53 protein-coding genes and 1 tRNA gene (1 of these 54 cut by a window edge) are annotated in these 56657 nt (G+C 66.2%); 34 read left to right on the top strand and 20 right to left on the bottom strand.

The annotated features are described in order from the left end of the window. Positions 1-1116, bottom strand: the 5' portion of a protein-coding gene (gene guaB, locus JIP62_RS14170; protein ID WP_201102790.1) for an IMP dehydrogenase. It extends 342 nt beyond the left edge of the window; the window shows 1116 of its 1458 coding nt (coding positions 1-1116); the start codon lies at positions 1114-1116; its stop codon lies off the left edge, out of view. A gap of 128 nt (positions 1117-1244) precedes the next feature. Between guaB and JIP62_RS14165 the strand changes: the two genes are divergently transcribed. Further along, a complete protein-coding gene (locus tag JIP62_RS14165; protein ID WP_201102789.1) occupies positions 1245-1793 on the top strand; it encodes a DUF2061 domain-containing protein in 549 nt (182 codons plus the stop codon). Here the strand turns inward: JIP62_RS14165 and JIP62_RS14160 are convergent. Continuing rightward, positions 1790-2500 (bottom strand): RlmE family RNA methyltransferase, encoded by a 711-nt coding sequence (locus JIP62_RS14160; protein WP_201102788.1) that lies wholly within the window; start codon positions 2498-2500, stop codon positions 1790-1792. The genes JIP62_RS14165 and JIP62_RS14160 overlap by 4 nt on opposite strands. A 69-nt stretch (positions 2501-2569) precedes the next feature. Between JIP62_RS14160 and JIP62_RS14155 the strand changes: the two genes are divergently transcribed. Then, positions 2570-3019 carry a peptidylprolyl isomerase gene (locus JIP62_RS14155; RefSeq protein ID WP_201102787.1) on the top strand — a complete coding sequence of 150 codons (450 nt, stop codon included), beginning with the start codon at positions 2570-2572 and terminating at the stop codon, positions 3017-3019. 3 nt (positions 3020-3022) lie between these two features. Here JIP62_RS14155 and JIP62_RS14150 read toward each other — a convergent pair whose 3' ends face one another. Further along, positions 3023-3532, bottom strand: a complete 510-nt coding sequence (locus JIP62_RS14150) for a hypothetical protein (RefSeq protein WP_201102786.1) — start codon at positions 3530-3532, stop codon at positions 3023-3025. Between the two features lies 1 nt (position 3533). After that, on the bottom strand, positions 3534-4484 hold the full coding sequence (locus JIP62_RS14145) for a M20/M25/M40 family metallo-hydrolase (RefSeq protein WP_201102785.1): 951 nt from the start codon (positions 4482-4484) through the stop codon (positions 3534-3536). A gap of 141 nt (positions 4485-4625) precedes the next feature. Between JIP62_RS14145 and JIP62_RS14140 the strand changes: the two genes are divergently transcribed. Together JIP62_RS14140 and ligA are read left to right on the top strand one after the other, a co-directional pair. Beyond that, positions 4626-5228: a carbohydrate binding domain-containing protein gene (locus tag JIP62_RS14140; protein WP_201102784.1), complete on the top strand. Its 603-nt coding sequence runs from the start codon at positions 4626-4628 to the stop codon at positions 5226-5228. Positions 5229-5308: 80 nt separating this feature from the next. Further along, entirely contained in the window at positions 5309-7648 is a 2340-nt protein-coding gene (ligA, locus tag JIP62_RS14135; RefSeq protein ID WP_201102783.1) for an NAD-dependent DNA ligase LigA, read from the top strand. Here ligA and JIP62_RS14130 read toward each other — a convergent pair. Next, positions 7645-9258, bottom strand: a complete 1614-nt coding sequence (locus tag JIP62_RS14130) for an ATP-binding protein (RefSeq protein ID WP_201102782.1) — start codon at positions 9256-9258, stop codon at positions 7645-7647. The two genes, ligA and JIP62_RS14130, sit on opposite strands and share 4 nt — an antisense overlap. 82 nt (positions 9259-9340) lie before the next feature. After that, entirely contained in the window at positions 9341-10057 is a 717-nt protein-coding gene (gene lipB, locus JIP62_RS14125; protein ID WP_201102781.1) for a lipoyl(octanoyl) transferase LipB, read from the bottom strand. Positions 10058-10132: 75 nt separating this feature from the next. On the opposite strand from lipB, the gene JIP62_RS14120 reads away from it, so the two are divergent. From JIP62_RS14120 to JIP62_RS14095, 6 genes are all read left to right on the top strand, one after another. After that, positions 10133-10384 carry a FliM/FliN family flagellar motor switch protein gene (locus JIP62_RS14120; protein ID WP_230974773.1) on the top strand — a complete coding sequence of 84 codons (252 nt, stop codon included), beginning with the start codon at positions 10133-10135 and terminating at the stop codon, positions 10382-10384. 165 nt (positions 10385-10549) lie between these two features. Further along, a tRNA-Leu gene (locus JIP62_RS14115) sits at positions 10550-10634 on the top strand. Between the two features lie 68 nt (positions 10635-10702). Beyond that, on the top strand, positions 10703-12109 hold the full coding sequence (gene mgtE, locus JIP62_RS14110) for a magnesium transporter (protein ID WP_201102779.1): 1407 nt from the start codon (positions 10703-10705) through the stop codon (positions 12107-12109). Positions 12110-12202: 93 nt separating this feature from the next. Continuing rightward, on the top strand, positions 12203-13987 hold the full coding sequence (locus JIP62_RS14105) for a lysozyme (protein ID WP_201102778.1): 1785 nt from the start codon (positions 12203-12205) through the stop codon (positions 13985-13987). Positions 13988-14030: 43 nt separating this feature from the next. Beyond that, a complete protein-coding gene (locus JIP62_RS14100) occupies positions 14031-15200 on the top strand; it encodes an isovaleryl-CoA dehydrogenase (RefSeq protein WP_201102777.1) in 1170 nt (389 codons plus the stop codon). A gap of 87 nt (positions 15201-15287) precedes the next feature. Next, positions 15288-15971 carry an exopolysaccharide biosynthesis protein gene (locus JIP62_RS14095; protein ID WP_201102776.1) on the top strand — a complete coding sequence of 228 codons (684 nt, stop codon included), beginning with the start codon at positions 15288-15290 and terminating at the stop codon, positions 15969-15971. A gap of 46 nt (positions 15972-16017) precedes the next feature. Here the strand turns inward: JIP62_RS14095 and JIP62_RS14090 are convergent, their stop codons facing one another. From JIP62_RS14090 to flbT, 3 genes are all read right to left on the bottom strand, one after another. Then, positions 16018-16848 carry a flagellin gene (locus tag JIP62_RS14090; RefSeq protein WP_201102775.1) on the bottom strand — a complete coding sequence of 277 codons (831 nt, stop codon included), beginning with the start codon at positions 16846-16848 and terminating at the stop codon, positions 16018-16020. Positions 16849-17035: 187 nt separating this feature from the next. Continuing rightward, positions 17036-17398 (bottom strand): flagellar biosynthesis regulator FlaF, encoded by a 363-nt coding sequence (flaF, locus tag JIP62_RS14085; protein WP_201102774.1) that lies wholly within the window; start codon positions 17396-17398, stop codon positions 17036-17038. Next, a complete protein-coding gene (gene flbT, locus JIP62_RS14080) occupies positions 17358-17780 on the bottom strand; it encodes a flagellar biosynthesis repressor FlbT (protein ID WP_201102773.1) in 423 nt (140 codons plus the stop codon). Before flbT ends, flaF begins: the two co-directional genes overlap by 41 nt. Before the next feature lie 137 nt (positions 17781-17917). On the opposite strand from flbT, the gene JIP62_RS14075 reads away from it, so the two are divergent. The 8 genes from JIP62_RS14075 (at position 17918) to JIP62_RS14040 (ending at position 25161) form a co-directional block, all read left to right on the top strand. Then, entirely contained in the window at positions 17918-19684 is a 1767-nt protein-coding gene (locus tag JIP62_RS14075; protein WP_201102772.1) for a tetratricopeptide repeat protein, read from the top strand. Between the two features lie 60 nt (positions 19685-19744). Next, entirely contained in the window at positions 19745-20200 is a 456-nt protein-coding gene (locus JIP62_RS14070) for a hypothetical protein (RefSeq protein ID WP_201102771.1), read from the top strand. Beyond that, on the top strand, positions 20197-20400 hold the full coding sequence (locus JIP62_RS14065) for a hypothetical protein (protein ID WP_201102770.1): 204 nt from the start codon (positions 20197-20199) through the stop codon (positions 20398-20400). The genes JIP62_RS14070 and JIP62_RS14065 overlap by 4 nt, the downstream gene beginning before the upstream one ends. Positions 20401-20481: 81 nt before the next feature. Beyond that, positions 20482-21852, top strand: a complete 1371-nt coding sequence (radA, locus tag JIP62_RS14060) for a DNA repair protein RadA (RefSeq protein ID WP_201102769.1) — start codon at positions 20482-20484, stop codon at positions 21850-21852. A 24-nt stretch (positions 21853-21876) separates the two neighbouring features. Continuing rightward, complete coding sequence (locus JIP62_RS14055) at positions 21877-22470, top strand: CvpA family protein (protein ID WP_201102768.1); 594 nt, start codon at positions 21877-21879, stop codon at positions 22468-22470. Positions 22471-22501: 31 nt separating this feature from the next. Then, entirely contained in the window at positions 22502-24007 is a 1506-nt protein-coding gene (gene purF, locus JIP62_RS14050) for an amidophosphoribosyltransferase (protein WP_201102767.1), read from the top strand. 5 nt (positions 24008-24012) lie between these two features. Further along, on the top strand, positions 24013-24357 hold the full coding sequence (locus tag JIP62_RS14045; protein ID WP_201102766.1) for a VOC family protein: 345 nt from the start codon (positions 24013-24015) through the stop codon (positions 24355-24357). A gap of 48 nt (positions 24358-24405) precedes the next feature. Next, positions 24406-25161 carry an SDR family NAD(P)-dependent oxidoreductase gene (locus JIP62_RS14040; RefSeq protein WP_201102765.1) on the top strand — a complete coding sequence of 252 codons (756 nt, stop codon included), beginning with the start codon at positions 24406-24408 and terminating at the stop codon, positions 25159-25161. Positions 25162-25185: 24 nt separating this feature from the next. Here the strand turns inward: JIP62_RS14040 and der are convergent, their stop codons facing one another. The 7 genes from der to JIP62_RS14005 form a co-directional block, all read right to left on the bottom strand. Further along, positions 25186-26808 (bottom strand): ribosome biogenesis GTPase Der, encoded by a 1623-nt coding sequence (gene der / locus JIP62_RS14035; protein ID WP_201102764.1) that lies wholly within the window; start codon positions 26806-26808, stop codon positions 25186-25188. A 31-nt stretch (positions 26809-26839) separates the two neighbouring features. Beyond that, positions 26840-28216, bottom strand: a complete 1377-nt coding sequence (locus JIP62_RS14030; protein WP_230974772.1) for a PQQ-like beta-propeller repeat protein — start codon at positions 28214-28216, stop codon at positions 26840-26842. A gap of 53 nt (positions 28217-28269) precedes the next feature. After that, entirely contained in the window at positions 28270-29025 is a 756-nt protein-coding gene (locus tag JIP62_RS14025; protein WP_201102762.1) for a tetratricopeptide repeat protein, read from the bottom strand. A 79-nt stretch (positions 29026-29104) separates the two neighbouring features. Beyond that, positions 29105-29941, bottom strand: a complete 837-nt coding sequence (gene panB, locus JIP62_RS14020) for a 3-methyl-2-oxobutanoate hydroxymethyltransferase (protein WP_201102761.1) — start codon at positions 29939-29941, stop codon at positions 29105-29107. Then, positions 29942-30361, bottom strand: coding sequence for a hypothetical protein (locus JIP62_RS14015; protein ID WP_201102760.1), 420 nt, complete (start codon positions 30359-30361; stop codon positions 29942-29944). After that, positions 30351-30914 (bottom strand): RNA polymerase sigma factor, encoded by a 564-nt coding sequence (locus JIP62_RS14010; RefSeq protein ID WP_201102759.1) that lies wholly within the window; start codon positions 30912-30914, stop codon positions 30351-30353. Before JIP62_RS14010 ends, JIP62_RS14015 begins: the two co-directional genes overlap by 11 nt. Before the next feature lie 26 nt (positions 30915-30940). Beyond that, positions 30941-31339 (bottom strand): DUF6249 domain-containing protein, encoded by a 399-nt coding sequence (locus JIP62_RS14005; protein ID WP_201102758.1) that lies wholly within the window; start codon positions 31337-31339, stop codon positions 30941-30943. 178 nt (positions 31340-31517) lie between these two features. Between JIP62_RS14005 and JIP62_RS14000 the strand changes: the two genes are divergently transcribed. From JIP62_RS14000 to thrB, 14 genes are all read left to right on the top strand, one after another. Next, positions 31518-32330 (top strand): endonuclease/exonuclease/phosphatase family protein, encoded by an 813-nt coding sequence (locus JIP62_RS14000; protein WP_201102757.1) that lies wholly within the window; start codon positions 31518-31520, stop codon positions 32328-32330. A 135-nt stretch (positions 32331-32465) separates the two neighbouring features. Further along, complete coding sequence (locus tag JIP62_RS13995) at positions 32466-32633, top strand: hypothetical protein (protein WP_201102756.1); 168 nt, start codon at positions 32466-32468, stop codon at positions 32631-32633. Between the two features lie 84 nt (positions 32634-32717). Beyond that, on the top strand, positions 32718-34451 hold the full coding sequence (gene ilvD / locus JIP62_RS13990) for a dihydroxy-acid dehydratase (protein ID WP_201102755.1): 1734 nt from the start codon (positions 32718-32720) through the stop codon (positions 34449-34451). Between the two features lie 4 nt (positions 34452-34455). Continuing rightward, entirely contained in the window at positions 34456-35466 is a 1011-nt protein-coding gene (ilvC, locus tag JIP62_RS13985; protein WP_201102754.1) for a ketol-acid reductoisomerase, read from the top strand. 25 nt (positions 35467-35491) lie between these two features. Beyond that, complete coding sequence (ilvG, locus tag JIP62_RS13980; protein WP_201104786.1) at positions 35492-37207, top strand: acetolactate synthase 2 catalytic subunit; 1716 nt, start codon at positions 35492-35494, stop codon at positions 37205-37207. Further along, on the top strand, positions 37207-37479 hold the full coding sequence (locus tag JIP62_RS13975) for an ACT domain-containing protein (protein ID WP_201102753.1): 273 nt from the start codon (positions 37207-37209) through the stop codon (positions 37477-37479). The genes ilvG and JIP62_RS13975 overlap by 1 nt, the downstream gene beginning before the upstream one ends. After that, on the top strand, positions 37476-38726 hold the full coding sequence (locus JIP62_RS13970; protein ID WP_201102752.1) for a 2-isopropylmalate synthase: 1251 nt from the start codon (positions 37476-37478) through the stop codon (positions 38724-38726). The genes JIP62_RS13975 and JIP62_RS13970 overlap by 4 nt, the downstream gene beginning before the upstream one ends. After that, on the top strand, positions 38710-39666 hold the full coding sequence (locus JIP62_RS13965; RefSeq protein WP_201102751.1) for a branched-chain amino acid transaminase: 957 nt from the start codon (positions 38710-38712) through the stop codon (positions 39664-39666). Before JIP62_RS13970 ends, JIP62_RS13965 begins: the two co-directional genes overlap by 17 nt. Beyond that, the gene (gene leuC / locus JIP62_RS13960; protein WP_201102750.1) at positions 39659-41125 is read left to right on the top strand and encodes a 3-isopropylmalate dehydratase large subunit; all 1467 of its coding nucleotides are present in this window, start codon (positions 39659-39661) and stop codon (positions 41123-41125) included. Before JIP62_RS13965 ends, leuC begins: the two co-directional genes overlap by 8 nt. Then, the gene (gene leuD / locus JIP62_RS13955; RefSeq protein WP_201102749.1) at positions 41118-41708 is read left to right on the top strand and encodes a 3-isopropylmalate dehydratase small subunit; all 591 of its coding nucleotides are present in this window, start codon (positions 41118-41120) and stop codon (positions 41706-41708) included. Before leuC ends, leuD begins: the two co-directional genes overlap by 8 nt. Beyond that, positions 41708-42808: a 3-isopropylmalate dehydrogenase gene (gene leuB, locus JIP62_RS13950; RefSeq protein WP_201102748.1), complete on the top strand. Its 1101-nt coding sequence runs from the start codon at positions 41708-41710 to the stop codon at positions 42806-42808. The genes leuD and leuB overlap by 1 nt, the downstream gene beginning before the upstream one ends. A 162-nt stretch (positions 42809-42970) precedes the next feature. Beyond that, positions 42971-43135 carry a hypothetical protein gene (locus JIP62_RS13945; protein WP_201102747.1) on the top strand — a complete coding sequence of 55 codons (165 nt, stop codon included), beginning with the start codon at positions 42971-42973 and terminating at the stop codon, positions 43133-43135. Between the two features lie 162 nt (positions 43136-43297). Beyond that, entirely contained in the window at positions 43298-44974 is a 1677-nt protein-coding gene (locus tag JIP62_RS13940; RefSeq protein ID WP_230974771.1) for an amino acid kinase family protein, read from the top strand. Beyond that, positions 44974-45924, top strand: a complete 951-nt coding sequence (thrB, locus tag JIP62_RS13935) for a homoserine kinase (protein ID WP_201102745.1) — start codon at positions 44974-44976, stop codon at positions 45922-45924. Before JIP62_RS13940 ends, thrB begins: the two co-directional genes overlap by 1 nt. 160 nt (positions 45925-46084) lie before the next feature. Here the strand turns inward: thrB and thrC are convergent, their stop codons facing one another. From thrC to JIP62_RS13920, 3 genes are all read right to left on the bottom strand, one after another. Then, a complete protein-coding gene (thrC, locus tag JIP62_RS13930; protein WP_201102744.1) occupies positions 46085-47476 on the bottom strand; it encodes a threonine synthase in 1392 nt (463 codons plus the stop codon). 69 nt (positions 47477-47545) lie between these two features. Beyond that, entirely contained in the window at positions 47546-49069 is a 1524-nt protein-coding gene (locus JIP62_RS13925) for a tryptophan halogenase family protein (protein ID WP_201102743.1), read from the bottom strand. After that, a complete protein-coding gene (locus JIP62_RS13920; protein WP_201102742.1) occupies positions 49066-50592 on the bottom strand; it encodes a tryptophan halogenase family protein in 1527 nt (508 codons plus the stop codon). The genes JIP62_RS13925 and JIP62_RS13920 overlap by 4 nt, the downstream gene beginning before the upstream one ends. A 239-nt stretch (positions 50593-50831) precedes the next feature. Between JIP62_RS13920 and JIP62_RS13915 the strand changes: the two genes are divergently transcribed. Then, positions 50832-51839: a cupin-like domain-containing protein gene (locus JIP62_RS13915; protein WP_201102741.1), complete on the top strand. Its 1008-nt coding sequence runs from the start codon at positions 50832-50834 to the stop codon at positions 51837-51839. A 69-nt stretch (positions 51840-51908) separates the two neighbouring features. Here the strand turns inward: JIP62_RS13915 and JIP62_RS13910 are convergent, their stop codons facing one another. Next, complete coding sequence (locus JIP62_RS13910) at positions 51909-54959, bottom strand: TonB-dependent receptor (protein WP_230974770.1); 3051 nt, start codon at positions 54957-54959, stop codon at positions 51909-51911. A 115-nt stretch (positions 54960-55074) separates the two neighbouring features. Between JIP62_RS13910 and JIP62_RS13905 the strand changes: the two genes are divergently transcribed. Continuing rightward, positions 55075-56607 carry a tryptophan halogenase family protein gene (locus JIP62_RS13905; protein ID WP_201102739.1) on the top strand — a complete coding sequence of 511 codons (1533 nt, stop codon included), beginning with the start codon at positions 55075-55077 and terminating at the stop codon, positions 56605-56607. The last annotated feature ends 50 nt before the right edge of the window (positions 56608-56657 follow it).

The raw sequence follows: 56657 nt of genomic DNA, 5'->3' as shown, positions 1-56657 counted from the left end.
GACCTCACCGGGGCTTTCGTCGGTTCCGGCGAACATCGAGCCCATCATGGCAACCGAGGCACCCGCCGCGATGGCCTTTGCCAGGTCGCCCGAATACTTGATGCCGCCGTCGGCGATGACCGGCGTGCCCGAAGCCTTGGCGGCGCGCACGGCATCCATGATCGCTGTCAGCTGCGGCACGCCCACACCCGCCACGATGCGGGTGGTGCAGATGCTGCCCGGTCCGATCCCGACCTTCACCGCATCGGCGCCCGCGTCGATCAGCGCCAGCGCCGCATCGTGGGTGGCGACGTTGCCGGCGATGATCTGGATACGGTTGGATTCGCGCTTGATCCGCTCGACCACCCGGCTGACCTGGATGGAATGGCCGTGGGCGGTATCGATCACCACCACGTCCACACCGGCGTCAGCCAGGGCCATCGCACGCTCATAGCCCGAATCCCCGACCGTCGAGGCGGCGCCGACCAGCAGCCGTCCCTGATCGTCCTTGGCCGCATGGGGATGGGCCTGGGCCTTCTCGATGTCCTTCATCGTGATCAGGCCGGTCGCGCGATAGTCCTCATCGACCACGATGACCCGCTCGATCTTGCGATCCCGCAACAGGGCCCTCGCCTCGTCTCGGCCGGCCCCCTCGCGCACCGTGACGAGGTCACCGGTGGTCATCATCTCGATCGCCTTGCGGTTGGGATCGGTGTCGAACCGCATGTCGCGATTGGTCAGGATGCCGACCAGCCGCCCGGTGTCGGGGTCGACGACGGGAAAGCCGCTGATCTTCCGCTTGGCCACGATCTGGCGAATCTCGCCCAAGGTCGTCTGCGGCGTGATGGTCACCGGATTGATGACCATGCCGCTTTCATAGCGTTTGACCTCACGCACCTGATCGGCCTGTTCCTCGACCGTCATATTGCGGTGAAGGATGCCCAGACCGCCGGCCTGGGCCATGGCGATGGCCAGCCGGCTTTCGGTGACCGTGTCCATGGCGGACGAGGTCAGGGGGATGTTCAATCGGATGTCGCGGGTCAGCTGCGTCGAGACGTCCGCGTCTGCGGGCATGGTCTCGGACGGGCCGGGTTCCAGCAAAACATCATCGAAGGTGAGCCCTTCGCGTATCTCCATGAGGAGTCTCCGTTTTGCGGGCCGCGTATAACGTGTCGCGGGCGGGAACCGCAAGATCAGGAAGTCGCTATCGTAGCGATAAGAATTATTGCCTTGCGCCCTGAGGCTGCCGCCCCACATTTCCGACCATGGTCAAGCTCATCATCAGCACGGCCCGCCGCCTCGCGCTGAAGATCGCGAGCTATGGCGCAATGCACCTGGTCGTGGCGATCCTGGTGGCCTTCGCCATCACTCGCGATTGGCGCATGGCGCTGGCTGTCGGCATGGTGGAGCCCTTCTTCCAGACCATTGCCTATTCCATCCATGACCGGGTCTGGCACCGTATCGAACGCCGCAAGCGGCTGTCGCGGGTCGAGGAGACGGCCGAGGCTTTCACCGCCCGCCTGGTCCTTATGGACGAGCAGGAACAGAACCGCGTCCATGGTCATGCCGGGCACGACCACAGACTGCCTCGATCGCTGCAGCAGGTGGCGCTCAAGACACTGACCTACGGAGCCATGCATTTCGTGGTGGCGGTGGCCGTGGCCTTTGCCCTGACGCGTGACTGGCGCATTGCCCTGGCCATCGGCGTGATCGAGCCGGTGGTTCAGACAGCGTTCTTCACGGTCCACGACGCCGTCTGGCGCCGCATCGAGGCCCGCAAGGCTCAGCGGGCTGTCGAGGTTTCAGCCGCCTAACGCTTGTTCAGCGCGACCAGGAAGACCTCGGCGCTGTCCTTCCGGCTGGATTGCGGCTTCACATATTTGACCGTCTCGAACTCTGCCCGCAGGCGCGCCAGCACGCCTCCGGCGTCTCCGCCCTGGAAGTTCTTGGACACGAAATGACCGCCGGGCTTCAGGGTCCGGATGGCAAAGTCGGCGGCGATCTCGATCAAGGCAATGATCTTCAGGTGGTCGGTCTGGCGGTGGCCGACCGTATTGTGCGCCATGTCGGACAGGACGAGGTCCGGCTGTCCGCCCAGAAGCTCGATCATCTGGGCGTCCACGCCCGGATGGGTGAAGTCGGCCTGCAACAGGATCGCACCCGGGATCGGCTCGACCGGCAGGAGGTCCACCCCGACCACCGAGGTCGCCCCCCGCGCCAGGGCGACCTGGATCCAGCCGCCCGGCGCGGCCCCCAGGTCGATGACCCGCGACCCCGACCGGATCAGGCGAAATCGCTCGTCGATCTCCAGCAGTTTAAAGGCCGCACGACTGCGCCAGCCCTCAGCACGGGCCCGTTCAGACCATTTATCGGACAGTTGCCGCTTGATCCACTGCTGGCTGGACATCGACTTGGTGTCCGCCGTCTTCATCTTGGTGCCCATTCCGCGTCCGGCGGCGGTGCCGCCTGTGGGCGGGCGGACCATACGGCGGCGCTCGGTAGGCTTTTCGTCTTCGCTCATGCATCTCCCATAGCCCCACGCGGGTTCACGGGCTATCACCCCGCGCAAATGGACCAAAAGGAGCCTCCCATGGCCGATCAGACCCTGACCTTCACTCTCGATACCGGCGACGTCGTCATCAAGCTGCGCCCCGACCTGGCACCGGGCCATGTCGCCCGCATCACCGAACTGGCCTCGGAAGGCTTCTATGACGGCGTGGTCTTCCACCGCGTCATCGCCGGCTTCATGGCCCAGGGCGGCGACCCGACCGGCACCGGCACCTCGGGCTCCAAGAAGCCCAACCTGAAAGCCGAATTCAGCCGCGAGCCGCATGTGCGCGGGGTCTGCTCCATGGCCCGCACCAGCAACCCGGACAGCGCCAACAGCCAGTTCTTCATCTGCCTGGACGACGCGACCTTCCTCGACGGCCAGTACACCGTCTGGGGCGAAGTCATCGAAGGCATGGAAAATGTCGACGCCCTGCCCAAGGGCGAGCCGCCCCGCGTGCCCGGCAAGATCGTCAAGGCGACGGTCAACTAAGGTCTAGTCGCCCAGCGACCAGCGCAGACGGACATCCCTGACGGTCTGACCATCGACCGTCAGGGTACCGGTCACAACCGGCCCCTCCTCGCCCAGGTTCCGGCGCGCTGTCGCCAGGGCCTCGGGGTCGACAACACCGTCGAATACTACCTCTCCCGGCCCCTCGGCTGTGCCCTCGAACCGCAGGCGGTCGTCCTCGACACGATAGGCGGTCGGGCGTACGGCGATTCCACCAACGACCAGACGGACCGGCGCGAAATCGCCCTGGCCGCCGCCGGCTTCCCAGGCCGCAAAATCCGCTGGCTGCCCGACGAATATGCGGTTCAGGGTCCAGTCGCCTGCCGTGGCCGGAACCAGCGGCACATAGTATCCGGAAACATCGCCGCTCAGACCGTGCTGGAACGCAGCGGCTGCAGCCTTCGGGCCCTCAGCGCCGGGCACAGCCTGCCGCTCGCAGGCGACCACGAGGGTCAGGACAGGCAGCAGGATCAGACCGGATACGAGCCGTCGCATCCTAGCGGCTCAGACCGCGATCCAGAGCCCGGAAAGCATCGATCGCCAGGTCGGTCGCATTGGCGAAGACCGAGGGCGTGATCCGCTCGAAGTCGTCGCTGGGGCGGTGATAGTCGGGATGAAAGTCGACCCCGAAATACAGGAACGGCACCTGGGCGCGGAAGAAGGCTCCGTGGTCCGAGGCCTCGACCCAGTTGTCGCTGCCGGTGTCCTGGGGCGTGTCCTTGCCAAAGGCCAGGGATATCGCCCCCCGCGCCACGACAGGTTCCAGCAGAGGGCGCAGGGCCGGATGCTGGTAGGTGCCGGTGACCCACAGCTTGCCGTCCGTCTCAGCCCGGGCCGTCATGTCATAGTTGACGTTCAGGATGATGGACGAAAGCGGCACGGGCGGCGCTTCGACGAAATGCTTGGCACCCAGCAGGCCGCGTTCCTCCCCGTCGAAGGCGACGAAGATCACGCTGTGTTCGGGGGCCTCGGCCTTCAGTCGGGTGGCCAGTTCCAGCATGGTCGCCACGCCCGAAGCATTGTCGTCGGCCCCGTTGTAGATCAGCCCGTCGCTGATCCCGACGTGATCGTAATGGGCGGTCACGACGATATAGCGGTCGGTCACGCGCGTGCCGGGGATGACGCCCAGAATGTTGACGCCGCTATACAGCTTGCCGCCTTCGCGACTGCGGCCTGCCATCTCCCAAGGCTGCAACCGGCCCATGGCGGGGGCCGCAACCCCGATCGCCTCGAACCGCGACACGATATAGGCGCGCGCCCGTTCGCCGCCGGCAGAGCCTGTGTCGCGCCCCTCCATGTCGTCGGCCGACAGTATTCGCAGGTCGGCCAGCAACTGGTCATGACCGGTCACCGGTGCCGTGGTCGCATTGGGCAATGTGTTGCCGGTGGGGACACAGGCTGCCAAGGCCAGGGTCAGCAGGATGGGGGCAATCACATGGGCACGCATGACATCTCCTCGGAACGCCTCTCACGCTAGCAGCCCCCTGCCTTCGCGTCAGCCGACCATGCGCATATGTTCAACTCGTGCTCATGATATGCTAGACAGCGCTGTCAACAGATGCGCCGCAAGAGCGCCAGAGGAAACCGCATGACTGTCCGCACCCTTCTGACGGCCGCGAGTGCCGTCCTGTCCCTCACCCTGTCCACTGGCCTGGCCACGGCCCAGGATGCCCCGGCACCGGCCGCCCGCTCCTCTATTCTGGACAAGGCCGTCAATGACGTCCGGGTGTCCGGGTGGATCATCTATGGCCCGGGCCAGACAACGACCCTGGTCGAGTCAACGGTCCAGGGCGGCTTTGCCCAGCGGATCGACCTGCCCCGCGCCGGTGCCAATCCCTGGGATGTCGGTGCCGCCGCCGTCACGACCAAGCCGATCCAGAACGGCGATGTGCTAGCTGTCGCGGTGTGGATTCGCACCGAGCGCGCGCCTGCGGGATCGGACACCGGCCGTGTCACGCTGCGGCTTCAGGGCAATGCCGAGCCCTATCCCGAGATCGCGACCGAGAGCCTGGAGCCCGGCAGCGAATGGAAGCTGTATTTCACCCAGGCCACCGCCACCCGCGATTACGCCCCGGGCGAAGCGGCCGTGAATATCCAGCTGGCAGCGGCGTCCCAGACGATCGAGCTGGGTCCGATCTTCATTCTGGACATGGGCCCGGACTTCGACCGCTCCACCCTGCCGACCAACTGACGGGACCTATTTTGGGCGAGCCGAGACCGCTTGTGCGGTGATAGGACTTGGCGGTTCGATCCGCCCTCGCCCGAGTCCCGATGCCCCTGACCTCTGTCGCCGATCTCAGCCCTACCGAGGCCGAGGCCGAGTTCGCCCGGCTGAACGCCGAACTGGCTCGCCACGACGCCCTCTATCATGCCCAGGACGCGCCCGAGATTTCGGATGCCGACTATGACGCCCTCAAGCGGCGCGCGCTGGATATCGAAGCCCGTTTCCCGGAACTGACCACCACCGATTCGGCATCCCAGGTCGTCGGGGCTGCCGCTTCGGCCCAATTTGCGCCGGTGCGACACGGCGTGCCCATGCTGTCGCTGGACAATGCCTTTGACGACGGCGAGGCGGCGGATTTCGTCGCCCGCATCGGCCGGTTCCTGAAACTGCCGGGCCAGGACCCCATCGCCTTCGTCGCCGAGCCCAAGATCGACGGCCTGTCGGCCAGTCTGCGCTATGAGAACGGTCGGCTGGTGCGCGGAGCGACCCGTGGCGACGGCAGGACGGGCGAGGACGTCACCGCCAACCTGCGGACCCTCGACGATATCCCGGAAGAATTGGCGGGCTCCGGCTGGCCCGCCGTGATCGAGATCCGGGGCGAGGTCTATGCCCCCAACGACGCCTTCGACGCCTTCAATGCTGCGGCCGAGGCGGCGGGCCAGCGCACCTATGCCAACCCTCGCAATTTCGCCGCCGGGTCGCTGCGGCAGAAGGATCCGGCCATCACGGCCACTCGCCCGCTGCGCTTTTTCGCCTATGCCTGGGGAGAAGTGTCCGAACCCTTTGCCCAGACTCAAGGCGAGGCTCTGGAGGCCTTTCGGCGTTGGGGCCTGTCGGTCAACGACCGCTCGGTCCGGGTAGAGGGCGTCGGCGGCCTGCTCGACGTCTATCGTGGGCTGGAGGCCGATCGCGCGCGCCTCGGCTACGACATCGATGGCGTCGTCTATAAGGTCGATCGGCTGGACTGGCAGGCGCGCCTGGGCTTCGTGGCCCGCACGCCCCGCTGGGCCATCGCCCACAAATTTCCAGCCCAACAGGCCAGCACCGTTCTGGAAGGCATCGACATCCAGGTAGGGCGGACCGGCTCGCACACCCCGGTCGCGCGTCTGCACCCTGTCACGGTGGGCGGGGTCGTCGTCCGCAACGCCACCCTGCACAACGCCGATGAAATCGCCCGCAAGGATGTCCGCATCGGCGACACCGTCATCCTGCAGCGCGCCGGTGACGTGATCCCGCAGATTCTGGGCGTGGTGGATGCTGACCGGCCTGGCCGGGGTGCACCCTATGCTTTTCCCAGCCATTGCGAATGTCCGCTGAAGACCCCGCTGGAAAAGGAGACCACGGCCTCGGGCGTCGAATCGGTCGTGCGCCGCTGCACGGGCGAACTGGCCTGCCCCTTCCAGCGGATCGAACACCTCAAACATTTCGTCAGCCGCCGTGCCTTCGACATCGAAGGACTGGGCGAAAAGCAGATCATCGCCTTCCACGAGCGCGGCTGGCTGGCCGAACCCGCCGACATTTTCCGCCTGGCCCGCGACAAGGACCGGCTGGATGCCCTGCGGACCGAAGAGGGCTATGGCGAGACCAGTGTGGCCAATCTGGTCGCCGGGATCGACGCCCGCCGGACGATTGCCCTGGACCGCTTCATCTATGGCCTGGGCGTGCGCGACATCGGCGAACAGACCTCGATCGTGCTGGCCCGTGCCTTTGAGACCTGGCCCGCCTTCCAGGCCGCCTGCATCGCCGCGTCCGAAGGGATCGCCAGCGACGCCTGGGTCCGCCTGTCGGAAGCGCACGCTGTATCGGCCCGCGTGATCGCCGCCCTGGCCGCGGCAGAGCCGGCAAGCGAGGACCCCTGGCCCGAGGCCCCGCTGGATCAGAAGATCGCCCTCGCCTTCCCCGGCCTGGCGTCTCCGGCGCGGCGGGGTCTAGCGACCCTGGCCCAGGACTGGACCGGGCTGGTCGAACTGGCCCGCGTGGCCCGCCTGGAGGGGCCATCCGAAACCTTGGGCCAGATCGCGGGCGTTTCCGGCGTCGGCCCGGTCGCGGCCCGGGCTCTGGCCGTGTTCTTTCGCGAGCCGCACAACCGCGCGCGCGTCGAGGCCCTGGTAGCCGAACTGGACCGGATCGAGGACGCCGAACGCCCCAAGTCGGACACTGCCGTGGCCGGAAAGACCGTCGTCTTTACCGGGGCCCTGGAGCGATTCACCCGCGATGAAGCCAAGGCACGCGCCGAAAGCCTGGGTGCAAAGGTCTCCGGATCGGTATCAAAGAAGACTGACTATCTGGTCGCCGGCCCCGGCGCAGGATCCAAGCTGGCGGACGCTCAGAAACACGGCGTCCAAGTCCTGACCGAGGACGAGTGGCTGGCCCTGATCGGCGGTTAGGAGGCCAGCGCCGCCTCGACACCGGCCAACAGCGTCGCGGCCGTGATCGGCTTGGGCACGTGCAGATCGGCCCCGGCGGCCATGGCCTCGTCGCGGTGCCGAGCCATGGCGTTTGCGCTCAACATCATCACAGGCGTGCGCGCCAGTTCGACGACCGCCTCATGCCGGCGGATGGCACGGGTCGCCGTTAGCCCGTCCATCACCGGCATCTGCATATCCATCAGCACCAGATCGAACGGTCCTTGGTCCCTGAAAGCCGCCAGAGCCTGGGCGCCGTCGTCGACCGTCACCACATCGGCCCCGCGTGTCGCCAGGATAAGTTGGACCACGCGCTGATTGGTCGGGTGATCCTCGGCCAGCAGAATCCTCAGCGGACGCTGGACCTCGGCGGAGGGCTCAGCGCCCATGTCGGCGTCCGGTGCCGTGCCTTGCGCAGCACAGCGCGCGTCATAGTCCGCCAGGCTCTCGGTCCGCGGCAGGGGCAAGGTCACAACGAACCGGCTGCCATGGCCCGGACGGCTCTCGGCGGTGATTTCCCCGCCCATCATCCCGACCAAAGACCGGCAGATGGCAAGGCCCAGACCCGTGCCGCCGAACCGGCGCGTGATGCTGGCGTCGGCCTGGCTGAAGCGCTGGAACAGCAGGCCCGCATCGACCGGATCGAAGCCGACGCCGGTGTCGCGCACTTCGATCGTCAACACCGGACCATCTTCGGCCTCCGCCACGTCGAGGCTCAAGGCAACACGGCCTTCCTGGGTGAACTTCGCGGCATTCGACAGCAGATTGGCCACCACCTGCCGGATCCGGGTGCTGTCGCCCAGGAAATTCCCCCGGGCCTGCTCGCCCACGATCAGATCGAACGCCAGCCCCTTGTTCTCGGCCTTCAGCCTCATGGTCTCTATCGTGGCGGCCAGTTCGTTCAGCAGGTCGAACGGCCTCGCCTCGATATCGAGCAGCCCCGCCTCGATCTTGGACACATCGAGAATATCCGAGACCAACCGCTCCAGAGTGGTTCCCGAGGTCTGGATCAGCGACACCAGTTCGCGTTGCTCATCGTTCAGACTGGTGCGGGCCAGGGCATCAACAATGCCGATGACGCCATTCAGGGGCGTGCGAATCTCGTGGCTCATATTGGCCAAGAAGTCGCTCTTGGCCTCGTTCGCGGCCTCGGCCGCCGCCTTGGCCTCGGCGAGAGCCCGCTCCTGAGCCAGGCGCTCGGTGACGTCGCGCGCCACCGCATAGATCTTTTCGCCATATCGCCGCGCGCGCCATTCCAGCTGGCGGTACGACCCGTCCTTGTGCCGATAGCGGTTGATGAAGCCCGATACGCTTCCGCGTGTCCGATGGCTCTCCACCTGATGAACACTGCCCATGGTGGCGGTCATGTCGTCCGGATGCACCAGGCGCAGCAGGGGATATCCCTCCATGTCCTCCGGCGCATAGCCCAGGTGCGTTTGCCAGGACCGGCTGACCTTGAGAACGATGCCGTCCAGTCCGCGAATGCAAAGCATATCCAGCGAGACGTCGAAGAAGGTCGCCAGATCGTCGAGGGCGGGGTCCACCGCATCATTTGCGGCGCTCGGATCGTCCAGGTCGAGGGCGTTCAACATGCGGTCGGCAACTCGCTGTGTCCGGTACTGTTCGCCGACCATACGACGCGTGTGCTGCATAGGCGTTAAGGCCTGCGGCTGATTATGCCGGTGCCTGCCCCACTCGAACCGGCCCGAAGACCCGTTCAAAACTGGTCTTCAGCGCAGCGTCGGCTTCATCCATCGTGGCCAGGACGCCGAGGTCGACCAGGCTGGTGACCCCATGCTCGACGATGCCGCACGGCACGATCCCGCCGAAGTGCTCAAGGTCCGGCTCCACATTCAGGCTGATGCCGTGAAAGCTGACCCACTTCCTGACCTTGACGCCGATGGCAGCGATCTTGTCCTCGCGCGACCAACCAGCCCCCTTGCGCTCGACCCAGACGCCGACCCGGCCGTCACGAATGCCGGCGGGAACACCAAAGCTGTCCAGCGCTCCGATGATCCACTGTTCCAGCCCCCGGACAAAGCCGCGTACGTCGCGCCCCCGCGTGTTCAGGTCCAGCATGACATAGGCCACGCGCTGACCCGGTCCGTGATAGGTGAACTGGCCACCCCGCCCCGTCCGATGGACGGGAAACCGATCCGGCTGGATCAAATCCGCGTCCTGCGCCGACACACCAGCCGTATAGAGGGGCGGATGCTCCAGCAGCCAGACCAGCTCGCCCGCCTCGCCAGCCGCGATCGCGGCCGCACGCGCCTCCATCGCCTCCACGGCGAACGCATAGGGGACATGACCCGGCGAGACAGCCCATTCGACCGGCTGACCATCGGGCCTGTTCAGGGACGAAACGGCGGCGCTTAACGCATTGGAAGGCATGACCACCCAATGTGGCCGTTGGGGGGTCCCATGCAAGCCCAGCCGTCCACACCTGTCTCAGCGTCCGAGTTCGCCATGTCCCAGATCGAAGCCGTCGACGTCGAAATCTCCGTCGTCCTGGGACGCTCCGTGCTGCCCATGAGCCAACTGCTGCGGATGGGACGCGGAGCGGTCATTCCGCTCGACGCCTCCGAGAATGATGAGGTCTGGATCCTGGCCAACAACCACCCGGTGGCACGCGGCGAGATCGAGATCCGCGACGACCGAATCGCCATCACCGTGACCCGCCCCGCCGACGTCTATGACTTCATGGCTGGAGCGGCGTAGGCGCCGCGACGAGCGCTGAGCGGCGACTGGCTTGCCCTTCCGCCTCTTGATCTCGGCCGTCGCATTGCCGCGGTTGGACATCCTCGGCTTCTTCGCCCACTCGCCACGCTCTTCACCCCCTTCCCTTCGCACTCAACCTCCGCTATCAGCGCCGATCCAAAGCGAGCGGTCGTGGCGGAATTGGTAGACGCGCAGCGTTGAGGTCGCTGTGGGGCAACCCGTGGAAGTTCGAGTCTTCTCGACCGCACCATTTGACGTCATGGGATAGAGATCGGCCCTACCAGCTGATTCCATTATCGAGAGAGGGAGGCCCCCCGCGTGAGCGACACCATCGCCACCCTCGATCCCGACGTCACCGTCCAGGACAACGAGGCCCTGGACGACGACTATGTGCTGACCGCCGGGTTCGTTGAAAAAGTCGTGGATGCCGCTGACGACGGCGACGGTCCCCGGCTGCGCGCTTTGCTCGATGGCCTGCACCCCGCCGACGTCGCCGACCTGATGGGCTTTCTGACGTCCGAGCACCGGACCGTCGTGGTGCTGGGCCTCTCGCCGGACCTGCTGGGTGAGACCCTGCCGGAACTGGACGACGGGATTCGCGAAGAGGTGCTGGAGCGCCTGCCCGCCGGAGCCCTGGCCGAAGCCCTGCAGGAGCTGGATTCCGACGACGCCGCCGCCGTGGTCGAGGATCTGGAGGACGATCAGAGAGAGCGCGTCCTGTCGGCCATGCCCCTGGTCGATCGGGCTGCCATTGAAAACAGCCTGGGCTATGCCGAGGACACCGCCGGGCGCCTGATGCAGCGCGAGGTGATGGCCGCGCCCCAGTTCTGGACCGTCGGCGACACCATCGACCATGTTCGCGCCCAGCACGAAGAACTGCCTGAACTGTTCTTCGACATCTATGTGGTCGATCCGTCGAACAAGCCGGTGGGCGGCATACCGATCAGCTGGCTTCTGCGTGCGGGGCGCGACATCCGGCTGTCTGACCTGATGGAGCCGGTCAATGTGATCGCCGTCGATCAGGATCAGGAAGAAGTCGCCTACATCTTCGAGAAATATCACCTGATCTCGGCCCCTGTCGTCGACGCCGCCGGGCGGCTGGTCGGACAGATCACGGTCGATGACATCGTCAACATCATCCAGGAAGAGAACCGCGAGGACATACTGCGCCTGGCCGGTGTGTCGGACGAGAGCCGGGGTGCAGGTGTTCTGGGCGTGGTGCGGTCTCGCATTCCCTGGCTGATCGTCAATCTGGGCACGGCGGTCTTCGCCTCCTTGGTCATCGGTCAGTTCCAGACCGAGATCGAGACCCTGGTTGCCCTGGCCGTCCTGATGCCGGTGGTCGCCTCGATCGGCGGCAATGCGGGAACCCAGGCCCTTACGGTCGCGGTCCGATCACTGGCCGCGCGCGAGCTGACCTCGGCCAATGCCATGCGTATCCTGACGCGCGAGATCATGGTCGGCCTGACCAATGGGGTGACCATCGCCGTACTCATGGCCGCGATCGCAGGGGTCTGGTTCGGCCTGCCGAAATTGTCGCTGACCATCGGGCTGGCTGTGCTGATCAATCTGGTCGCCGCGTCCCTGGCCGGAACCCTGATCCCGATCATCCTGGATCGTCTGGACCGGGACCCCGCCGTCGCCTCGCCCGTATTTGTGACATGGATCACCGATACGGTCGGCTTCTTCTCCTTCCTTGGTCTGGCCGGCCTGATCCTGCTTTAGGCTCTGCGGCCCGGCCCTTGCTCCTTCGCCTTGGGGGCGAGCGCGCCCGTCTCGATTTGGGTCAGTCCGGTGTCAGAACCCGTTACGAAACGCATGAAGGTCTCCCGCGAGGGGGTCATTCTGATCAAGAGCTTCGAGGGTTTTCGTCCGCACGCTGTGCGGGACGAAGCCGGGCGCTGGACGATCGGATATGGCCATACCGTCTCGGCCCGTGAGGGATTGAGCGTCAGCGAGGCCGACGCAGAGCTTCTGCTTCAATACGATCTGCTGCCGGTGGTGCAGTCGCTGAATGCCAGCCTGAGTGCTCCGGTGAACCAGCATCAGTTCGATGCCCTGGCCAGCTTTGCCTTTTCGGTTGGCCTGGAGCGGTTCCAAGGGTCGGACGTGCTGGCCCGGCTCAATGCCGGTGCGGCGGGCGAGGCCGCAGATGCCTTGATCGGCTGGCCCGATGCCACGCCTCCCCAGGCCGCCATCCGCCGCCGTGCCGCCGAGCGGGCTCTGTTCGTGGCTGATCCTGCTATGGCGGTAACGCTGGCGGACCTGCTGGCCGCGCCCCTGCCGCCGCCTGCACCGCCGGAAGCCGAACCGGATCAGCCCGCCGCTGCGACGGGCGACGCGATTGCGGAGCCTTCACCAGCCGAAACGTCGGTCGATACATCCGCCGAACCTGCGCCGGACGCGCGGGCCGCAGCCCTGGCCACTCTGCTGGGCGAGCCGGTCGCCCCGCCGTCGCCGGACGTCATTGTCCCATCCTTCGCAGCCGCGCCTCAGCCTGAGCCTGAGCCTGAGCCCAGGTCCGAGCCGGCGGTGGCGGAGGAACTGGCCCCGGAAACCACCGCATCGCCCTTCGAAGTGACAGAAGTCGTGCCCGAAGACACGGTGGTGACGAGCGACGCCGCAGCTGAGACGCACACGCCCGACGCCCCGACGTCCGCAGAAGACGCGCAGGTTGCGCCCCCAGAGGCCGCACCCGTGGCCGCCCCGCCCCATACGCCGTCCTTCCAGTTCCAGCGCTACACACCCTATGCCGCGCCCATGTTCGGGCCGCTGCCGAACCTTTCGGCTGTGCCGGTGCCCGCCGCCGCCACCGATCCGCGCCAAACGGAACCGCTGACGTCGGGCGAGGACGCTGTCGCGCCGGTTGTCAGCCAGGATGTCGCGCCTGAACCGGAAACCCCAGAGAAGGCTCAGATCGCTCCTGAAGCGGTCCCCGCATCCGAACCGACCGTTGAACCGCAGGCAGAGGCTGTCGTCGCCGCGCCGGCCCCGCTCGTCATGGTCGAAGCCGAAGCGCCTCCGAGCGCGCCGGAGGCAATGCCCGCTGTTTCGGTCGAGGAAGCCGTACAGCCGATCGCCGTCGAACCGCTGGCCGTAGAGCCCTTGGTCGTTGAGCCGCTGGTCGTTGAGCCGTTGGTTGTCCAGCCGCCCGAGGATAGGTCCAACACCTTCCCGGTCGAGACACCTGTCTTCGCCCCCGCTCCGGGACCTGGATTCACCCTGACGCCGTCGTTCGAGGATGAGCCCCTCCAGATGCAGCGGCCCGTGTGGGAGCCCAGCCAGCGCGCCCCGGCCGCCGCTGTCGATCAGGACGTGTTGTTCGAGGACGAGCCTGCCCTGGCTTCGGTGCTGCGCCACGAGGAGCCCGATGCGCCGCGTCGGTTCGACTGGAGCGAAACCGGCGCCTTTCTCATCATGGGCGGCGTGGGCCTTGCGTCCTGCGCTGCGTCGGCTGCGGCCTTCCGGCTCGCCGCAGAGCAGCCCTCCCCCATGGGTGAGACCACCGTCATCGCCTGGGTACTGGCTCTGATCGGCATCGTCTGCGTGGGTGCCTCTTCCTGGAACCTTTATCTGCGGTGGACGGGACCGAAGGGCGAATAAAGGTCGCTTTGCGCCAGATCACTGGGAATGCTAACCGCTGGACATGAGCATTCCCAACGCCCCCCAATCGATGGAATTCGGCCTCGGCGAGACGGCCGACGCTATCCGTGAGACCACAGCTCGCTGGGCCGCTGATCGCCTGGCACCGCTCGCGGCGGAAATTGACGAGACCAATACCTTCCGTCGGGACCTTTGGCCTGAAATGGGAGACTTGGGTCTTCACGGCATCACCGTCGAGGAAGAGTGGGGCGGCCTGGGCCTGGGCTATCTGGAACACGTCGTGGCGATGGAGGAGGTCTCGCGTGCCTCCGCCTCGATCGGCCTGTCGTATGGGGCTCACTCCAATCTTTGCGTCAACCAGATCCGCCGCTGGGGCACCGACGAACAGAAGCGTCGCTATCTGCCCAAGCTGATCTCGGGCGAGCATGTCGGCTCCCTGGCCATGTCAGAGGCTGGATCGGGGTCCGACGTCATCTCCATGCGGACCCACGCCCGCAAAGTCGGCGACCGTTATGTCCTGAACGGCACCAAATTCTGGATCACCAACGCCCCTTCGGCCGATACCCTGGTCGTCTATGCCAAGTCCGATCCAGAGGCCGGGTCCAAGGGCGTGACCGCCTTTCTGGTCGAGAAGGGCATGAAGGGATTCAGCGTGTCCAAGAAGCTGGACAAGATGGGCATGCGCGGCTCCGACACCGCCGAGCTGGTGTTCGAAGATTGCGAGATCCCCGAAGAGAACGTGATGGGCCCAGTCGGCGGCGGTGCGGGCGTGCTGATGAGCGGCCTGGACTATGAGCGCGCCGTTCTGGCCGCCGGTCCGCTGGGCATCATGCAGGCAGCGCTGGACGTGGTCCTTCCCTATGTCCGCGAGCGCAAGCAGTTCGGAAAGCCGATCGGTAGCTTCCAGCTGATGCAGGGCAAGATCGCCGACATGTATGTCGCCCTGAACAGTGCCCGAACCTATGTTTATGCGGTGGCAAAAGCCTGCGATGCCGGTCTAACCACCCGCTATGACGCCGCCGGGGCCATTCTGCTGGCCTCCGAGAATGCGGTGAAGGTGTCCCTGGAAGCCGTCCAGGCCCTGGGCGGAGCCGGCTACACCAAGGACTGGCCGGTCGAGCGCCTGGTCCGCGACGCCAAGCTGTACGACATCGGCGCGGGCACGAACGAGATCCGCCGCTTCCTGATTGGGCGAGAGTTGCTGGGCAGCTGATCCCGCCGGGCCTCGAATGGATATTTGTTAAGTGGCGCGGTAGCTTCTGCACACCTAGATGGGGTGACCCACCCGGACGCCGCACCCATGCCCGATTACAACTATCAGGCCGATACCCGGGCCTTTTCCGAGGTGCTTCAGGACATCGGGACCAAGGACGATTCCCGGCTCTACCTGGGCGAGCTGGTCAATGCCTTTGGCGAGCGCGGTTTCGGCGCGCTGATGCTGTTCTTCGGCCTGCTCAGCGTGGCCATCGGCATCATCCCGGGGACAACGACGATTCTTGGCGTTCCCCTGCTGCTGATCAGCCTCCAGCTGGTGATCCGCCAGGATCAGCTTTGGCTGCCCCGATGGGCGCTCAGCCGCTGGATCGAGCGCGAGACCTATCGCCGGGGGGTCGCCACGGTTCTGCCTCGCGTCCGCAAGATCGAGCGACTGTCAAAGCCCCGTCTGTCCATCATGACCAGCGAAGTGTCAGAGGTGCTGATCGGACTGGTGACCTTCGTTCTGGCCTTCATTCTGGTGCTGCCCATCTGGGGCGGAAACCTGATCCCTGCGGTCATCATCTGCACCTTCGGCTTTGGCCTGATGCAGCGAGATGGATTGGCCATTCTCATCGCCTGGAGTGCTGTTGCCCTGATCGGTGTCGCTGGCCTGGTCGCCTGGTTGGCCTGGTCGTGGGTGTCGCCCTATCTGCTGCCGGTCTGGGAGTGGGCGAACAGCCTGCTGCCGCAGACGTGGGCGTGGCTGACGGGCCTGTTCGGCGGCTGAACGCGGCGACGCCGGCGAGGGGTCCCCTCGCCGGCGCCCTGAAGGATCAGCTCCGGAACAGCGACAGCACCAGCTGCGGCGTCTGATTGGCGATACCCAGAGCCTGCACGCCCAGTTGCTGCTTGGTCTGCAGCGCCTGAAGCTTGGCACTTTCCTTCGCCAGGTCCGCGTCCACCAGATTGCCCACACCCGCTTCCAGCGTGTCGATCAACTTGCCCACGAAGGTGTTGTGGGTTTGCAGCGACTTCGCTTTCGTTCCCAGTCGCGCCAGGGCGGCCGAGACATTGGTGATCGACTCCTCAACCGCGTCCAGGGCGTCATTGGCCGTGGTCAGGGTACCGATCGTGGTGGTGGCGGCGACCGTCACATTCGTCGAACCCAACGACAGCACTTCGGCGGCCACCGTCAGGGTCGAGGATCCATCCGCATTGGCCAGGGCGTTGAAACCGGGCGCACTGGTCACCAGCAGATTGACCCCGTTGAACTCGGCATTGTCAGTGACGCTGGCGATCTGGTCGCGCAGAGCCTTGAAATCCTCGTTCAACGCGTCGCGGGACGCGGTCTTCAGCGACTCATCGGTCGCTGCCAGGGCCTTCTCCTTCAACTGGAGCAAGAGGTCGGAGACCGTCTCGCCCGCGGCGATTGCCACATCGACCGCGGAGATGCCCCGGTCGAGCGACTGTTTGACCACGCCCAGCGCGCCGATGTCGGCCCGTTGCCCCTGAGCGATGGCCCAGATGGCACCGTTGTCCTTGACGTTGGCGACCTTTTTGCCGGTGTTGATGCGGCTTTGGGTCGTCGCCAGTTCAGCGTTGGTCGCATTCAGGTTCTGGAGTGCAATCTGGGCACCCAGGTTCGTATTCACCGAAAAGCTCATCGGCGGGTCCTTCCATTCTGGTCGGTTGAAGAACGGCCTTCTGGCCGTAGAACCGGTTCTGGTTCGCGCCCGCACACGCAAGAAAGGGGCCCGACGATTTCAGCGTCAGACCCCTCGTGTTTTCAATGATTTATAGCTTGGCCATAAAGGCCGGGGGCGATCTCTGCCGGGTCGCCCGGAAAAAAATTCAGGCCGTTTCCGCCGAGGCGGCCAGCCCCTGCATCACCATGCGGTTGATGTCGATCAGAGGCGCGAAATCCTCGGTCCCGCGCATCACTTCGGACGAGTGCCGGCTGACGAACAGGCTGATGGAAATGATCTGCGCCCGCAGCGGATTGGCCAGGGCATTGCCGGGGTCGGAGCAGTCCGTGGCCAGGGTCGACCACAGCCGCCGATTCCAGTCCAGGGCATCGATCCGTGTGGCGATGTCGCTCTTGTCCACGGTGGCGGCATGCATCAGCGCGCGCGTGACGTCGCCGAACAGCCGATACTCCATTTGACGCGGGGACTCAGCCCGGGTTGCCGCTGTCTTGTACGCCTGAAGCGACATGACCCACCTTCTCTTCGTAGTCGACCAGTTTGCGGGCCACCATCAGGGCCTTGTAGTATTCGCGCGCCATGACATGGCGCGAGGCGGCGACGCAGTCGCTCAGGACCTCGGGATTGCGGGTTGCGCTCATGAATTCGGTCAACCGCCGGGCGAATTCGTCATAGACCTTTGGGGCCATGGCTTCGTCCAGGTACATCATCATGACCGGGAAATAGACGCGGCGGGCCGGGGTGGTGACCTCGCTCGCCTGCATGATGTCCTTTTCGCGCAGCACGCTGGCCTTGTTCTGAAGGATCAGAACGCCGCGTCGGTCGCCGTTCTGAACGACAGCCCCGTTCAGAACGAATTTCTCGCCGGGTTTCAGCGACAGCTTCAGCGGCATCCGCGGTGGTCTCCCCTGTGCGCCCACGCGGGTCTCATCTAAGGCCCCGGACGCTGACGCAGGTTAAACGGTCGTGGTTAACCATGTCTTGTGAGTGGCCCGTCACGATCGGCGCACACGACGTTTCGAGACCCCGGATGACCGACGCCGCCCCGACCGAACTGCGCCCGCCGACCAGTCTGGGCGATGCGGCGGGTGACTCCGCCTCCCCCGCCGCCGTCAGCCGGCTGTCCCGGGCCCTGGCCGCTCCGCCCAAGGGGGCCAAGACCGCGCGCAAGGTGCTGGATCTATTGAAGGCGTCGGTCGCCGCCTTGCGCCAGCGTGACTATCAGAAGGGCAGCCGCCTTGCCCTGGAAGCGCTGAAGCTGGACGATCGCAGCGGCATGGCGTGGCACGTCCTGGCCATCTGCCGTGAAAAGGCAGGCGATGTCGGTCAGGCCATCACCGCCTATGAGGCCGCGCTGAAGCTGCTGCCGACCGAGACCGCCGTCACCCACGACCTGGGGCGCCTGGCGCAGAGGCTGGGGCATTTCGAGATCGCGGAAAAGCTGCTGCGCAAATACCTCGAAGCCGAACCTCTGCACGTCGAAGCGAACAACAACCTGGCTTGCGTCCTGCGCGATCAGGGCCGGTATGGCGATGCCATCGACACCTTGAAGGCCATCATCGCGGTCAAGCCAGCCCACGCCCTGTTGTGGAATTCGATCGGCACGGTCCTGAGCGACCAGGGCGAGATGGCGCAATCGATCATCTTTTTCGACGAGGCCCTGCGCCTGGACCCCGCCTTTGCCAAGGCTCGCTACAACCGCGCCAATGCCCGCATGGCCCTGGGGGATCCGCATTCGGCCATCGCCGACATCGAACAGGCCATGACCCAGGTCGATGAACCCTTCGAGATCGAGACCATGCGGATGGCCCTGGCCCTGACCCGCTTCATGGTCGGCGACCTGGTGCAGGGCTTCGTCGACTATCAGGCCCGGCTGTCACCTCATCTGCGCGACGCCGTCCGCTTTCTGTCCACGGCCCCGGCCTGGACCCCCGGTCAGGACCTGACCGGCCAACGTCTGCTCGTCTTCGGCGAACAGGGGCTGGGCGATGAGGTGCTGTTCGCGAACGCCCTGCCCGATTTGATCGACGCCGTAGGACCTGAAGGCCGGGTTGTGATCGCGGTCGAGCACCGGCTGGTTCCCCTGTTCCGGCGCAGCTTTCCGCGTGCCGATGTCGTTCGGCACGCTACCGTGCGACAGGAGGGTCGCCTGACCCGCGCTGCCGACCTTGCGGAGGTCGGAGAGGTGGACCTGTGGGCACCGATCGGCAGCCTGTTCGGCCACGTTCGCTCGTCGCCGGACCGTTTTCCCGACAGGCAGGCCTTTCTGACGCCCGACCCGGGTCGCATTGCCCACTGGAAGAGCGTCCTGACCGAGCTTGGCCCGCAGCCGAAGGTCGGTGTGCTGTGGAAGAGCCTGAAACTGGACGGGTCGCGCCGTCGCTATTTCTCGCCCTTCGAACTGTGGCGTCCGGTACTGGAGACGCCGGGGGTGACTTTCGTCAATCTGCAGTACGGCGACTGCTCGGCCGAACTGGAGCAGGCGCGTGCGGCCGGTCTGAACCTGTGGTCACCGCCCGGTATCGATCTGAAGAACGATCTGGAGGACGTTGCGGCCCTCTGCTGCGCCCTGGATCTGGTGGTCGGCCCGGCCAATGCCACCTCGAATCTGGCCGCGGCGTCAGGTGCGGTCTGGTGGGCGATCACCACGCCCGACGCCTGGACCCGGTTCGGTACCGACCGATACCCCTGCTACCCTGGGACCCGTGCCTTTCCGATCGAAGGATTTGGCGAATGGGGGCCTGTCATGGATCGGCTGGCCTCTGCCCTGTCAGAATGGCGCGACAACCAGGCCTGACGGATTGATCAGGAACATCGTCTCTTCGGCCTGCGTTGTGATGGGCAAGAGGAGACAACCATGGCCCAACCCGACACCGACTTCGACAGCCAGGATCAAGCCGAAGTCTACGACGAGACCCATCTGGACGACGACGGCGACGGCGACCTGCTGCTGGACGAGACCGACCAGGTCCTCGACGTCACCCAGGCCGATGGTGATGCCGACGAAGAAGATTTCGACGAGGACGAAGAGGTGTCCGACCTGGACGACCAGCTCGCACTCGACGGCATCGAGGCCGAGGCCGACGCTCTGTTGGGCGTGGACCGCTCGAAAAAGACCGAGATCGACGCCGAAAGCCGGGGCGAACAGGGATCCGACGAGGTGGAGCTGGTCTACACCGGCCTGATGCGGAACCAGCGCGGGGCCCAGGCCAGTGCCGCCGATTGGGAGGCCAAACGCCTCTCTGACGACGACATCGCTGATCTCGGTTACGGCCCCGATGCCGAAACCCCCATCGAAAGGACCGCGCCATGAATGACACCGCCAAAACCGTCCGCGAGGATTGCGACACCGACACCCCGCACGCCCGTCCCGCTGAGCGAACGACAGGCAAGCCCGACCAGCTGGCCCCCAATCTGAAAGAGGCTGAAGACCGGCAGGAGGCCTTGGTAGACGAGGGGGTGGAAGAGACCTTCCCGGCCAGCGATCCCGTCTCGGCCAAGCAGATCACCTGACCCACGACCGCTTCTGACGCATCGCCCCGGCATCACCCGCTGACCCGATCTCGAATCGTCGGCAGGTGATATGGGTGAGCCATGGCCAAGGACTCCACGATCTACGTCTGTCAGTCCTGTGGGGCGGTTCACGGCAAGTGGTCCGGTCAATGCGGGGCCTGCGGTCAATGGAACACCATCGTCGCGGAGGCCCAGTCCGCGCCTCCCGGGGCGATGAAGGCCGTCAGCACGTCCCGCACGCGCGGCGTTCAGTTCGAGTCCCTGGAATCTGATACCCCTGAGCCACCACGCATCGTGACCGGCGTGGCAGAGTTCGACCGCGTCTGCGGCGGTGGCGTCGTGCCGGGCTCAGCCATCCTGCTGTCCGGTGACCCCGGTGTCGGCAAGTCGACGCTGTTGCTCGACGTCTGCGGACGCGCCGCCATGAACGGAGCCCGCGTCGCCTATATTTCGGGGGAAGAAGCGGTCGAACAGATCCGCTCTCGCGCCAAGCGCATGGGGCTTGAAAAAGCGCCCGTCAATCTGGCCGCCGCGACAGCCCTTCGCGACATCCTGGCGACGCTGAAACGCGAGCCGTTCGACATCGTGGTGGTCGACTCCATCCAGACCCTCTGGTCCGATGTCCATGAGGCCGGCCCCGGCTCCATTACCCAGGTCAGAGCCTGCGCCGGGGAAATGGTTCGACTGGCCAAGTCGCAGGGCGTCGCGGTCATCCTGGTCGGTCACGTCACCAAGGACGGGCAGGTCGCCGGTCCGCGTGTGGTCGAGCACATGGTCGATGCTGTCCTCAGCTTCGAGGGCGAGCGCGGTTATCCGTTTCGCATCCTGCGGGCTGGCAAGAACCGGTTCGGGGCCACCGACGAGATCGGGGTCTTCGAGATGGGGGATGCGGGTCTTCGCGAAGTTTCCAATCCCTCGGCGCTGTTTCTCGGCGAGGGTAAGGACCGGGCCCCCGGTGCGGCCGTCTTTGCCGGCATCGAAGGCTCGCGCCCGGTCCTGGTGGAGATGCAGGCTCTGGTGTCAAAATCTGCATATGGCACGCCGCGCCGCGCGGTCGTCGGCTGGGACACAGGTCGCCTGAACATGGTCCTGGCGGTGTTGGAGGCGCGCTGCGGCTTCGGCTTCGGAGATCAGGATGTCTATCTGAACGTCGCCGGCGGCCTGCGGATCAACGAACCCGCTGCCGACCTGGCGGCTGCCGCCGCCCTGATCAGTTCAGCGACGGACAAACCCCTGCCCCAAGGCTGCGTCGTCTTCGGCGAGATAAGCCTGTCGGGAGAGGTCCGGGCAGTGGGACGCGCAGAAGCGCGCCTGCGCGAGGCCAGCAAACTGGGCTTCGATCGGGCCCTATGCCCACAACTGGCTGTAAAGGATCAGGGCGTCACCACCACCCCGGTCAGCCGATTGACGGAAGCGGTCGATCGAATCTCGCAAAGCCGCTACGGTAAGTAGGTCTGCTCATCCGAGGCCCCACGCGTGACGCCTTACGATCTCTTCGCCCTCGTGGTCATCTTGGGTTCCGCAGCCGCCGGATGGGTGCGCGGTGGGACGCGGGAGATCGTGACCCTGCTGAGCTTCGTGCTGGCGGCGTTCCTTGCTCTGGTCGCCCTGCCGCTAACCGCTCCGCTGGGCCGGGCCCTGGTCAATCCTGACTGGGCGGGCACGATTTCGGCGGCCCTGGTGTCCTTCCTGACCGTTTATTTCGGCATCCGCATCTTCGGGTCGGTCCTGTCGAAGCGGGCCCAGGCCCATCCCCAGCTGGGTGGTGTGGATCGTATCCTGGGTATCTTCGTCGGTGCGGCACGGGGACTGGTCCTGATCGGAGCGGTGCACTTGGTGATCGTTGCCGCCCTGCCAGGCGAGCGCACACCACGCTGGCTGGGCACTGCGGCCCTGTATCCAGTCAGTGCCGGGGCGGCGCGCCTGATCCAGATCGTCCTTCCGGGCATCGGCCGCGGTGCCGACGCCCTGGCGCCGGTCGTGGATTCGTCCGTGCGGAAAGGTTTTTCCAGCGACGATGCCTTGCCTGCGCCAAAAACTGAGCCTACGTCGCCCGACCAAGCCCCCTAGTTCCAGGTAATCGGTCATCGGAGTCCCGACGATGCGCCATCTGATCGCCGATCCCGTCGTTCATCGACCCCACTGGCGCGAGCCCGAAGACGACCAGCTGCGGCTGGAGTGCGGGGTCGTGGGTGTCTGGAGTACCGACGGGGACGAGGCCTCTTCCGTCGCCGCCCTGGGCCTGCACGCCCTGCAGCACCGCGGCCAGGAGGCGTGCGGCATTGCCAGCGTGAAGGATCAGCGCTTTCACACCGAACGTCATCAGGGCCTGGTGGGCGAAGCCTTCGGTGGTCCCGATCTGCCCGAGCGGCTGCCTGGCTCGGCCGCCATCGGACACACCCGCTATTCGACCGCTGGCGGCAGCTTTCTGCGCAATATCCAGCCGATGTTCGCCGATTTGGATCAGGGCGGCATCGCCATCGCCCACAACGGCAACCTGACCAACTTCAAATACCTGCACAGCCAGCTGGTCGGCGAAGGCGCGATCTTTCAGTCGACTTCGGACTCGGAGGTCATCCTCCATCTGATCGCTCGCAGCCGTAAGGCCAAGATCGTCGATCGCTTCATCGATGCCGTCAGCCGGATCGAGGGCGGTTATGCGCTGGTCTGCCTGACCCGCACCAAGATGATCGGTGCGCGCGACCCCCTGGGCATCCGCCCCCTGGTCCTGGGCCGTCTGGGTGATACCTGGGTCCTGGCGTCTGAGACCTGCGCCCTGGACACTATCGGCGCGACGTTCGAACGCGATGTCGAACACGGCGAGATCATTGTCATCGACCACGAGGGCCTGCGCTCGATCAAGCCCTTCCCCGCCCGCGCGGCTCGGCCGTGCCTGTTCGAATACGTCTATTTCTCGCGTCCCGACAGCATCGTGAACGGCCGCTCGGTCTATGAGGTCCGAAAGGCTATGGGCCGTGGCCTGGCGCGCGAGCACGCGGTCGAGGCGGACGTGGTCGTGCCCGTGCCCGATTCCGGTGTTCCCGCTGCCCTCGGCTATGCCCAGGAAAGCGGCATTCCCTATGAGATGGGCATCATCCGCAGCCACTATCTAGGCCGCACCTTCATCCAGCCCAGTCAGGGTGCCCGGCAAAAGGGCGTTCGGATGAAGCACAGCCCCAACAAGGCGGTGCTCCAGGGCAAGCGTGTGGTGCTGATCGACGATTCCATCGTGCGCGGAACCACCTCGGTCAAACTGGTCCGGGCCGTGCGCGCCGCCGGGGCGACTGAGGTGCACCTGCGTTCAGCCAGCCCCCAGATTCTGTTCCCGGACTTCTATGGCATCGACATGCCCGAGCGGTCGCAGCTGATGGCCGCGACCCACACCATGGAACAGATGCGCGAAACCCTGGAGGTCGACAGCCTGGGCTTTCTGTCCATCGACGGCCTGTATGGGGCGATGGGCGTGGGTGCGCGCGACAACGCCCATCCGCAGTTCACCGACCACTATTTCACCGGCGACTACCCGACCCGTCTGCTGGACCGCGAGATCGAAGAGGGGGGCCGCGACGTCACCCAGCGGCAACTTTCTCTTCTGGTCAGCGCTTAGACCTTATGACCAACCGCCTCGGATACTTCACCCTCGACACGCCGGATGTGGCCAAGGCCCGCGCCTTCTATGCCGCCCTGTTCGGCTGGACCTTCGACGAGGCATCTTCGAATCCCGGCTATGCCCACGTCGCCGCGGGTGGGGACACCGGCCCCGACTTCGGTATCCGCCAGGGCGAGGGCAAAACCTTTGCCCACCTGTATTTCAAGGTCGCCGATATCAAGGCCATGTGCGATCGCGTGGTTGAACTGGGCGGTCAGGCGGCGATCCCTTCCCAAAGCCCGTCGGGACTCAGTGCCATCGTCTGCGATGACCAGGGCGTCAGCTTCGGCCTCTGGCAACCGGCTTGACACGCTCACTGACGCTTGACGCATCGGCCGGGCACGCTACCAGACCCCATGTCCAGCACCCCTCCCCTCGCCGACCGTATCGCCCTTGTCGTGGGGGCCTCGCGCGGCATCGGTTATGAGAGCGCCGTGGCCCTGGCCAAGGCTGGCGCCCATGTCGTTGCTGCCGCCCGCACCCAGGGCGGGCTGGAGGAACTGGACGACGCCATCTTTGCCGCCACCGGCAAGCACGCCACCTTGATCCCATTCGACCTGGTCGATGGCGGAGCGATCGACCGGCTGGGCGGGGCTCTGTTCGAGCGGTTCGGCAGGCTGGACATCTGGGTACAGGCGGCAGCCACCATGGGTGCGGCGGGCCTGACGCCCGTGGCCCATGCCGACCCTCGCAGCTTCGCCAAGGTCGAAAAGATCAACTTCACCGGCGTTTATCGCCTGATCCGCTCGCTGGAACCGCTGCTGCGCGCTTCGGATGCCGCGCGTGTCATTCACCTGACCACCAGCCTGGCCCAGAGCCCGCGCGCCTTCTGGGGGGCCTATGCGGCCACCAAGGCTGGGGCTGAAAACCTGATGCGCTGCTGGGCCGACGAGATCGAATCGACCTCGATCCGCGTCGCCATCCTGGATCCGGGTCGCATGCGGACCCAACTGCGCGCCCAGGCCTTCCCGGGCGAGGACCCGATGGACCTGCCGCACCCGTCCGAGATCGGCCCGCTGATCGTCGATCTGGCCGGTCCGCACCGCGAACCGCCGCTGTCCGTCAGCTTCAAGGACTGGAAGGCAGGGCCGCCGGTGTCAGCGCTGATCTGACACCGGCCCTCGGCAGGCCAGCCCTTATTTCTTCGGTGCGTGCTTCTGGCCGGTGCGGATGCGCCCGGAGCGAGAGACCTGACGGGCACCGCCGCGGGCCCCCTTCTGGATGGCCACGGACGAACCGGCCTTCTTGGACGAGCTGGCCTTCACCCCGGTGATAATGCGGGGCTTGGCGGTGCGGGTCTTCTTCTGCTCCAGCGCCTTGCCGGGCAGATTGGACAGCATCTCGGCCTTCTCAGCCTTCTTGATCACCTTGCGGGGTGCCGTCTTGGCATCGCCCTTGTAGCGCTCGGGACCAGATTTAGACCCGCCCTCGGCATAGGGGTTTTCGGACCCCGACTTGACCGTCAGCCGGATCGGCGTGCCGGGCAGGTCGAAGCTCTCGCGCAGCGCGTTGATCAGATAGCGTTTGTACTGATCAGGCATCGCCTCGGCGCGGCTGGCCATCAGCACGAAGGTCGGGGGCCGCGCCTTGGTCTGGGCCATGTATTTCGGCTTGATCCGCTTGCCGTCCACGGCGGGGGGCGGATGCCGCTGCGTGGCCATGGCCAGCCAGGTGTTCAGATCCTTGGTCTTGACCTTGACCGACCAGGTTTCGTGCGCCTTCAGCACCGCAGGCATCAGGCGTTCGACACCCCGCCCCGAATGGGCTGACAGGGCGACGAAGGGCGATCCCCTCAGCTGGGGCAGCTTGTCCTCGGCGATGCGGCTCAATTCGGCCAGCTTGGACTGGGGTTCCTCCTCCAGGTCCCATTTGGAGGCGACATAAACCAGGGCCCGGCCCTCGCGCTCGACCAGATCGGCCAGCTGGAGGTCTTGCACGTCGAAGGCGTTATCCTTGTCCATCACCAGCACGACCACCTCGGCAAAGGTGATGGCGCGGATGGTGTCGGCGACCGAAAGCTTTTCCAGCTTCTCCTGGACGCGGGCCTTGCGGCGCATACCCGCGGTGTCGACCAAGCGGATGTTCTGGCCTTCGTATTCCCAGTCGACCGAGATGGAGTCGCGGGTGATACCGGCCTCGGGACCGGTCAGCAGACGATCCTCACCGATCAACCTGTTGATCAGCGTGGATTTTCCGGCATTCGGGCGGCCGATGATGGCGATGCGGATCGGCTTGTCCGGCTCATCGACCTCTTCGATGAAGATGTCGGCACTGGCGGCGACGACGGCGGCATACAGGTCCGCCATACCCTCGCCATGCTCGGCACTGATCGCCACGGGTTCACCGAACCCCAGCGAGTAAGCCTCGCCGATGCCGCCACCGCTTTCGCGGCTTTCCGACTTGTTGGCCAGCAAGATGACCGGCTTGTGCTGACGGCGCAGACGGTCGGCAAAGATACGATCCAGCGAGGTCACGCCCTCGCGCGCGTCCATCATGAACAGGATCAGGTCGCCGTCTTCCAGCGCAGCCTCGGTCTGTTCTCGCATGCGCGATTCCAGACTGTCGTCGTCGATGTCCTCATACCCGGCGGTATCGATCAGCGTCAGATCCATGTCGCCGATGTGGCCGTCGGCATAGCGACGGTCACGGGTCACGCCGGGGCGATCGTCGACCAGCGCGAGGCGCTTTCCGACGAGTCTGTTGAACAGGGTCGACTTGCCCACGTTGGGGCGGCCGACGATGGCGACCTTCAATGCCATGCCGGCCTTCTAGCTGAGTTTTTGCGGCCCGTCAGCGAATGCTGACGAGATCACCATTATCGGTCAGGACATACAGCATGCCGTCATACGCCGCCGGAGCGATATAGGCCGCCCCTCCCAGCCGGATCGAGGCCGTCTGCTCACCCGTCTTGGGGTTGTAGGCCACGGCTTCGCCATCGGAGTTCACCAGAATCAGCCGGTTGGAGGCCAGGATCGGGCCCGACCACTCCGGCCGCACGGTCCGGTCGAACAGACCGAAAAGTCCGCCTTCCTGACGCACCCGCCCCTCATTCAGGTTTCGCGTCCAATAGACCTGGCCGGTCTCGCGGTTGACCACGGTCAGCTCACCGTCCTTGGACACGACATAGACGACGTCGCCGACCGGCAGCGGCGCATTGACCCCGGCGATCGGCAGTTCCCATTTGGCATTACCCGAACGGACATCCATGGCCGACAGCACGCCTGAGTGGCTGACTGCATAGACGACGCCGCGGCTGATCACCGGGCGGCCGGCGATGTCGCGAATCTCGGACAGGGCGCTGGTCCGGCTCGTGCGGGACAGGACCTCCTGCCACACGGGCTGGCCGGTCGCCGCGCGGACGGCCGTTACCTCACCGGACGAAAAGGGAGCAATGACGGTGTCGCCGGTCACGGCCGGGCTGGAGGCGCGCAGGATGCGGGCCGGCTCCACGATGCCGCGGAAGGCCCAGTCCTGCTGGCCCGTATTGACGTTGAAGGCGATCAGAAGGTTGTCGACGTCGATCACATAGACCCGCGATCCGGACACCGTCGGCGCGCCATGCAGGGGCGAATCGACCCGCGACTGCCACAGGACTGCGCCGGTCGCCTGATCCAGGGCCGTCATGGTGCGATAGCCGGAGGCGACGAAGACCTTGCCGCCGCCAACAGCAACGCCGCCGCCGAATCCGCCGCGCTCGCGGCCCTCGGGCTTCACATTGACCTTCCAGGCAACGGCTCCCGTACGCGCGTCGAGCGCGCTGACGGTGGACTCGCCGTCCATGACGAAGACCCGGCCATTGTCAGCCACGACCGGAGACATGACCTGCCGGTCACGCGCCGAACCCGAGCCGACGCTGCGGCGCCACCCGACCGTGAAATCGGAGGCCGCGATGATATGCTCGTTCAGATTTTCGGCTGTGCCACCGGGTGACGACCAGGTGGTGACCGCAACCGGCCCGGGCAGGAAAAAGTCGCGACCGGCCAAGGCCGCCGAGGGGGCCAGCTGCTGGTCGAACTCCAGCACCGAGATTCGCGTGCCCTCGGTCGCCGTGGACGTCGGCTGTTGCGATCCACCGAGGCCGAACGGCAGCGCATTGCGTACAGTGCCGCAGGCCGACACCCCGGCTAACAGAGCGCAGGCCAGGCTGATCTTCAGAACACGGTTCATCGCGGGCATCCTGGAGGAAACGATCACTGGGGTGGAGGTCACGGAGGTATTGATCACTGAGCCACCGGCGGGGCGGTCGGTCCGGCAGCCTGAGGATTGGCGGCGGCGGTCGGGGCCGGGGCACTGGCCTGATTGCGGACGATGGCAGCCAGATTGCCGGCAGTGCCGTTGTCGATCATCGCAATGGCGGCGGTGGCGCGTTCACGCACGTCGTCCGGCACGTCCTGACCCAGTTGCAGCAGCACCAGAACCTCACGCGCCTCGGCCGTCTTGCCGAACTGCAGCCGCGCCAGGGCCAGCGCTTCCTGAGCGAAGGCGCGCAGCGGGCGGCCCTCTTCGGTCAGAGGGGTCAGGCGCGCTTCGATGGCAGCCAGATCCTCGCCATTGTCCATAGCCAGCCAGGCGGCTTTCAGCGCCGCGGGGTCGGCCAGCAGCGGATCGCCCCCAACCTTGGCGGCCTCGTCGAACAGGGCGATGGCCTGCGGAATGCGGTTCTCGGCCAGCGCCAGCGACGCACGGTGTTGCAGGGCCATGGCGCGATAGGCGCGATTGCCCTTCTTCTCGGCTTCGGCGAAGGCAGCCTCGGCCCCGGCGGGGTTATTGCCCTGCAAGGCCTCGATGCCGCGGTCATAGGCGGCTGACGCCTGATCGGCCTGACGGGTCTGCCAGCTGTCATAGCCCCACCACGCCAAGGCCGCGATCAGCGCCAGCAGCAGCACGCCGCCGACGACGGGCAGCCAGGTGCGGGCCAGACGCTTGTATCGATCGGAGCGAAGCTCCTCCTCGACCTGCTCGAAGACATCAACCACGGAAACGTCGCCCCAATCATCGCTTAACAGCAAACCGGCGCGACCCTAGAGGGTCGGCATCGAGCCCGCAACGCAGCGATCAGGACGAAACCGGCTTTTTGGAGAAGTAGGTCTCGACTTCGGCAGGAAAACGGCGGGCCCGCACGTCCTGGGCATAGGTCGCAACCGCGCGGTCGATGTCGCCCCGAAGGTCGGCATAGCGACGCACGAACTTCGGGGTCCAGTCGAACAGGCCCAACATGTCCGGGACCACCAGGATCTGCCCGTCGCAGGCCGCAGAGGCCCCGATGCCGATCGTCGGCTTGTCGATCGTCTCGGTAATCTCGCGGGCCAGGCTTTCGGCCACGCCCTCAACCACCACGGCAAACGCCCCCGCATCAGCCGTCGCCTCGGCCTCGGCCATGACGCGCAGACGTTCGTCATCGGTCCGTCCCTTGGCCTTGAAGGAGCCCTCGGTCAGCACGGCCTGCGGGCGCAGGCCGACATGGCCCATGACCGGAATGCCGCGCTGGACCAGATAGGCGATGGTCTCGGGCACGGTCGGGCCGCTTTCCAGCTTGACCCCCTGGGCCCCCGTCTCCTTCATCACGCGGGCACAGTTGGCGTAGGCCTGTTCCTTTCCGCCCTCATAGCTGCCGAAGGGCATGTCGACCACGACCATGGCGCGCCGCGCGCCGCGCATGACCGCCTGCCCATGCAGAATCATCATCTCCAGCGTCACCCCGACCGTGTTCGGCAATCCATGGACCACCATGCCGACACTGTCGCCGACCAGCAGCAGGTCGCAGTGCGCATCCAGGATCTCGGCCGTTGGGGCGTCATAGGCGGTCAGGCAGACGATCGGCTCCTTGCCCTTGCGCGCCAGAATGTCGGGGGCGGCGATCCGTTTGACCGGATCCTGTTTCTGGCTGGACACTCAGACCTCCTGGGACAGTTTCATCACCCCGGCCGCCGCAATCGCGATCAGCGCACCGGCCGTGATCCAGAATAGCTGCATGGCCCCCAGAGAACCAAGCGCCACACCTGACAAGCCCAGTTGGTCCAGTCCGGCCTCCGCCAAGCCCTGAGCGCGGGTTGTCAGGGATTCGATGCCCTGCCCCACGGCTTCACCCGCCACCGGACCGCTGTCGCGGGACAGGTTCAGGTTGACGCTCATGGTTTCCTGGACCGCCACGACCCCGCCGATCAGCCCGGCGAGCGCCAGGGCCATGGTTCGGACCCGGCTGCCCGATGCCAGCCTGGCGTCGATGTCGGCTGCAAACAGTTCGGCATCGGCCATGACCGGAGTGCGGGAGAACTGACGCTCGATAAAGGGGTCAAACTCGTCAGCCGACATGAGCGGACCTCCCCACAGTCCCCGTGGGCTCCGGCTGGAGCCGCGCGCGGAGTTTATCCAGACCACGTTTGACATGAGACTTCACCGTTCCGAGCGGCAGATTTAGGGCCGACGCGATCTCCGGGTGGGCCAGGCCTGCCCCGTGACACAGCGAGACGCAAAGGCGCTCGACCTCGCTCAGGGTCTTCAGCGCCTCGTCCAGGTCGACGCGGGCGACGTGGTCCACCGATGGACCGGCCTCATCGACCGCCGCGACCTCGTCGACATAACGCGCCTCCTTGGCACGCCGCTTGATATAGAGGCGCGCCGCGATCCGCTTGACCCAGGCTAGGAAGGTCCCCTCGCCGCGAAACTCGGCACAGCGCTGATAGGCCTGGATGAAGGCATCCTGGGCGACATCGTCGGCGACCGAGTTCTCGGCCCCCATCCGGCGCAGCAGGGCCCGAACGGCCGATCCGTGGCGCCGGACCAGCTCGCCGAACTCCCGCCGCCCGCCGGCCGCCGCCTGGGCGGCCAGCTCGACGTCGTGTCGGTCCTTCAGGTCTTGAGACATGACGCGTTCCCCCTGTCAGACCGCGCTCAGTCCTTGTTCTTGTTGAAGAAGCTCAGGACGATGAAAGCCAGGCCGATGGTCGCCGGGATGCAGGCAATGCCCAGCAGGCCGTTGTCCACGCCGCCGTTCCAGCCGTTGCCGCCCATGTCGCTGACCACCCCGAAGGCGGCCAGGCCGATCCCGACGGCCAGCCAGATGATGCCTTTGCGCAGATCGCGACTGCGCGAAGGCAGGTTCTTGGTCACATCCTTGCTCATGGCCTCGATCACCTCGGGCGGCAGGGCCTGGCCCTTGTCGATCGCGGCACGCACCGTCTGCTGAATCTCGCGTCGTTCGCGGCTCTTCAGATAGGTCGGCCCAACGATAATGGCCGTGATCGTGCCGAACACCGCAAAGATGGCGAACAGCGGAATGAGGTCGTCCATTTTAGTCCCCTTTGAAACCCTGGCCCGAAGCGTGCTGCTGCGACCGTCTGAGAACAAGAGGCAACCGGCAACCCGAACGGATGCTCGGCGCGGCATGAAGTTTTCGTAAGGCAGGCCGCTTGGTTCGGCACGAGGTCGGGCCTATCGTCCAGGGCTCCTGGTTATGATGGAAGAGCATATGCTGGATCGTCGCGCGCTGTTCACCGCCCTGGCTGCCCTGCCCCTGGCCGGGTGCGCTACCCTTTCGCCTGCGCAGCCGCGACGTCTGAGGGTGGTGACGTTCAATATCTGGCATGACCGCGAGAACTGGCCCGCGCGCCTGCCCCTGATCCTCGAGGCTCTGCGTCAGGCGGACGCCGATGTCATTGCCCTGCAGGAGGTGTTGCAGGACGGCGAACGCCTGCCCAACCAGGCGCAGACGATTGCCGAGGCCCTCGGCTATGGCTGGACGTTCTGTTCAACGGATGCGGCGGACCAACCCCGTCGCTATGGCAACGCCGTCTTGACGCGGCTGCCGATCCTGCAACAGCAGTGGAAGGCCCTGGAGCCCCTGGACGACTATCGCACTGCCCTGCGCGTCAGGCTCGACGTGGAGGGTCGGCCCGTCGATATCGTCGCCACCCATCTGCACCACACCCCCGAGGGTACGGCCATCCGCGAGCGCCAGGTGGCCGACCTGCTGACCTGGCTTCCGCCTGATGGAACGCCTCGGATCGTCCTGGGCGACCTCAACGCGGCAATCACCAATCCGGAGTTGGCGGGGCTGCGGCCACGAGGCGTCGTCTCGGCTTTGCCCGCCGTTCACCCCGAACGGGCGAATGAAACCACGCTCAACGTCGCGATGGGGCACCGTTCGGATCAGATTGACCACATCCTGGTGGACACTGACCGCTTCACCCTGGAATCCGCGCAAATTTTTGCCAATCAAGCGGTGCGCGGAATCTGGCCGTCGGACCACTTCGCTGTCGCAGCCACAGTCACTTTGCGCTGAAGCCACCTGAAATATCGGGCCGGTGCTTTTATGCCCCAGGCGGGGCTTTTTGGCCGACCTGCGCAATAATTTTCCATCTTCCTGTTGCGCTGCACGCTCGATTCTGGTCTTAAGGCGGCCAAGGAACGCCAGACCATGATCCACCGCACCCGCACCCATACGGCCTCTACCTCCGCACGGACCCTGGTCCTGCGCGGCCGGGCGGCTGCGGAAATCGTGGCTGCGCAAGGGTTCGGCCTCCTCCTTATCGCGATCGTACTCCTCGGCCTTCTCGGCCGGGCGGGGGTGCTGCACACGACCTGAAACCAAGACTCAGGATCGCAGCCCAAACCCCGCTCAGCCCGAGCGGGGTTTTTTCTTGCGCGCCTAATCCTTTCGAGACCGAACATGACGACCGAAGACGACAACGCCCCGAACGATCCCCGCCAGCGCAGCCGCGTCGTGACCGGCGGTGCCAGCCGAGCCGCCGCCCGCAGCTATCTGCGTGCCGCAGGCATGGACGATGCCGATTTCGAGAAGCCGATGATCGCCGTGGTCAACACCTGGTCCTCGGTCACGCCCTGCAACATGCATCTCGATCGGCTGGCCAAGGACGTCCGCGCAGGCATCATCGCGGCTGGCGGCTTTCCGATCGACTTCAACACCATCGTGGTCACCGACGGCATTTCGATGGGCACGCCGGGCATGAAGGCCTCGCTGATCAGCCGCGAGGTGGTGGCCGACTCCATCGAACTGGCGGTCCAGGGGCATCAGCTGGACGGCGTCATCTGCATCGTCGGCTGCGACAAGACTATTCCCGCCGCCGCCATGGCCCTGGCCCGCATGGATATCCCAGGTCTGGTCTACTACGGCGGCACCATCATGCCGGGCCGGATCGGCACGACCGAAATCTCCATCCAGGAGGTGTTCGAGGCCATCGGTGCCCATGGTGCCGGAACCATCGACGATGCCCAGCTGAAGATGGTCGAGAGCGCGGCCTGTCCCGGCGCAGGGGCCTGCGGCGGACAGTTCACGGCGAACACCATGGCCATGGCCCTGTCAGTGATGGGTCTGTCGCCCATGGGGGCCAATGACGTGCCTGCCGTCGACCCGGCCAAGGGAATTGAGGGGGAGCGTTGCGGTCGACTGATTGTCGAGCGCGTCTTCGCCGGCGACACGGCGCGTAAATACATCACGCGCGCCAGCCTGAAGAATGCTGCCGCCGCCGTGTCCGCCTCAGGCGGATCGACCAATGCCGTCCTGCACCTGACCGCCATCGCGATTGAGGCGGGCGTCGAGTTCGGCGTCGAAGACTGCAACACCGCCTGCGAAGAAACGCCGGTCATCTGTGACCTGAAGCCGGGCGGCCGGTTCCTGGCGTCTCACCTGTATGCGGCCGGCGGCACGCGCCTGGTGACCCAGCGGCTGGCCGAGGCAGGCAAGATCGTCAACGCCCCGACCGTCAGCGGCCGCAGCCTGTTCGCCGAGGCTGCAGAGGCTGAGGAAGCGCCGGGCCAGCAGGTCGTCACCGCGATCCAGACCCCGATCAGCCCGCGCGGGTCCTATGCCGTCATCTATGGCGACGTCGCCCCCGACGGCGCGGTCATCAAGCTGACGGGCCACAAAGTCGACCGGTTCGAGGGCCCGGCCTGCGTCTTCGACAGCGAGGAAGATGCCTTCCACGCCGTTCAGGACGGCTCGGTCGGCGAGGGCGACGTGATCGTCATCCGCTACGAGGGCCCGCGCGGCGGCCCCGGCATGCGCGAGATGCTGCAGGTCACCGCCGCCCTGAAGGGTCGCGGTATCCATGACGTGGCTCTGATCACCGACGGGCGCTTCTCGGGAGCCAGCTATGGCTTCGTGGCCGGGCACGTCTCGCCCGAGGCGGCGGCGGGCGGCCCTATCGGCCTGATCCGCGACGGCGACCGCATCGTGATCGACGTTACGGCCCGGCGCATCGACGTGAATGCCGACCTGGCTGGGCGCCGGATCGACCACACCCAGCCCCCCGCCACACCGGCCACCGGCGTCTTCGCCAAATACCGCGCCAGCGTGGCCTCGGCTGCCCAGGGCGCCGTCACCATTCCCAACCCGCCCCCGGCTCAAGTCCGGGTCGAAGCCAAAACGCACCAGGAAGCCTGAGACCATGGAAATCTACACCAACGACGACATTCGTCCCGGCGTCATCGCCGGCCAGCGCATCGCCGTCATCGGCTATGGCTCCCAGGGCCGCGCCCATGCCCAGAACCTGAAGGACTCGGGCCACGACGTGATCGTGGGCGTTCGCCACGGCGGCAAGGGCTGGAAGCACGCCACCAGCGACGGCGTTCCGACGGCAGAACCGGCCGAGGCTGTCCAGGGGGCCGACATCATCGCCATCCTGACGCCGGACATGGCCCAGGCCGAGATCTACAAGACTGTCATCGAGCCCAATGCCAAGCCAGGCGCGGCCATCCTGTTCGCCCACGGCTTCTCGATCCTGTACGGGCGGATCACGCCGCGCGAGGACATGGACGTGATCCTGGTCGCGCCCAAGGGTCCGGGCGATCTGGTCCGCCGCGAATATGCCCGCGGCCGCGGGGTGCCCGCCCTGTTCGCCATCGAGAAAGACACCACCGGCAAGGCCCGCGACCGGGCCATGGGCTATGCCAAGGGCATCGGCGGCGCGACCGGCGGCCTGCTGGAAACCTCCTTCAAGGAAGAGACCGAGACCGATCTGTTCGGAGAACAGGCGGTCCTGTGCGGCGGGGCCAAGGAGCTGGTGATGGGCGGCTTCACCACCCTGGTCGAGGCCGGCTACCAGCCCGAGATCGCCTACTTCGAATGTATGCACGAGCTGAAGCTGATCGTGGACCTGTTCTACGAAGGCGGCGTCACCAAGATGAACGAGTTCATCTCGGAAACCGCCAAATGGGGCTCGGTCGTCTCGGGCCCGCGCGTCATCAATGGCGAGACGCGCGAGCGGATGAAGGAAATCCTGTCCGAGATCCAGTCGGGCCAGTTCGCCCGCGAATGGATCGCCGAAAACGAGGCCGGCAAGCCCGCCTACGACGCCCTGGTCAAGGCCGACAGCGAGCACCCGATCGAGATCGTGGGCGCGTCCCTGCGCGAGCGCATGGCCTGGCTGCATGCCCCCAAGACGGCCGAAGCCGCCTGAACCCGACGGAACGCAGAGTAAGATGATGGCCGCCGCCGCGCCCGCCCTGAAAGACGCCACGCAGACCGCACCCCGCAGCGGTGCGCGCCTGCTCGTCTCGACCCTGGAACGGCTGGGGGTCGAGGTGGTGTTCGGCTATCCCGGCGGTGCCATCATGCCGGTCTATGACGCCCTGACCGGATCGGGTCTGAAGCACATCCTGGTTCGCCACGAACAGGGGGCCGCCTTCGCCGCCGACGCCTATGCCCGCGCCACGGGCAAGGTCGGGGTCTGCATGGCGACCTCTGGGCCGGGGGCCACCAATCTGATCACGGGCATTGCCAATGCCATGATGGATTCGGTGCCGATGGTCTGCATCACCGGCAATGTCTCGACCGCCGTCATGGGCACGGACGCCTTCCAGGAGATCGACATCCTGGGCGTCACCCTGCCGATCGTGAAGCATTCGTGGATCGTCCGCGATCCGGCCGACATCCCTGCGGTGATCGAAGAGGCCTTCCACGTCGCCCGCTCCGGCAGGCCCGGCCCGGTCCTGGTCGACCTGCCCAAGGACGTCCAGGTCGGCATGACGGGCGAGGATTACGGCTTCCACATTCCGAACGAGACGCCGGACCTGGACCATGCGGCCATCGCCGCCGCCGAGGCCATGATCCGTCAGGCAACGCGCCCGCTGCTGTATGTCGGCGGTGGGGTCAAGATCGCCGGCGCGACCACCGCCCTGCGTGCCCTGGCCGAACGGACCGGCATCCCGGTCGTCTCGACCCTGAACGCCCTGGGCTCGGTTCGCACCGATGCCACGGGATATCTGGGCATGCTGGGCATGCACGGCACCCGCGCAGCCAATGAGGCGGTGCAGGAAAGCGACCTGCTGATCGTGCTGGGCGCCCGCTTCGACGATCGCGCGACCGGCAAGCTGAACGAGTTCGCCCCCCACGCGAAGGTCATCCATTTCGACATCGACCCGGCCGAAATCGGCAAGCTGCGCACCACACATGTGGCGGTCATCGGTGACCTGAAGGCGGGGATCGAGGCGCTGAACCCTGGCCCGCTGGCGATCCAGCCGTGGGCAGCACGCTGTATCGACAGCGCTGCCCGCCATGCCTTCCGCTATGACGCGCCGGGCCAAGGCGTCTATGCGCCCGCCCTGCTGAACGAACTGTCCCATGCGGCGGGCGACACCTTCATCGCAGCCTGCGACGTCGGCCAGCATCAGATGTGGGTCGCCCAGCACTGTGCCTTTGCCCGGCCCGAGGCCCATCTGACGTCGGGCGGCCTGGGCGCCATGGGCTATGGCCTGCCCGCCGGTCTGGGGGCCAAGCTGGCCTGCCCCGATGCCCATGTCGTGACCGTCTCGGGCGACGGCAGCTTCATGATGAACATCCAGGAGCTGGCCACCCTGCGCCGCTATGGCGTCGCGTTGAAGATCGTCCTCCTGGACAACTCCAGCCTGGGTCTGGTGCGACAGTGGCAGGAGCTCTTCTTCGAAGAGAATTATTCCGAGGTCGACCTTTCGGACAATCCCGACTTCGTCGCCGTGGCCCAGGCTTTCGGCATCGAGGCCTTCCGAATTAGCCGGCGCGAGGAGGTCACCGCCGGGATCGCGCGCCTGCTGGCCGCGCCCGGGCCCTGCCTCGCGCATGTCCTGATCGATCCGAAGGAGAACGTCTGGCCGCTGGTGCCGCCAGGCAAGAACAACGCCGAAATGATGCACGGCGACACACGATTTGAAGGCGACATGTGATGAGCGACACCATCCACATCCAGATCGACCGGGCCGATGGCTCCCTGCAGCGCCTGATCGGCCTGGTGGAGCGCCGGGGCTTTCATATCGACGGCCTGTCGATGGCCGACGAAGGGGCCAGCCGCCGGGTCCAGATCAAGGTCCGCGGCCGCGACGCCGGACGCTGCACCGAAAACCTGGGACGGCAGATCGACAAGCTGATCGGGGCCCGGCGCGTGACCTTCGCCCCTCAGCCCTATGTGGCGCCGTTCCATAACGAGGCCGCAGCATGACCGGCTTCAGCGAACCTGCCGTATCGGGCACCAGGGACCCGAACCGGGTCATCGTCTTCGACACCACCATGCGCGACGGCGAACAGGCCCCCGGCTTTTCCATGTCGCCGGCCGACAAGGTCCGAATGGGCCGCGCGCTGAAGAAGCTGGGCGTCGATGTCATGGAGGCCGGCTTCGCCGCCGCCTCTCCGGGCGACGAGGACTGTATCCGTGCCGTCGTGGGCGAGATCGCCGAGGACGACAGCGGCCCGGTCTTCTGCTCTCTGTCGCGCGCCACCGAGAACGACGTCGATGCCGCCTGGCGCGCCCTTCGCGGAACGCCACGCCGCCGCATCCACATCTTCCTGGGCACCAGTCCGATCCACCGCTCGGCCAAGCTGCAGATGACCAAGGATCAGGTCATGGCCGCCGCCGTTCGCGCTGTCGAATACGCTCGCACCCGGTTCGACGATGTCGAGTTCAGCCCTGAAGACGCCATCCGCACCGAGCCGGAATATCTGGCCGATGTGCTGGAAGCGGTGGCCCAGGCCGGAGCTACCACTCTGAACGTGCCCGATACGGTCGGCTATACGACTCCCGACGAGATCGGCAGCCTGTATCGCTATCTGGCCGAGCGCATCCGCCCGCGCTTTCCCGATGTGATCTTCTCGGCCCACTGCCACAACGACCTGGGCCTGGCCGTCGCCAATACCCTGGCAGCGGTCGAGAACGGCGTGCGTCAGGTGGAATGCACCATCAACGGCATCGGCGAACGCGCCGGCAATGCCTCGCTGGAAGAGGTCGTCATGGCCCTGCGGGTCCGCGGTGATCGTTTCGGTATCTCGACCGGCATCGACACGACCAAGCTGTTGAGCTGCAGCCGTCTGCTGAGCGAGATCACCCACACCCCCGTGGTCCGCAACAAGGCCATCGTCGGCATCAATGCCTTTGCGCACGAGGCGGGCATCCACCAGCACGGCATGTTCAACGACGCGCGCACCTACGAGATCATGCGGCCCCAGGACGTCGGCTTTGAGGGCAGCTTCTTCGTCCTGGGCAAGCATTCGGGCCGCCATGCGGTGGCCAAGCGGGCAGAGGTCCTGGGACACCCGCTGGTCGGCACCCACCTGACCGAGGCCTTTGCCGCCTTCAAGACCCGCGCCGACCAGATCGGCGAGATCAACGACGCCGAACTGCTGGCCATCGTCGAGACCACCCGCCCGGCCCAGGCCCCCTATCAGGAGATCGCCTATGCGGCCGCTGGCTGACACCATCTGGGTCAATGGCGAGATGACGCCCTGGGCTGAGGCGAAGATCCATGTCCTCAGCCATGCCCTGCACTATGGCACCTCCGTCTTCGAGGGCATCCGGGTCTATGAGACGCCGGACGGCCCGCGCGGCTTTCGCCTGACCGACCACGTCCGCCGCCTGTTCGACAGCGCCCGGATGTATCACTTCCCCCTGCCCTATACCGAGGCCGAGCTGGTCGCGGCCTGCAAGACGGTGGTGCGCGAGAACGGCTTCAGGTCGGCCTATATCCGCCCCATCGCCTTCCTGGGGGCCTGCGGCATGGGCGTGACGCCCCAGCCCGAGAACATGAACGTCGATATCGCCATCGCCGCCTTTCCGTGGGGGGCCTATCTGGGCGACGACGCTCTGAAGAACGGCGTCGACGCCTGCGTCTCGTCCTGGTCGCGGATCGCGCCGAACACGGTGCCGTCGGGAGCCAAGGCGGGCGGCAACTATCTGTCCTCCTATCTGATCGGGCGTGAGGCCCGCGTCGGCGGCTTTGGCGAAGGCATCGCCCTGGGCACGGACGGGCGTCTGTCCGAAGGTGCGGGCGAGAACCTGTTCGTGGTCAAGGATGGCCGCATCCTGACCCCGTCGGCCGCCTCCTCCATTCTGATGGGCATCACCCGCGACAGCGTCATCCGCCTGGCCCGCGCCCAGGGGATCGAGGTCGTGGAACAGACCCTGCCGCGCGAAGCCCTGTACGTCGCCGACGAGGTCTTCATGACCGGCACGGCGGCCGAGATCACCCCCGTCCGCTCCATCGACGGCATCGCCACCCGCGCCAATGGTCCAGGCTCGGTGACCCAGGCTATCAATGCCGCCTTCCGGGGCCTGTTCGACGGCACGACGCCTGACCGCTTCGGCTGGCTGGAATCGATAGAGGCGGTCAACGCCCGGGAGCCTGAATATGCATGACACCCCCCGCACCCTGTTCGACAAGGTCTGGGACCGCCACGTCGTCGTGCCCGAAACGGCAGAGACGCCCGGCGTTCTCTACATCGACCTGCATCTGGTGCATGAAGTCACCAGCCCCCAGGCCTTCAGCGATATCGAGGCGCGTGGCCTGAAGGTCCGCCGTCCCGACCGCACCTTTGCGACCCTGGACCATTCGACCCCGACCCTGCCTGCCGGTCTCAACGGGCTGAAGCCCTATGTCACGCCGGAAGCCGAGGCCCAGGTGCACCGGCTGGAACAGAACTGCGCCCGTCATGGCATCACCCTGGCCGGGTGGGACAGCCAGGATCGTGGCGTCGTCCATGTCATGGGGCCGGAACTGGGCCTGACCCAGCCCGGCATGACCGTGGTCTGCGGTGACAGTCATACGGCCACCCACGGGGCCTTCGGGGCTCTGGCCTTTGGCATCGGCACATCAGAAGTCGGTCACGTCCTGGCCACCCAGTGCCTGTTGCAGCGCAAGTCCAAGGCCATGCGCGTGACCATCGACGGTACCTTGCAGCCCGGTGTGTCGGGCAAGGACGTCGCCCTGGCCGTCATCGCCGCCCTGGGCTTCGGCGGCGGCACCGGCTTCGTCATCGAATATGCGGGCGAGGCCGTGCGCGGCCTGGACATGGAAGGGCGCATGACCCTGTGCAACATGTCGATCGAAGCCGGAGCCCGTGCCGGCATGATCGCCCCGGACGACAAGACCGTCGCCTGGCTGCGCGGGCGTCGCCATGTGCCGCAGGGCGCGGCGTTCGACGCCATCGCTGCCGACTGGCTGACCCTGGCCAGCGACGAGGGCGCGGTCTTTGATCAGGAGGTCCGGCTGGACGGCGCGGCCATCCGGCCCATGGCGACCTGGGGCACCACTCCCGACGCCGGGTCGCCGATCGGATCGCGCGTGCCCGAACCGGCCTCGGACAGCGACCGCAAAGCCCTGGCCTATATGGGTTTCACCCCCGGAGAGACGACCACGACCCAGGCCGTGGACGTGGTCTTCATCGGCAGCTGCACCAACGGCCGCCTGCCGGACCTGCGCGCCGCCGCCGACGTCCTGAAGGGCCACAAGGTCAAGCCGGGCCTGCGGATGCTGGTCGTGCCGGGATCCGAGGCCGTCCGCCGCGATGCGGAGGCGGAAGGTTTGCATGAGGTCTTCATCGCCGCCGGGGCCGAATGGCGCATTCCGGGATGTTCGATGTGTATCGCCATGAACGGCGACTTCGTCCTGCCGGGCCAACTCGCCGTCTCGACCTCGAACCGAAATTTCGAGGGACGCCAGGGCAAGGGGGCCCGCACCATCCTGGCCAGCCCGGCCACCGCCGCCGCCAGCGCCATTGCCGGGGTCCTGACCGATCCACGCGTCTTTCTGGGGGAGAGCGCCAACCTCAAGCAGTCGAGCGTCGCGCGCGAGACGGTAGGAGTGCAAAATGTCTGAACCTTTCAAGGTGCTGACCTCCCGCACCCTGCTGCTCAGCCAGACCAACATCGACACCGACCAGATCATCCCGGCGCGGTTCCTGACCACCACCAGCCGCGAGGGCCTGGGCAAGCTTGCCTTCTATGACTGGCGTTACGAATCCGACGGTTCGGCCCGGCCCGAGGCGGTGCTGAACCGGATCGATCCTGCCGAGCAGCGCATCCTGCTGGCGGGCGCGAATTTCGGCTGCGGCTCATCGCGCGAGCACGCGCCCTGGGCCCTGCTGGACTATGGCTTTCGCGCCGTCATCTCGACCGAGATCGCCGACATCTTTACGTCCAATGCCTTGAAGAACGGCCTTTTGCCCGTGGTTGTCGATCAGGCGACCTGGGACGATCTGGCCGCCCATCCCGATCAGCCGGTCACCATCGACCTGGAGGCCGGAACCCTGCGCCGGGGCAACCACACGCCGGTATCCTTCGCCGTCGAGGCCTTCGCCCGTCAGTGTCTGCTGGACGGCGTCGACACCCTGGGCTGGCTGCAGAAACACATGCCCGCCATCGAAACCTACGAACGCTCAATCCAGTCGGAGCCCGCCTGATGTCCAAAGCCCGCACATACAACATCGTCGTCCTGCCCGGCGACGGCGTGGGGCCGGAGGTCGCCGAGGCGGCCGTCGGCGTGCTGCGCGTGATCGGCGACTTCTACGGCCATACCTTCAACTTCAGCGAACACCTGATCGGAGGGGCAGCCATTGACGCAACGGGCGATCCCCTGCCCGAGGAAACCCGCGCGGCCTGTGTCGCTGCCGACGCCGTCCTGCTGGGCGCGGTTGGGGGTCCCAAATGGGACGGCGGCAAGCGTCGCCCCGAAGAAGGCCTGCTGAACATCCGCAAGGCCATGGGTCTGTTCGCCAACCTGCGCCCGCTGCAGGTCTCGCCCGTTCTGGCGCATCGGTCTCCGCTGAAAAAGGAGATCGTCGAGGGGGTCGATCTGATCGTCTTCCGCGAGCTGACCGGCGGCGTCTATTTCGGCGAGAAGACCCGCACCGACACCATGGCCTCGGACCTGTGCATCTATACGGTCGAGGAGATTGAGCGCGTCGCCCGCGCCGCCTTCCAGACCGCCCTGCAGCGGCGGGGCAAGGTCACCTCGGTCGACAAGGCCAATGTCATGGAGACCAGCCGCCTGTGGCGCGAGGTCGTCACCCGCATCCATGCGCAGGAGTTCCCGCAGGTGCAGCTGGAGCATGCCCTGGTCGATTCCATGGCCATGCATCTGATCAGAAAGCCGCGCGACTATGACGTCATCCTGACCGAGAACATGTTCGGTGACATCCTGTCGGACGAGATTTCGGTGCTGGGCGGGTCGATCGGCCTGCTGCCCTCCGCCTCGCTGGGCTCGGTCGGCCCCGGCCTGTTCGAGCCTATCCACGGATCGGCCCCCGACATCGCCGGTCAGGATCTGGCCAATCCGGTCGGCACCATCCTATCGGCAGCCCTGCTGCTGCGGCACAGCCTGAAGCTGGAGGACGAGGCGGATTCGATCGAGGCCGCCGTCGCCGCCGTCCTGGCCGCCGGGGCCACCACAGCCGACCTGGGCGGGGCCTTGGGCACTCGCGCCGCCGCCAATGCCGTCATCGATGCCATCAAGGCCATCCATTGGGCCTCGGCCCATCGGGTGCAGATGCACTGGGCGTGAGGCCATGGCGGTTGGTTCTTGCGCAGAGTATAAACCGCCAAGCCCGGCGCGGCGTTTTTGTATCGCAACGACGAAGAAGACGCATTTTTCCACTCAGGACTTGACCAGACCCGCCCGCCGCGTTCACCCTTTCAATCGTTACAGCCACCGGACCCGAACCCCTTGTCCCTCGCCTACTCGATCAGCCTCTGCCAGGACGCCGCCATCGTGCGGACCGGCGGAGCCATGACCGGCGGCCTGGGTATGACCATGGGCGGTTCGGCCATTATCGGCATGACCACCATCACCATGACCACCACCACGCCCGATCGGGTGGGGACCGGCTAGCGCACAGACCAGACAGGTTTTTGCCAAGACCCACCCCGCCCGGATCCTCCGGGCGGGTTTTTTAATGCTTCAAAGAGACCCGCCATGCCCCTCGCCCTCCTCGACAGCCACTCTCTCGCAGACCCCCTTGCGGCCTCCGCCTCAGACCGGAGCCCCAGCGCCGTGAGCCACCCTGCCCTCGCCCCCGTCGTGGTGCTGAAGTTCGGCGGCTCGCTGCTGCACAGCCCGGCCGAAATCCCCGCCGTGGTGTCTGAGATCTATCGCCATGTCCGCCATGGCCAGAAGGTTGTCGCCGTCGTTTCCGCCTTCGCCGGGGAAACCGACCGCCTGCTGGCCGAGGCCCGGTTCCTGGGGGCCCCGCACGAGAACGACCTGGCTCCGGCCTATGTCTCGCTGGGCGAGGTGCGCAGCGCGGCCCTGACCGCCGTGGCCTGTGACCGCGCAGGCCTGTCGGTCGTCGCCCTGACGGTGCGCGAACTGGGCATCGTCGCCGCCGGTCCGTCCCATTCCGCCCATCCCGTGGCCTTGAACGACGGGCGACTCCGCGAGGCGTTGGCCGCCCATGAGGTGGTGGTGGTGCCTGGCTTTGGCGCTGTGGACGCCTCCGGCCGCGTCTCCCTTCTGGGCCGCGGCGGCTCTGACCTGACGGCCGTCTATCTGGCGGCAGAGCTGGGCCTGGACCGTGTGCGCCTGCTGAAGGATGTCGATGGCCTCTACGACCACGACCCCGCCGACGGCTCGCGCCCCGTGCTGCGCTTCAGCAAGGCATCCTGGGACGATGCGATCGAGATGGGCGGCGTCCTGGTGCAACCCAATGCTGTCGAAACGGCCCGCGCGCGCGGCGTCGAGATCGAGGTCGCAGCCCTGGGCCGTGCCGCCGAGACGGTGATCGGCGATCGCGGCGAAGCTCCTGTACCCGTCACGAAACGGCGCAAGCTGACCGTCGCCGTGGCCGGCTTTGGCGTTGTCGGCGGCGGGGTCATCGCCCGGCTTCTGGCCAACCCGGACGTGGATGTCGTCGGCGTGCTGGTGCGTGACGTGAACAAACCGCGCGATGTGGCCGTCGATCCCGCCTTGCTGACCCAGGACGCCGACGCCCTGCTGGCGCTGAAGCCGCATCTGCTGGTCGAGGCGCTGTCGGACGGATCGGCGGGTCATGCTTTGATCCTGAAGGCCCTTTCGTCGGGCGTGGACGTGGTCAGCGCCAACAAACAGGCCATCAGCCTGGATGTCGCCGCCCTGCATCAGCAGGCCCGCGATCACGATGCCCGACTTCTGTATTCGGCGGCGGTGGGCGGCGGCTCACCGATGATCGAGACCCTGCGCCGCGCCCGCGCCGCCGGACCCGTCGCCGGGTTCGAGGCGGTGCTGAACGGCACGGTCAACTTCATGCTGGACCGGCTTTCCCAAGGTGATGGCTTCGACGCCGCCCTGGACGCGGCCAAGCGCGCAGGCTTTGCCGAGGAGGATTCGTCCTCCGATCTGGAAGGGCTGGACGCCGCCGCCAAGGTGCGCCTGCTGGCGTTTGAGGCCTTCGGTGCCGCGCCGGAAGCGGAAGCCATTGCCCGCGACGTCCTCGGCCCCGACTTGGTGCCCGCCGGGCCGGTGCGCCAGATCAGCGTCTGCCGCCGCGATGGAGAGGCTCTGTCGGCCCGCGTCGGCCTTGACGCCGACCCGTCCGATGCGCTGTTCCTGGATCTGAACGGGGAGCGCAACGCCTTGAAGGTTTATGGCGAGGATGGACGGGTCTGGCGCTGTCGCGGACGGGGTGCCGGGCGCTGGCCCACGACCGAGAGCGTGCTGGCCGACGTCGGCGACATCCTGCGCCTGCGTATTTGATGGCGGTCTTCACGCCCGTTTCGCCGGACGAAGCCCGCGCCTTCATCGACGGCTATGACCTGGGGGGGCTCACCGCCATCGCCCCGATCGCCGAAGGGGTCCAGAACACCAATTTCCGCCTGGAAACCGGCGCGGGCCGCAAGGTCCTGACCCTGTTTGAGGGCGCGCCGGACGATGACGATCTGCGGTTCTGCCTGGGCCTGACCGATCATCTGGCCGGACGTGACTATCCGGCCGCGCGGGTGGAGCGGGACAGTCAGGGCCGTCGCCTCGGCCGGTTGAACGGACGATCGGCCGCCGTCGTCGACTGGGTGGAGGGGCACGGCCTGCTGCATCCCACGCCCGCCGATCACCGCACGGCGGGTGCTGCTTTGGCCCGGCTGCATCTGGCCGCCGCCGACTATACCGCGACACGCCCCGATCCGATGGGACCAGACGCCTGGGTCTCATTACTGGCGCGGTGTGAAGCCGCGACTGCTGATCTGGCCGCCGACAACCCCGACCGGGCCATGACCCTGGCCCTGCGCCCCATACTGGATCGCGCCCTTGCGCTGCGGACCGGAGGCCTGCCTTCAGGGCCGATCCACGCCGACTATTTCCCCGACAATGTCCTGTTTTCCGGCGGTGCGGTCAGCGGGGTGATCGACTTCTATTTCGGCTGCACCGGTCCCCTGGCCTGGGATTTGGCGACCGCCCTGAACGCCTGGACCTTCGACGCGGTCGGCGCGCGCGACGACATCGCCCATGCCGCCTTCCTGGACGGTTACAACACCGTACGTCCCCTGATGCCCGCAGAGACGGCTGCCCTGCCCGCCCTCGGCGCGGCCTCGGCCTTGCGGTTCACCCTCACCCGCCTGCACGACCGCCTGCACCACGACCCCGCCTGGCTGGTCACGCCCAAGGACCCGCAGCCCTTCTTCCGGCGCATCGGGGTTTGGGAGCGGGGGTGATTGTGTTTCCTCCCTATCGCCTTGGCGATGGGGAGGGGGACCGCGGAGCGGTGGAGGGGGCCTTGGGACGGCATTGATTTCGGGGTGAGGTGCCCCCTCCGTCACGGCGCAAGCGCCGCGCCACCTCCCCATCGCCAAGTGGCGACAGGGAGGAGACCCTTCACCCCAATCCCGCCATCGCCGCCTTTGCGGCCGCCGGGTCGGCGTCGATGATCTGATATTGCTCCACCCGATCCTCCAGGCCGCGCAGCGCAGGCGGGGCATCAGGCTCGAAGCCCAGCACTTCCGAAACCACGGTGCCGAACTTGGCCGGGTGGGCGGTGGACAGGGCGACGACGGGCCCCTCCGACCGGTTCAGGCCTCGCGCAGCGGACAGAGCAACGGCGGTGTGGGGACAGACGACCTGGCCCCAGGCGGCATGGGCATGGGCGATCTCGGCGCGCGTCGTCGCCTCGTCCACGGCCACGGCACTGACTTCGTAGCGCAGGGCGGCGTGAAGGTCGGCGGGCAGGCTGGCCCGGCCGTCGCGCGCGAACTCGGCGAACAGGCCACGCGTCAGGTCTGCATCGCGTCCCGAGGCCTCATATATCAGACGCTCGAAGTTGCTTGGCGCGTTAACGTCCATGCTGACACTGGCCGTGCTGACCGCCGCTGACCGAGTATAGACGCCGGTCTCCAGCGCCCGGACCAGGGCATCGTTGCGGTTGGTCGCTGCAACCAGCCCCCCCATCGGCAAGCCCATCCGCCGTGCCGCCCAGCCGGCAAAGGCATCGCCGAAATTACCCGTCGGCACGACATAGCGCGCCTGGGCCGCCGCTGCGCCCAGCGCCCTAGCCGTCGTGACATAGTAAGGGATCTGTCCGGCTAGCCGCGCCCAGTTGATCGAATTGACCGAGCTGAAGCGCCGCCCTTCGCGCAGGGATTCATCGGCCAGCAGCACCTTGGTCAAACGCTGGCAGTCGTCGAAATCGCCGCGGACGGCCAGGTTCAGCACATTGGCCGCGCCGCTGGTCGTCATCTGGCGACGCTGAACGGGCGAGACCCGGTCCAGCGGATGCAGCACCACCAGGTCGACCCGCTCGGCACCGGCAAAGGCCCGCACCGCCGCCGCCCCCGTGTCGCCACTGGTCGCCGTGACCAAACGCAGCCGCTGGTTCCCCGCCACCAGGGCCGCATCGGCCAGGACCGCGGCCATCTGCATCGCATAGTCCTTGAACGCCGCCGTCGGCCCGTGAAACAGCTCCAGCAGGAACAGGCCGGGCTCCAGTTCGACCAGAGGCGTCGTCGCAGGATGGTCGAACACCTGGGTCAGGCGGCGCGTGGCCCGGTCCAGCTCTGCGGACGCGATCGCGTCTCCCACGAAGGGGGCCAGCACCGCCCGCGCCGTCGTCGCCGCATCGCCGGATGCCATCGCCTCGGCCGAAAGTTCGGGCCAGGCGACCGGGGCATAGAGGCCACCATCGGGGGCGACGCCGCGCAGCAGGGCCTCGACGAAATCGACCTGGGGCGCACGGCCGCGCGTGCTGACATAGGAGGCGGAAGACTGGGTCATGACCCCTAACCCATGTGGGCTATGGTCAGGCCGTGCAAGCCTTCTCAGGCGTTTTTCGCCCGCCCCGGCTCAGTTCGCCGCGCAGTGTGCGGCGATGAAGTCGGCATGGCTGGGCATCTGATCCAGACAGGTTCGATAGACCCCGCGCATATTGCCCAGCCGCCGTGCCACCTCCTGATCGCTCAGGACGTCGGCGACCGGATCATGGGTGGCCGGCCACAGGTTCTGGCCCGCCATCACCGCGAACCAGCTGGTGTCGCTGAACAGCTCGTCGTTCTCGCGGAAGATGCGGCCGTTGTCGCGATACAGGGCATATTTCTCGGCCAGCCCGTCCGGCACTTCCATCGTCCGCACATAGTCCCAGAAGGGCGAGTCATCGCGCGTCGTCGTATTGTAGTGCAGCACCAGGAAATCCCGGATCCGCTCATATTCCTCGCCCACAATCCGGTTGTAGCGATCGATCCCCGCAGAGGCGAAGCGGCGGTCCGGGAACATCACCATCAGCTTGGCGATCCCGGCCTGAACCAGATGGATGCTGGTCGATTCCAGCGGCTCCATGAAGCCCGACGCCAGGCCCAGGGCCACCACATTGCGGTTCCAGAACTTGCGCCGCCGTCCGGTCACGAACTTCAGAGGCCGGGGATCGGCCAGGGCCTTGCCGTCGAGATTGGCCAGCAGGGTCGTCGCCGCCTCTTCGTCCGAAATGTAGCCGCTGGAATAGACATAGCCGTTGCCGATCCGGTGCTGCAGCGGGATCCGCCACTGCCACCCGGCTGTGCGAGCGGTGGAGCGGGTAAAGGGCGTCGGCGGCCCGGCGCTTTCGCACGGCACGGCCAGGGCCCGATCGCACGGCAGCCATTTCGACCAGTCGTCATAGCCGGTGCCCAGCGCCTGTTCGATCAGCAGGCCCCTGAACCCCGAGCAGTCAATGAACAGGTCCGCCTCGATGCGCGTGCCATCGTCCATGACCACCGCCTCGACGAAGCCGTCGGCGGGACGCAGCGTGACATCGGCGACCTTGCCCTCGCACCGCACGACGCCGCGCGCCTCGGAGTATTCCCGCAGATACCGCGCATACAGACCGGCATCGAAGTGGAAGGCATAGGCGATCTTGGACAGCGGAGAATTGCCCGCTTGGATCGCCCGCATGAACCGGCCCGCCCGCGCCGCCGACGCCTCCAGCGAATAGTCCGCCAGATCATGGGTTTCGCCCGCCGCCCGCGCCTTCAGGTAGAAGGCGTGGAACGACACCCCTTCCATATCCAGCCCATAGCGGCCGAACGGGTGGATGTAGCGATCGCCCTTCTTGCCCCAGTCGACGAATTCGATGCCGAGTTTGAAACTGCCCTGGGTGCGGCGCACGAAGTCGTTCTCATCCAGGCCCAGCATGTCGTTGAACAGCCGGATCTGGGGAATGGTCGCCTCGCCCACGCCCACCGTGCCGATTTCTTCGGACTCGATCAGGGTAATGTCGGCGTAACGGGGCCCCAGGATCTTGGCCAGCGCCGCTGCGGTCATCCAGCCGGCGGTGCCGCCGCCCACGATGACGACGCTGCGGATACGATCGGGGTGGTCGATCGGCGGGGCGCTCATGCCGCACTCCTGTCATAGGCGCAGTGACGGGCGATATAGGCGTCCTGTGTCGGCAGACGGCCCGCCGCCTGGGCGATCGTCCCGCGAAGCCGCAGCAGCGCCGCGACCAGGTCTTTATCGGCCCGGTGGTCCGCCAGGGGGTGATACCGGCGCGGCACGACCCGCTGGCCCAGATAGACGGCGATCCAGCTGGGATGCAGGAACAGGCCCTCGCGATACTCCTGCACCACGCCCCGTTCGCGGAACAGTTCGATCTTGCCCGCCAGGCTGTCGGGCAGGGTCATGGTGCGGACGTGGTTCCACAGGGGGCTGTCGGTCCGCTCGGTCGCCGCATAGTGCAGGATGATGAAATCGCGGATCCGCTCGAACTCCAGATCCATCTGGCGATTGAATTCCTCGGCGTCCGTGGCGGCCGACCGCCGGTCGGGCCACAGCTCGATCAGCTTGGTGATGGCGATCTGGATCAGATAGATGCTGGTCGATTCCAGCGGTTCGATAAAGCCGCCGGACAGCCCCACCGACACACAGTTGCCGACCCAGTTGCGGGTGCGCCGCCCGGCCTGGAAGCGGATGTGGTTGGGCTCCTTCAGGGGCTCCCCTTCCAGCCTCCCGATCAGGCGATCCGTCGCGGCGTCCTGGTCGACGAAGCTGCTGCAATAGACATAGCCGTTGCCGACCCGGTGTTGCAGCGGAATGCGGAACTGCCATCCGGCCTCCAGCGCCGTCGCGCGGGTATAGGGCACGGTCGGCTGATCGCTGGCGCAGGGCATAGCCACCGCCCGGTCGCACGGCAGCCAGTGGGACCAGTCCTGATACCCCGATTTCAGGGTCTGTTCGACCAGCAGGCCGCGAAAGCCCGAGCAGTCGATGAACAGGTCCGCCTCGATCACATCGCCACGGTCCAGGGTGACGGAACGGATGTCGCCGCTGGTGCCGTCCTGGGTCACATCGACGATCCGGCCCTCGATCCGGGTCACCCCGCCCGCCTCGGCCCGCGTCCTCAGGAACCGCGCATAGAGGCTGGCATCCAGCTGATAGGCATAGCCATAGGTGGACATCAGCGAGCGCGCATCGTCGGACGGCGGCGCATACCGCCCCTCGCGCGCCGCCACGACCGGCAGGGAATAGTCGTCGATCGGGCCGATATCGGCCGTCCGCGATCCCTTCAGCCAATAGTGGTGAAACGGCACCTCACCGCCCGGCGCGCCATAGTCGCCGAAAGGATGGATGTAACTGTCCCCCAGACGCGCCCAGTCATTGAACTGGATGCCCAGTTTGAAGGTCGCGCGCGTCGCCTTCATGAACTCGGCCTCGTCGATGCCGAGCCGCTCATTGAAGGCACGGATATGCGGCAGGGTCGATTCCCCCACCCCCACGGTGCCGATTTCGGCCGACTCGACCAAGGTTACCTTGACGCCACCGGGCGCGACCAGCCGAGCCAGGGCCGCCGCCGTCATCCAGCCCGCAGTGCCGCCCCCCACGATGACGACGGTCCTGATACGGGGATCTTGGGTCGGGTCCATGGCTCAGTCCACGCGGCGGATCAAAACGACAGGCATCGCGACTGCGACGGCCGTACTAACCATCATGCCCATGAACCCGCCCCCCAGGCCACTGTGGACGTCGCCCCCTGGAATCGCCGGTCGGCTTGTCATCGCATGGTCCATGGTCACCCCCCGTGCGATCTTGCCATGGGCCGTCGCTTGGTAATGAGAACGACCGGATATAGACAGCGCTGTCAAGACGCCGTGGAGACGCGCCTATGTCGATCGAGGAATGCCTGGCACCCGATCCTGACGCCCTAGCTCAAGCCTTGGCGGCCGCTCGTCCTCTAGTCCTGCGCGGCTGGGCAAATGACTGGCCTGCGGTTCAGGCTGGCCGCCAGGGCCCTGCGGCGATCGCCGCCTATCTGGCGGTCATGGACAGAGGTGCCCAGGCCGAAGCCTTTCGCGGACCGCCCCATATCCGGGGCCGTTTCTTCTATGGCCCGGACCTGAAGGGTTTCAACTTCACGCGCGGCCCCGCGACCGTCACCGGCTTGCTGGACCAACTGGCCACCGTCGCGGACAGCCCCTCTCCTCCGGCGCTCTATATGGGTGCGGCCCCGATGGGACGAAGTCTTCCTGACTTCACAGCCGCCAACACGACCACCGGCCTACCGGACCATGCGGTGCCGCGCCTGTGGCTGGGCAATGCGGTGACGGTGCAGACTCACTACGACCTGTCAGACAATCTCGCCTGTGTCGTCGCCGGAAGACGCACCTTCACCCTGTTCCCGCCAGAGCAGACATCCAACCTCTATGTGGGCCCGCTGGAGTTCACGCTCGCGGGCCAGCCGGTTAGCCTGGTCGATCCCCTGGAGCCCGACCTCGACCGCTTCCCCCGGTTTGCCGAGGCCCAGGCAGCAGCATCGAGCGTCACCCTGGAGCCCGGTGATGCCCTCTATATCCCTTCGTTGTGGTGGCATCATGTGCGCTCGCACGACGTCCTGAACGTGCTGGTCAACTACTGGTGGGATGCCGGACCGCCGCTCGCCGGGTCGCCCTTTGAGGCCCTGATCCACGCCCTGCTCGCCATCCGCCACCTGCCACCCGAGCGCCGCGAACCGTGGAAGGCGATTTTCGACCACTATGTATTCTCGGCCGACAATCAGACCCACAGCCACGTCCCGGAAGCGGCGCGCGGTGCCGTCGGCGATCTGACGCCAGAGATGGCGCGAACGCTGCGCGCCTTCGTCATCGGCTCCCTTTCGCGCCACCGCGAACGATGACCCGCCCCCAAACGAAAAACGCGCCGCCTCCTTTCGGAAGCGGCGCGCAGATCGAAGCGATAGCCGTCGTCAGAAGGTCGCGCGGACCACGAACGAGAACCGGCGGTCGTTCTTGAACCAGGACCGGGGGGCCATCAGCAGTTCGCTGTTCAGCACCTGGAAGGTCTGGGTCGTCTCATCCAGCAGGTTCACCCCCTGGACCCCGACCTTGAAGTTGTCGTTGACCGTATAGAAGAACGATCCGTCCAGCTGACCCGTGTCGTCGGCATAGATGGGCGCGAACGGCACGATTTCGTCGCGGGTCGTCAGCACATATTCCGACCGCCAGTTCCAGGCGAGACGAGCCGAGATCTTCTCGTTCTCATAGATGGCGGCAAAGTTGAAGTTGTGCTCGGACAAGGACTCCAGCGGCAGCAGGCTGGTATCGATCGCCGGCTCGGTTCCACCCGGATTGGCCTTGCCCGGGTCCAGGTTCTCCTGGGGCACGCCGGAGCTGTCGATGAAGGTGTAGTTCGCCTGGATACCGAAGCCCGACATCCAGCCCGGCAGGTCTTCGTAGAACTGCTGGTAGGCGATCTCGAAGCCCTGGATATCGCCATCCTCGGACGCGTTCGCCGGACCCCGGACATAGACGTCATAGGTCTGGCCGTTGTTGGTGATCGTCCGCTCGTAGAAGCCGTTGGTGATGACGTCTTCCAGCGTCTTGGTGAACACCGACAGGGTCACCGATCCGGTCGGGGCGAAATACCATTCCGCCGACAGGTCGAACTGCTCGGACTTGATCGGGTTCAGGAAGGTGTTCCCCGCCTGGGCTTCAAAGCCGAGGAACACATTGTCGATCACCCGCGGCGCGATCTGCAGCTGGTTGCGCGTCAGACCCAGGTCCGAACGCCGGATTGCCTGGGTATAGCCGAAGCGCATCAGGAAGGACGGCGTCAGCTGGAACTTGAGGTTCACGCTGGGCAGCCAGTTGTCATAGGTGTGCTTGGCGCTGTTCGGGATCGAGGTCCCCGTCGCAAACGCCAGGGCGGCCGCCTGCTGGGCCGGGGTCAGCAGACAGAAGGCCGGGATCGATCCGCCCGGTGCCGGCGGGGCGGAACAGTCGCCGGTGAACACCTGAGCCTGGGTCGGGAAGCTCAGGCCGCCCTCGGCCGAAATCTGCGTCTCGACATAACGGATGCCGACGTTGCCGCTGATACCGATGCTCTCGCCCCAGATGGGTTCGGCATTGTTGTTGAACTTGATCAGGGCATAGGCGGCCGTGGTCTGTTCGTTGGTCTCGTTGATCTCGCCAGGCGTATATTCGGTGCCGGGGATGACATTGGCGCGCTGCGCCAGGGGCACCCAGCCGCCGCCACCCCAGATGGCATTCATCGCCAGGGCAAAGGCGACCGCGTCGTCATAGTCAGCACCCGGATTGCCGGCGTAGCCATAGGCTGTGATCGGCACGCCCTGGCCCGAGAAGTCGAAGGTCCCTGCTCCGCTCAGACCGCCCGTCAGGCGCGGCGTCGGCACAGAGCCTTGATCCAGCCAGACCGGCCCGGTGGCACCGTTCCACAGCTCGGAAATCACACCCCAGTTGTAGAGCGAATTCCGCGTGGTCTGGTCGCGCTCGGCAAAGCGGGCGCCGACCTTGACCGATTCCAGCCAGCCGTTGTCGAGGTCGTATTCGGCGTCGGCACGCAGGGCGTACTCTTCGCCCTCGCTGTCTTCCTTGTGGTCCATGGCGTTGCGCCAGAAGTAGTTCGCCGGGTCCGCCAGATAGGCGTTGATATCACCCGAGCCCGTGGCGTTGGGCGGCAGCAGCGTCAGCGTGGGCGTGTCGCCGGTCAGGTCCAGCACATCCACAGCGAAGAAGGAGTTGGCGATCTGAAAGTCGGTGTTCTCGACCGTCGATTCCACATACTGCGCATCGAAGTTCAGGCGCAGCCGATCCGTCGGCGACCATTTGAAGTTGAAGCCGTAGTCGCTGGTCACATAGCGCTGATCCACGCCACGCTTCACGAAGCTGTGCTGGATGCCGTCAAGCGGCACCGACGGGTCGGCCGAGCGCCAGCCCGCGTTCGACGTGATGGTCCCGCCCGTGAAGATGCCGCTGTCGTCATATTCCCAGGTCGTGCCGGGCAGCGGGCTGCGGGGATTGGTGTCGTCGACGATGGTTTCGATCGCGTTCTCGGTCCAGGCCTGAGTCGATTCCGAGCGCAGGAACTGGGCCGTCGCGATCATGGTGCGATCGTTGGAACGCCACTGGCCGGCCGCCGCCACGCCGGTGCGCTCGCGCTCGAACGACTGGGTCCGGAAGGCCAGGCCCGACGGCGTCCACAGGTCGCTGCCCGACGAGCTGTCCAGGCGGTAGTTCAGCGACTGCAGGCCGTCCGAGCGCGAATCCAGCGCCGAATAGACGCCGCTGACCATCACGCCGAACTCGCCCGCCGGCGTCTCCCAGCGATCGCTGATCAGGGCCGAGATGGTCGGCGTCAGCGACTGCTCCAGGTCGCCGTAGTTGGTCTCCAGCGAAGCGGCGATCACCCGGCCACTGCTGTCGAACGGCTTGCGGGTGTTCAGATTGACCGTGCCGGCAATACCGCCCTCGATCATGTCGGCCGAGACGTTCTTGAACACCTCGACGCTGCCCAGCAGCTCAGGCGGCACGTCGGCGAACGACAGGTCGCGTCCGTTGTTGGCAGAGAAGGTATCGCGACCGTTCAACTCGGAACGCACAAAGGTCAGGCCGCGCACGACCACGCCCGATCCTTCGACCGAGAAGTGATCGGGATCGTTGGCACCGGCGAAACGGCTGATGGACACGCCAGGCACGCGCTGCAGGGCCTCGGTCACAGACCGATCCGGCAGGGCGCCGATGTCCTCGGCCGTGATGGCGTCGACGAAGACGTCCGAGTTTTCCTTGATCGCCTGGGCGCTGCGCAGGCTGGCGCGAATGCCGGTGACAACCAGCTCATCGACCTCGGTGGCTTCGGTCTCGGGATCCGCATCCTGGGCGGCGGCCGGGCTGGCCAGCACCATCAGGCCAAGGGCCAGCGACGACGCGCCGCACAGCAGGGCCGCGCCGAAAGGCTTGCCACCACGACGGGCGGCGACTGTCTTGTCGATATGGTTCACTTTGTTTCCCCGAAGACCGTTTTGTTTATTGGACAGCATGACAGCGCTGTCATTTTGTGAAACTAACACGACGCCCTAAAGCGGTCAATATTCGCCAACGCTGGAACGCCACTTCATGACCCAGAGCTCAGCGCCTGTGACGCGCGAAAAGGCCCCCCTCCGGCATGTGCTGATCGTCGGCGGTGGGACGGCCGGCTGGATGACGGCAGCGGCCCTGGCCCGGCTGACGCGTAACGGCGAAACCCGTGTCACCGTCGTCGAATCCGAAGAGATCGGCACCGTCGGCGTGGGCGAGGCGACCATTCCCCCGATCGCAAGTTTCAATGGTCTTCTGGGGATCGACGAAGCCGAGTTCATGCGGCGCACCCAGGGGTCGTTCAAATTAGGTATCCAGTTCGTGGACTGGGGCCGGATCGGCGACCGCTACATCCATCCGTTCGGTGGATTCGGCGTCGACATGGAGGCGGTGAAGTTTCATCAGTTCTGGTTGATGGCCCACGCGGCCGGGGCCAAGAGCCCCTTGGGCGACTACAGCCTGTGCACGGTCGCAGCCGAGATGGATCGGTTCACCCTGCCCGGCGACGATCCGCGGACGGTCCTTTCCAGTCTGAAATATGCCTATCATTTCGACGCGGGCCTCTATGCCGCCTTCTTGCGTGAACACGCCGAGGCGCGCGGCGTGACACGTCAGGAAGGCAAGCTGGTCGACGTGACCCTTCGCGGCGACGACGGCTTCATACAGTCCGTCACCCTGGCCGACGGCACAGTGATCGAGGCGGACCTCTTCATCGACTGCTCGGGGTTCCGCGGCCTGCTGATCGAGCAGGCCTTGGGTGCCGGCTATGAGGACTGGACCCACTGGCTGCCCTGCGACCGGGCCCTGGCCGTGCCCTGCGAAGGAACGAGCGCCATCACCCCCTACACCCGGTCCACGGCACGCAGTGCGGGCTGGCAATGGCGGATCCCGCTGCAGCACCGGATCGGCAACGGCTATGTCTATTCCAGCGCCCACATCGGCGATGACGAGGCGCGCGAGACGCTGCTGGCCAATCTGGACGGAGCACCGCTGGCCGAGCCCCGCCCCCTGCGTTTCGTGACCGGAAGACGCAAGCGGCAGTGGGTCAAGAACTGCGTGTCGCTGGGCCTGGCTTCAGGGTTTCTGGAGCCGCTGGAATCGACCAGCATCCACCTGATTCAGAGCGGCATTTCCAAGCTTCTGTCCCTGTTGCCCGATCGCAGCTTTGATCCTGTGCTGTCGGACGAGTTCAACCGCCTGTCCCAGGTGCAGTTCGAACAGATCCGCGACTTCATCATCCTGCACTACAAGGCGACGACCCGGGACGACTCCAGCTTCTGGAACCACGTCCGCACCATGCAGGTGCCCGACACCCTGTCGCGCAAGATCGAACTGTTCCGGTCGGGCGGTCGCTTCTTCCGCTATGACGACGAACTGTTCAGCGAAGCCAGCTGGGTCGCGGTCATGCTGGGACAGGGCATCAAGCCGAGCGGCCACGACCCCTTGGTGCACACCATCGATCCGCGCGCCGTAGCCGACAAGCTGGCGGCCTTGCGCGGCATCATCCGGCGGACCGCCCAGGCCATGCCGACCCACGACGCCTTCCTGGCGCGCTACTGCCCGGCAGGCTAGGCCGATATCCCCTCCCCGAAGGGAGGGGATGTCTTCAATCCGGAATGACG

The organism is Brevundimonas vitisensis (assembly GCF_016656965.1).
In the GTDB taxonomy this organism is placed as follows: Bacteria; Pseudomonadota; Alphaproteobacteria; order Caulobacterales; family Caulobacteraceae; genus Brevundimonas; species Brevundimonas vitisensis.
This window is presented reverse-complemented; position numbering and strand designations above follow the sequence as displayed.

Bases quoted from the DNA above. Each gene is read 5' to 3' on its own strand.
- JIP62_RS14045 (WP_201102766.1), top strand. From the start codon at position 24,013: ATGACCAACCGCCTCGGATACTTCACCCTCGACACGCCGGATGTGGCC.
- JIP62_RS14030 (WP_230974772.1), bottom strand. From the start codon at position 28,216: ATGAACCGTGTTCTGAAGATCAGCCTGGCCTGCGCTCTGTTAGCCGGG.
- JIP62_RS14100 (WP_201102777.1), top strand. From the start codon at position 14,031: ATGAGCATTCCCAACGCCCCCCAATCGATGGAATTCGGCCTCGGCGAG.
- leuB (WP_201102748.1), top strand. From the start codon at position 41,708: ATGTCCAAAGCCCGCACATACAACATCGTCGTCCTGCCCGGCGACGGC.
- flbT (WP_201102773.1), bottom strand. From the start codon at position 17,780: ATGCCGCTGAAGCTGTCGCTGAAACCCGGCGAGAAATTCGTTCTGAAC.
- JIP62_RS14150 (WP_201102786.1), bottom strand. From the start codon at position 3,532: ATGCGACGGCTCGTATCCGGTCTGATCCTGCTGCCTGTCCTGACCCTC.
- der (WP_201102764.1), bottom strand. From the start codon at position 26,808: ATGGCATTGAAGGTCGCCATCGTCGGCCGCCCCAACGTGGGCAAGTCG.
- JIP62_RS13925 (WP_201102743.1), bottom strand. From the start codon at position 49,069: ATGAGCGCCCCGCCGATCGACCACCCCGATCGTATCCGCAGCGTCGTC.
- flaF (WP_201102774.1), bottom strand. From the start codon at position 17,398: ATGTCGCTTCAGGCGTACAAGACAGCGGCAACCCGGGCTGAGTCCCCG.
- leuC (WP_201102750.1), top strand. From the start codon at position 39,659: ATGCATGACACCCCCCGCACCCTGTTCGACAAGGTCTGGGACCGCCAC.
- ilvC (WP_201102754.1), top strand. From the start codon at position 34,456: ATGGAAATCTACACCAACGACGACATTCGTCCCGGCGTCATCGCCGGC.
- JIP62_RS13970 (WP_201102752.1), top strand. From the start codon at position 37,476: ATGACCGGCTTCAGCGAACCTGCCGTATCGGGCACCAGGGACCCGAAC.
- ilvD (WP_201102755.1), top strand. From the start codon at position 32,718: ATGACGACCGAAGACGACAACGCCCCGAACGATCCCCGCCAGCGCAGC.
- JIP62_RS14075 (WP_201102772.1), top strand. From the start codon at position 17,918: ATGACCGACGCCGCCCCGACCGAACTGCGCCCGCCGACCAGTCTGGGC.
- leuD (WP_201102749.1), top strand. From the start codon at position 41,118: ATGTCTGAACCTTTCAAGGTGCTGACCTCCCGCACCCTGCTGCTCAGC.
- JIP62_RS14130 (WP_201102782.1), bottom strand. From the start codon at position 9,258: ATGTTGAACGCCCTCGACCTGGACGATCCGAGCGCCGCAAATGATGCG.
- JIP62_RS14160 (WP_201102788.1), bottom strand. From the start codon at position 2,500: ATGAGCGAAGACGAAAAGCCTACCGAGCGCCGCCGTATGGTCCGCCCG.
- JIP62_RS14120 (WP_230974773.1), top strand. From the start codon at position 10,133: ATGTCCCAGATCGAAGCCGTCGACGTCGAAATCTCCGTCGTCCTGGGA.
- lipB (WP_201102781.1), bottom strand. From the start codon at position 10,057: ATGCCTTCCAATGCGTTAAGCGCCGCCGTTTCGTCCCTGAACAGGCCC.
- JIP62_RS14095 (WP_201102776.1), top strand. From the start codon at position 15,288: ATGCCCGATTACAACTATCAGGCCGATACCCGGGCCTTTTCCGAGGTG.
- JIP62_RS13905 (WP_201102739.1), top strand. From the start codon at position 55,075: ATGACCCAGAGCTCAGCGCCTGTGACGCGCGAAAAGGCCCCCCTCCGG.
- JIP62_RS14145 (WP_201102785.1), bottom strand. From the start codon at position 4,484: ATGCGTGCCCATGTGATTGCCCCCATCCTGCTGACCCTGGCCTTGGCA.
- radA (WP_201102769.1), top strand. From the start codon at position 20,482: ATGGCCAAGGACTCCACGATCTACGTCTGTCAGTCCTGTGGGGCGGTT.
- ligA (WP_201102783.1), top strand. From the start codon at position 5,309: ATGCCCCTGACCTCTGTCGCCGATCTCAGCCCTACCGAGGCCGAGGCC.
- JIP62_RS14155 (WP_201102787.1), top strand. From the start codon at position 2,570: ATGGCCGATCAGACCCTGACCTTCACTCTCGATACCGGCGACGTCGTC.
- JIP62_RS14000 (WP_201102757.1), top strand. From the start codon at position 31,518: ATGCTGGATCGTCGCGCGCTGTTCACCGCCCTGGCTGCCCTGCCCCTG.
- JIP62_RS13995 (WP_201102756.1), top strand. From the start codon at position 32,466: ATGATCCACCGCACCCGCACCCATACGGCCTCTACCTCCGCACGGACC.
- ilvG (WP_201104786.1), top strand. From the start codon at position 35,492: ATGGCCGCCGCCGCGCCCGCCCTGAAAGACGCCACGCAGACCGCACCC.
- JIP62_RS14140 (WP_201102784.1), top strand. From the start codon at position 4,626: ATGACTGTCCGCACCCTTCTGACGGCCGCGAGTGCCGTCCTGTCCCTC.
- JIP62_RS13975 (WP_201102753.1), top strand. From the start codon at position 37,207: ATGAGCGACACCATCCACATCCAGATCGACCGGGCCGATGGCTCCCTG.
- thrC (WP_201102744.1), bottom strand. From the start codon at position 47,476: ATGACCCAGTCTTCCGCCTCCTATGTCAGCACGCGCGGCCGTGCGCCC.
- JIP62_RS14015 (WP_201102760.1), bottom strand. From the start codon at position 30,361: ATGTCGGCTGACGAGTTTGACCCCTTTATCGAGCGTCAGTTCTCCCGC.
- JIP62_RS13920 (WP_201102742.1), bottom strand. From the start codon at position 50,592: ATGGACCCGACCCAAGATCCCCGTATCAGGACCGTCGTCATCGTGGGG.
- JIP62_RS14070 (WP_201102771.1), top strand. From the start codon at position 19,745: ATGGCCCAACCCGACACCGACTTCGACAGCCAGGATCAAGCCGAAGTC.
- JIP62_RS14005 (WP_201102758.1), bottom strand. From the start codon at position 31,339: ATGGACGACCTCATTCCGCTGTTCGCCATCTTTGCGGTGTTCGGCACG.
- JIP62_RS14065 (WP_201102770.1), top strand. From the start codon at position 20,197: ATGAATGACACCGCCAAAACCGTCCGCGAGGATTGCGACACCGACACC.
- JIP62_RS14105 (WP_201102778.1), top strand. From the start codon at position 12,203: ATGAAGGTCTCCCGCGAGGGGGTCATTCTGATCAAGAGCTTCGAGGGT.
- JIP62_RS13965 (WP_201102751.1), top strand. From the start codon at position 38,710: ATGCGGCCGCTGGCTGACACCATCTGGGTCAATGGCGAGATGACGCCC.
- purF (WP_201102767.1), top strand. From the start codon at position 22,502: ATGCGCCATCTGATCGCCGATCCCGTCGTTCATCGACCCCACTGGCGC.
- thrB (WP_201102745.1), top strand. From the start codon at position 44,974: ATGGCGGTCTTCACGCCCGTTTCGCCGGACGAAGCCCGCGCCTTCATC.
- JIP62_RS14090 (WP_201102775.1), bottom strand. From the start codon at position 16,848: ATGAGCTTTTCGGTGAATACGAACCTGGGTGCCCAGATTGCACTCCAG.
- JIP62_RS13915 (WP_201102741.1), top strand. From the start codon at position 50,832: ATGTCGATCGAGGAATGCCTGGCACCCGATCCTGACGCCCTAGCTCAA.
- JIP62_RS14040 (WP_201102765.1), top strand. From the start codon at position 24,406: ATGTCCAGCACCCCTCCCCTCGCCGACCGTATCGCCCTTGTCGTGGGG.
- JIP62_RS14010 (WP_201102759.1), bottom strand. From the start codon at position 30,914: ATGTCTCAAGACCTGAAGGACCGACACGACGTCGAGCTGGCCGCCCAG.
- JIP62_RS14165 (WP_201102789.1), top strand. From the start codon at position 1,245: ATGGTCAAGCTCATCATCAGCACGGCCCGCCGCCTCGCGCTGAAGATC.